Annotated in this window: 54 protein-coding genes (2 of these 54 running past the window's edge); 27 read left to right on the forward strand and 27 right to left on the reverse strand. The window is 57.5% G+C overall.

Annotated features, from left to right (window positions below; genetic code table 11):
• Positions 1–3865, reverse strand: the 5' portion of a protein-coding gene (locus CLU84_RS17215) for a glutamate synthase-related protein (RefSeq protein ID WP_099738723.1). Its footprint begins 884 nt before the window's first position; only the first 3865 of its 4749 coding nucleotides appear in the window; it begins with the start codon at positions 3863–3865; its stop codon lies off the left edge, out of view.
• A 178-nt stretch (positions 3866–4043) separates the two neighbouring features.
• Positions 4044–4757: a transposase gene (locus CLU84_RS17220; RefSeq protein WP_099738725.1), complete on the reverse strand. Its 714-nt coding sequence runs from the start codon at positions 4755–4757 to the stop codon at positions 4044–4046.
• Between the two features lie 175 nt (positions 4758–4932).
• Between CLU84_RS17220 and pcaF the strand changes: the two genes are divergently transcribed.
• Positions 4933–6141 carry a 3-oxoadipyl-CoA thiolase gene (pcaF, locus tag CLU84_RS17225; RefSeq protein WP_099738726.1) on the forward strand — a complete coding sequence of 403 codons (1209 nt, stop codon included), beginning with the start codon at positions 4933–4935 and terminating at the stop codon, positions 6139–6141.
• Positions 6142–6173: 32 nt separating this feature from the next.
• Here pcaF and CLU84_RS17230 read toward each other — a convergent pair whose 3' ends face one another.
• Entirely contained in the window at positions 6174–7022 is an 849-nt protein-coding gene (locus CLU84_RS17230; RefSeq protein ID WP_099738728.1) for a MurR/RpiR family transcriptional regulator, read from the reverse strand.
• A 249-nt stretch (positions 7023–7271) separates the two neighbouring features.
• Here CLU84_RS17230 and tal point away from each other — a divergent pair, with 249 nt between their 5' ends.
• The gene (tal, locus tag CLU84_RS17235; protein ID WP_099739098.1) at positions 7272–8228 is read left to right on the forward strand and encodes a transaldolase; all 957 of its coding nucleotides are present in this window, start codon (positions 7272–7274) and stop codon (positions 8226–8228) included.
• Between the two features lie 16 nt (positions 8229–8244).
• Entirely contained in the window at positions 8245–9852 is a 1608-nt protein-coding gene (pgi, locus tag CLU84_RS17240; protein WP_099738730.1) for a glucose-6-phosphate isomerase, read from the forward strand.
• Between the two features lie 29 nt (positions 9853–9881).
• Here pgi and CLU84_RS17245 read toward each other — a convergent pair whose 3' ends face one another.
• The 10 genes from CLU84_RS17245 to CLU84_RS17290 all read right to left on the reverse strand — a co-directional run bounded on the left by CLU84_RS17245 (position 9882) and on the right by CLU84_RS17290 (position 19656).
• Positions 9882–10790: an SAM-dependent methyltransferase gene (locus tag CLU84_RS17245; RefSeq protein WP_099738732.1), complete on the reverse strand. Its 909-nt coding sequence runs from the start codon at positions 10788–10790 to the stop codon at positions 9882–9884.
• Positions 10790–11407, reverse strand: coding sequence for a DUF1415 domain-containing protein (locus CLU84_RS17250; protein WP_099738733.1), 618 nt, complete (start codon positions 11405–11407; stop codon positions 10790–10792). Before CLU84_RS17250 ends, CLU84_RS17245 begins: the two co-directional genes overlap by 1 nt.
• Before the next feature lie 167 nt (positions 11408–11574).
• On the reverse strand, positions 11575–12753 hold the full coding sequence (locus tag CLU84_RS17255) for a deoxyguanosinetriphosphate triphosphohydrolase (protein ID WP_099738735.1): 1179 nt from the start codon (positions 12751–12753) through the stop codon (positions 11575–11577).
• A gap of 102 nt (positions 12754–12855) precedes the next feature.
• Positions 12856–13947, reverse strand: a complete 1092-nt coding sequence (gene aroB / locus CLU84_RS17260) for a 3-dehydroquinate synthase (RefSeq protein WP_099738737.1) — start codon at positions 13945–13947, stop codon at positions 12856–12858.
• Between the two features lie 38 nt (positions 13948–13985).
• Positions 13986–14522, reverse strand: a complete 537-nt coding sequence (locus tag CLU84_RS17265) for a shikimate kinase (protein ID WP_099738739.1) — start codon at positions 14520–14522, stop codon at positions 13986–13988.
• 128 nt (positions 14523–14650) lie between these two features.
• A complete protein-coding gene (gene pilQ, locus CLU84_RS17270) occupies positions 14651–16750 on the reverse strand; it encodes a type IV pilus secretin PilQ (RefSeq protein ID WP_099738740.1) in 2100 nt (699 codons plus the stop codon).
• Positions 16747–17298 (reverse strand): pilus assembly protein PilP, encoded by a 552-nt coding sequence (locus CLU84_RS17275; protein WP_099738742.1) that lies wholly within the window; start codon positions 17296–17298, stop codon positions 16747–16749. Before CLU84_RS17275 ends, pilQ begins: the two co-directional genes overlap by 4 nt.
• Entirely contained in the window at positions 17295–17969 is a 675-nt protein-coding gene (locus tag CLU84_RS17280; protein ID WP_099738744.1) for a type 4a pilus biogenesis protein PilO, read from the reverse strand. The genes CLU84_RS17275 and CLU84_RS17280 overlap by 4 nt, the downstream gene beginning before the upstream one ends.
• Entirely contained in the window at positions 17969–18580 is a 612-nt protein-coding gene (locus CLU84_RS17285; protein ID WP_099738746.1) for a PilN domain-containing protein, read from the reverse strand. Before CLU84_RS17285 ends, CLU84_RS17280 begins: the two co-directional genes overlap by 1 nt.
• Positions 18577–19656, reverse strand: a complete 1080-nt coding sequence (locus CLU84_RS17290; protein ID WP_099738747.1) for a pilus assembly protein PilM — start codon at positions 19654–19656, stop codon at positions 18577–18579. The genes CLU84_RS17285 and CLU84_RS17290 overlap by 4 nt, the downstream gene beginning before the upstream one ends.
• Before the next feature lie 352 nt (positions 19657–20008).
• On the opposite strand from CLU84_RS17290, the gene CLU84_RS17295 reads away from it, so the two are divergent.
• Positions 20009–22345: a penicillin-binding protein 1A gene (locus CLU84_RS17295; protein ID WP_099738749.1), complete on the forward strand. Its 2337-nt coding sequence runs from the start codon at positions 20009–20011 to the stop codon at positions 22343–22345.
• Positions 22346–22410: 65 nt separating this feature from the next.
• Here the strand turns inward: CLU84_RS17295 and cyaY are convergent, their stop codons facing one another.
• Positions 22411–22752: an iron donor protein CyaY gene (gene cyaY / locus CLU84_RS17300; protein ID WP_099738751.1), complete on the reverse strand. Its 342-nt coding sequence runs from the start codon at positions 22750–22752 to the stop codon at positions 22411–22413.
• 12 nt (positions 22753–22764) lie between these two features.
• Here cyaY and CLU84_RS17305 point away from each other — a divergent pair, with 12 nt between their 5' ends.
• Together CLU84_RS17305 and CLU84_RS17310 are read left to right on the forward strand one after the other, a co-directional pair.
• Positions 22765–23019: a lipoprotein gene (locus CLU84_RS17305; protein WP_099738753.1), complete on the forward strand. Its 255-nt coding sequence runs from the start codon at positions 22765–22767 to the stop codon at positions 23017–23019.
• A 73-nt stretch (positions 23020–23092) separates the two neighbouring features.
• Positions 23093–23920 (forward strand): MBL fold metallo-hydrolase, encoded by an 828-nt coding sequence (locus tag CLU84_RS17310; RefSeq protein WP_099738755.1) that lies wholly within the window; start codon positions 23093–23095, stop codon positions 23918–23920.
• Here CLU84_RS17310 and CLU84_RS17315 read toward each other — a convergent pair whose 3' ends face one another.
• The 5 genes from CLU84_RS17315 to CLU84_RS17335 all read right to left on the reverse strand — a co-directional run bounded on the left by CLU84_RS17315 (position 23921) and on the right by CLU84_RS17335 (position 29976).
• Complete coding sequence (locus CLU84_RS17315) at positions 23921–24517, reverse strand: sulfite oxidase heme-binding subunit YedZ (RefSeq protein WP_099738756.1); 597 nt, start codon at positions 24515–24517, stop codon at positions 23921–23923.
• Entirely contained in the window at positions 24517–25512 is a 996-nt protein-coding gene (gene msrP / locus CLU84_RS17320; RefSeq protein ID WP_099738757.1) for a protein-methionine-sulfoxide reductase catalytic subunit MsrP, read from the reverse strand. Before msrP ends, CLU84_RS17315 begins: the two co-directional genes overlap by 1 nt.
• 194 nt (positions 25513–25706) lie before the next feature.
• Entirely contained in the window at positions 25707–27041 is a 1335-nt protein-coding gene (ccsB, locus tag CLU84_RS17325; protein WP_099738759.1) for a c-type cytochrome biogenesis protein CcsB, read from the reverse strand.
• Entirely contained in the window at positions 27038–29221 is a 2184-nt protein-coding gene (locus CLU84_RS17330; RefSeq protein WP_099738761.1) for a cytochrome c biogenesis protein ResB, read from the reverse strand. The genes ccsB and CLU84_RS17330 overlap by 4 nt, the downstream gene beginning before the upstream one ends.
• A gap of 131 nt (positions 29222–29352) precedes the next feature.
• Positions 29353–29976, reverse strand: a complete 624-nt coding sequence (locus CLU84_RS17335; protein ID WP_099738763.1) for a cytochrome c — start codon at positions 29974–29976, stop codon at positions 29353–29355.
• Between the two features lie 77 nt (positions 29977–30053).
• Here CLU84_RS17335 and yihA point away from each other — a divergent pair, with 77 nt between their 5' ends.
• Positions 30054–30794: a ribosome biogenesis GTP-binding protein YihA/YsxC gene (gene yihA / locus CLU84_RS17340; RefSeq protein WP_233210254.1), complete on the forward strand. Its 741-nt coding sequence runs from the start codon at positions 30054–30056 to the stop codon at positions 30792–30794.
• A 44-nt stretch (positions 30795–30838) separates the two neighbouring features.
• Positions 30839–31753 (forward strand): alpha/beta fold hydrolase, encoded by a 915-nt coding sequence (locus tag CLU84_RS17345; protein ID WP_099738765.1) that lies wholly within the window; start codon positions 30839–30841, stop codon positions 31751–31753.
• A 51-nt stretch (positions 31754–31804) separates the two neighbouring features.
• On the opposite strand, the gene CLU84_RS17350 is transcribed toward CLU84_RS17345, so the two are convergent.
• Both CLU84_RS17350 and CLU84_RS17355 read right to left on the reverse strand, forming a co-directional pair.
• On the reverse strand, positions 31805–32686 hold the full coding sequence (locus CLU84_RS17350) for a lysophospholipid acyltransferase family protein (protein ID WP_099738766.1): 882 nt from the start codon (positions 32684–32686) through the stop codon (positions 31805–31807).
• Positions 32683–33555, reverse strand: coding sequence for a lysophospholipid acyltransferase family protein (locus tag CLU84_RS17355; protein ID WP_099738768.1), 873 nt, complete (start codon positions 33553–33555; stop codon positions 32683–32685). Before CLU84_RS17355 ends, CLU84_RS17350 begins: the two co-directional genes overlap by 4 nt.
• Before the next feature lie 126 nt (positions 33556–33681).
• On the opposite strand from CLU84_RS17355, the gene metK reads away from it, so the two are divergent.
• On the forward strand, positions 33682–34869 hold the full coding sequence (metK, locus tag CLU84_RS17360; protein ID WP_099738770.1) for a methionine adenosyltransferase: 1188 nt from the start codon (positions 33682–33684) through the stop codon (positions 34867–34869).
• 244 nt (positions 34870–35113) lie between these two features.
• Entirely contained in the window at positions 35114–35287 is a 174-nt protein-coding gene (locus CLU84_RS17365) for a DUF1328 domain-containing protein (protein WP_099738772.1), read from the forward strand.
• Positions 35288–35349: 62 nt separating this feature from the next.
• On the opposite strand, the gene CLU84_RS17370 is transcribed toward CLU84_RS17365, so the two are convergent.
• Positions 35350–36030: an NUDIX domain-containing protein gene (locus CLU84_RS17370; RefSeq protein ID WP_099738774.1), complete on the reverse strand. Its 681-nt coding sequence runs from the start codon at positions 36028–36030 to the stop codon at positions 35350–35352.
• 123 nt (positions 36031–36153) lie between these two features.
• Here CLU84_RS17370 and CLU84_RS17375 point away from each other — a divergent pair, with 123 nt between their 5' ends.
• The 6 genes from CLU84_RS17375 (at position 36154) to CLU84_RS17400 (ending at position 42365) form a co-directional block, all read left to right on the forward strand.
• Positions 36154–37002: a cysteine hydrolase gene (locus tag CLU84_RS17375; protein WP_099739102.1), complete on the forward strand. Its 849-nt coding sequence runs from the start codon at positions 36154–36156 to the stop codon at positions 37000–37002.
• A 66-nt stretch (positions 37003–37068) separates the two neighbouring features.
• Positions 37069–38283, forward strand: coding sequence for a nicotinate phosphoribosyltransferase (gene pncB / locus CLU84_RS17380; protein ID WP_099738775.1), 1215 nt, complete (start codon positions 37069–37071; stop codon positions 38281–38283).
• Between the two features lie 16 nt (positions 38284–38299).
• The gene (locus CLU84_RS17385) at positions 38300–40003 is read left to right on the forward strand and encodes an NAD+ synthase (RefSeq protein WP_099738777.1); all 1704 of its coding nucleotides are present in this window, start codon (positions 38300–38302) and stop codon (positions 40001–40003) included.
• 107 nt (positions 40004–40110) lie between these two features.
• Positions 40111–41274 (forward strand): bifunctional nicotinamide-nucleotide adenylyltransferase/Nudix hydroxylase, encoded by a 1164-nt coding sequence (locus CLU84_RS17390; protein ID WP_099739104.1) that lies wholly within the window; start codon positions 40111–40113, stop codon positions 41272–41274.
• A gap of 70 nt (positions 41275–41344) precedes the next feature.
• A complete protein-coding gene (locus CLU84_RS17395; RefSeq protein ID WP_099738779.1) occupies positions 41345–41842 on the forward strand; it encodes a GNAT family N-acetyltransferase in 498 nt (165 codons plus the stop codon).
• Positions 41843–42026: 184 nt separating this feature from the next.
• Complete coding sequence (locus CLU84_RS17400; protein ID WP_099738781.1) at positions 42027–42365, forward strand: H-NS family nucleoid-associated regulatory protein; 339 nt, start codon at positions 42027–42029, stop codon at positions 42363–42365.
• On the opposite strand, the gene CLU84_RS17405 is transcribed toward CLU84_RS17400, so the two are convergent.
• Positions 42359–45022: a chemotaxis protein CheW gene (locus CLU84_RS17405; RefSeq protein ID WP_099738783.1), complete on the reverse strand. Its 2664-nt coding sequence runs from the start codon at positions 45020–45022 to the stop codon at positions 42359–42361. The two genes, CLU84_RS17400 and CLU84_RS17405, sit on opposite strands and share 7 nt — an antisense overlap.
• A gap of 246 nt (positions 45023–45268) precedes the next feature.
• Between CLU84_RS17405 and groES the strand changes: the two genes are divergently transcribed.
• Together groES and groL are read left to right on the forward strand one after the other, a co-directional pair.
• The gene (groES, locus tag CLU84_RS17410) at positions 45269–45559 is read left to right on the forward strand and encodes a co-chaperone GroES (protein WP_099738785.1); all 291 of its coding nucleotides are present in this window, start codon (positions 45269–45271) and stop codon (positions 45557–45559) included.
• 91 nt (positions 45560–45650) lie between these two features.
• A complete protein-coding gene (gene groL, locus CLU84_RS17415; protein WP_099738787.1) occupies positions 45651–47300 on the forward strand; it encodes a chaperonin GroEL in 1650 nt (549 codons plus the stop codon).
• A 158-nt stretch (positions 47301–47458) separates the two neighbouring features.
• Here groL and CLU84_RS17420 read toward each other — a convergent pair whose 3' ends face one another.
• Both CLU84_RS17420 and CLU84_RS17425 read right to left on the reverse strand, forming a co-directional pair.
• On the reverse strand, positions 47459–48628 hold the full coding sequence (locus CLU84_RS17420; protein WP_099738789.1) for a porin: 1170 nt from the start codon (positions 48626–48628) through the stop codon (positions 47459–47461).
• 224 nt (positions 48629–48852) lie between these two features.
• Positions 48853–49908, reverse strand: coding sequence for a porin (locus CLU84_RS17425; RefSeq protein WP_099738791.1), 1056 nt, complete (start codon positions 49906–49908; stop codon positions 48853–48855).
• 326 nt (positions 49909–50234) lie between these two features.
• Here CLU84_RS17425 and coq7 point away from each other — a divergent pair, with 326 nt between their 5' ends.
• On the forward strand, positions 50235–50852 hold the full coding sequence (gene coq7 / locus CLU84_RS17430; protein WP_099738793.1) for a 2-polyprenyl-3-methyl-6-methoxy-1,4-benzoquinone monooxygenase: 618 nt from the start codon (positions 50235–50237) through the stop codon (positions 50850–50852).
• A gap of 75 nt (positions 50853–50927) precedes the next feature.
• Here the strand turns inward: coq7 and CLU84_RS17435 are convergent, their stop codons facing one another.
• Positions 50928–51380, reverse strand: a complete 453-nt coding sequence (locus CLU84_RS17435; RefSeq protein ID WP_099738795.1) for an OsmC family protein — start codon at positions 51378–51380, stop codon at positions 50928–50930.
• 383 nt (positions 51381–51763) lie between these two features.
• Here CLU84_RS17435 and ilvA point away from each other — a divergent pair, with 383 nt between their 5' ends.
• From ilvA to CLU84_RS17450, 3 genes are read left to right on the forward strand one after another with little or no spacing between them, the layout of a single operon-like run.
• Entirely contained in the window at positions 51764–53317 is a 1554-nt protein-coding gene (gene ilvA / locus CLU84_RS17440; RefSeq protein ID WP_099738797.1) for a threonine ammonia-lyase, biosynthetic, read from the forward strand.
• A gap of 55 nt (positions 53318–53372) precedes the next feature.
• Entirely contained in the window at positions 53373–54203 is an 831-nt protein-coding gene (locus CLU84_RS17445) for an adenosylcobinamide-GDP ribazoletransferase (RefSeq protein WP_099738798.1), read from the forward strand.
• Positions 54200–54763: a histidine phosphatase family protein gene (locus CLU84_RS17450; protein WP_099738800.1), complete on the forward strand. Its 564-nt coding sequence runs from the start codon at positions 54200–54202 to the stop codon at positions 54761–54763. Before CLU84_RS17445 ends, CLU84_RS17450 begins: the two co-directional genes overlap by 4 nt.
• Here the strand turns inward: CLU84_RS17450 and CLU84_RS17455 are convergent.
• Complete coding sequence (locus CLU84_RS17455) at positions 54756–55223, reverse strand: general secretion pathway protein C (protein ID WP_099738802.1); 468 nt, start codon at positions 55221–55223, stop codon at positions 54756–54758. The genes CLU84_RS17450 and CLU84_RS17455 overlap by 8 nt on opposite strands.
• A gap of 46 nt (positions 55224–55269) precedes the next feature.
• Here CLU84_RS17455 and gspG point away from each other — a divergent pair, with 46 nt between their 5' ends.
• From gspG to gspK, 5 genes are all read left to right on the forward strand, one after another.
• Positions 55270–55722: a type II secretion system major pseudopilin GspG gene (gene gspG / locus CLU84_RS17460; RefSeq protein ID WP_099738804.1), complete on the forward strand. Its 453-nt coding sequence runs from the start codon at positions 55270–55272 to the stop codon at positions 55720–55722.
• Between the two features lie 166 nt (positions 55723–55888).
• On the forward strand, positions 55889–56329 hold the full coding sequence (locus CLU84_RS17465; RefSeq protein ID WP_099739106.1) for a prepilin-type N-terminal cleavage/methylation domain-containing protein: 441 nt from the start codon (positions 55889–55891) through the stop codon (positions 56327–56329).
• On the forward strand, positions 56326–56679 hold the full coding sequence (gene gspI, locus CLU84_RS17470) for a type II secretion system minor pseudopilin GspI (protein WP_099738806.1): 354 nt from the start codon (positions 56326–56328) through the stop codon (positions 56677–56679). Before CLU84_RS17465 ends, gspI begins: the two co-directional genes overlap by 4 nt.
• A gap of 3 nt (positions 56680–56682) precedes the next feature.
• Complete coding sequence (locus CLU84_RS17475) at positions 56683–57363, forward strand: prepilin-type N-terminal cleavage/methylation domain-containing protein (protein ID WP_099738807.1); 681 nt, start codon at positions 56683–56685, stop codon at positions 57361–57363.
• A 137-nt stretch (positions 57364–57500) separates the two neighbouring features.
• A protein-coding gene (gspK, locus tag CLU84_RS17480; protein ID WP_369826881.1) for a type II secretion system minor pseudopilin GspK crosses the window boundary here: on the forward strand, positions 57501–57671 show its 5' portion. The gene runs 756 nt beyond the window's last position; only the first 171 of its 927 coding nucleotides appear in the window; the start codon lies at positions 57501–57503; its stop codon lies off the right edge, out of view.

Genomic DNA, 57671 nt, shown 5'->3' on the forward strand with positions numbered 1-57671 from the left:
TGCAGCGCTCGATGAGCTTGACGTCCAGCGCCTTGTCCAGCAGGTGGTCTTGCGACTCCACATGGTAGCGAGCCACATCGGCAGGCACTTCGGGCTGGTAGAACAGGCGGCTGAAGTCCAGACCCTGAGCCTTCCAGTGTGCGATGCCCTTGCGGGTGTCGAGCAGGTCGGAGCGGCCGATCAGGTCGTCAAACTTGGCGATACCCAGCTGAGCCATGATCTGGCGCACTTCTTCAGCGATGAAGAAGAAGTAGTTCACCACATGCTCAGGCTTGCCGGTGAACTTGGCGCGCAGCACGGGGTCTTGTGTCGCCACCCCCACGGGGCAGGTGTTGAGGTGGCACTTGCGCATCATGATGCAGCCCTCGACCACCAGCGGCGCGGTGGCAAAGCCGAATTCATCCGCACCCAGCAGAGCGCCAATGATCACGTCGCGGCCAGTCTTCATCTGGCCATCGGCCTGCACGCGCACACGGCCACGCAGGCGGTTCAGCACCAGTGTTTGCTGGGTTTCAGCCAGACCGATTTCCCAGGGGCCGCCCGCATGCTTGATGGAGGACCAGGGAGAAGCACCAGTGCCACCGTCATGGCCGGCGATCACCAGGTGATCGCTCTTGCACTTGGTCACGCCAGCCGCAATCGTGCCCACACCGACTTCAGACACCAGCTTGGTGCTGATGCTGGCGTGCGGCGCCACGTTCTTCAGATCGTGAATCAGCTGTGCCAAGTCTTCGATCGAGTAGATGTCGTGGTGCGGAGGAGGCGAAATCAGGCCGACACCGGGCACGGAGTGACGCAGCGCGCCGATGTATTCGGACACCTTGCCGCCGGGCAGCTGACCGCCCTCACCAGGCTTGGCACCTTGCGCCATCTTGATCTGGATCTGATCGGAAGAAGCCAGGTATTCCGCTGTCACGCCAAAACGACCCGAAGCCACTTGCTTGATCTTGGAGCGCAGGCTATCGCCAGCTTGCAGCTCGATGTCTGACTCGACCTTGTCAGCTCCGATGATGGAGCCCAGCGTCTCGCCCTTGTTGATGGGGATGCCCTTCAACTCGTTGCGATAGCGCTTGGGATCTTCGCCGCCTTCGCCGGTGTTGCTCTTGCCGCCAATGCGGTTCATGGCCACGGCCAGCGTAGCGTGGGCTTCGGTGGAGATAGAGCCCAGGGACATGGCACCGGTGGCAAAGCGCTTGACGATTTCTTTGACCGACTCGACCTGATCTACAGGAATAGCCTTGGCGGGATCAAACTTGAACTCAAACAGGCCGCGCAGCGTCATGTGGCGCTTACTCTGATCGTTGATCAGCTGGGCGTATTCCTTGTAGGTGTTGAAGTTGTTGGAACGAGTGGAGTGCTGCAGCTTGGCAATCACGTCCGGTGTCCACATATGTTCTTCACCACGGGCACGCCAAGCGTATTCGCCACCGGCGTCCAGCATGGATTCCAGCACAGGGTCGTCGCTGAAAGCGGCTACATGGTTGCGAATGGTTTCTTCGGCGATCTCAAAGACTCCAATACCTTCCACACGGCTGGCCGTGCCAGTGAAGTACTTGTCCACGGTTTCAGTGTTCAGGCCCACGGCCTCAAACAGCTGGGCACCGCAGTACGACATATAGGTAGACACGCCCATCTTGGACATGATCTTGGACAGGCCCTTGCCAATGGCTTTCACGTAGTGATAGATAGCCTTGTCAGCCGTGATAGGTGCAGCTTCGCGACTGAAGATGTCGACCAGCGTTTCCAGTGCCAGATAGGGGTGCACGGCTTCTGCGCCGTAACCAGCCAGCACGGCAAAGTGATGCACTTCACGGGCGGTACCTGTTTCCACCACCAGACCGGCGGTGGTGCGCAGACCTTCCTTCACCAGATGCTGGTGAATGGCGGACAGCGCCAGCAACGCAGGGATGGCCACTTGCGTAGCGCTCATACCGCGGTCGCTGATGATCAGGATGTTGGCTCCGCCCTTGATCTCGTCAACCGCGTGAGCGCACAGCGAAGCCAGCTTGGCTTCCACGCCTTCCTGACCCCAGCTCAGGGGGTAAGTGATGTCGATGGTCGAGCTCTTGAACTTGCCGTTGGTGTGCTTTTCAATATCGCGCAGACGGGCCATGCCTTCGAAGTCGAGGACAGGCTGCTGCAGCTCCAAGCGCATGGGTGGGTTGACCTGGTTGATGTCCAGCAGGTTGGGCTTGGGGCCCACGAACGACACCAGCGACATCACGATCGCTTCGCGGATCGGGTCGATGGGCGGGTTCGTCACCTGCGCGAACATCTGGCGGAAGTAGTTATACAGCGGCTTGTTCTTGTCGGACAGCACGGCCAGCGGGCTATCGTTACCCATGGAGCCAATGCCTTCTTCGCCCAGCTCCGCCATGGGGGTCAGCAGGAACTTGATGTCTTCCTGTGTGAAGCCAAAGGCTTGCTGGCGGTCCAGCAGCGACAGGTCAGTCTTGGCCACGGGGGCTTTGAAGTCCGCAGGGATTTCCACCTCGTCGAGCTTGATGCGCAGGTTTTCAATCCATTGCTTGTAGGGCTTGGTGTTGACGACGTTGGCTTTGAGCTCATCGTCTTCAATCATGCGGCCTTGTTCCAAGTCGATCAGCAGCATCTTGCCGGGCTGCAGACGCCACTTGCGCACGATCTTGCTGTCAGGCACGGGCAGTACGCCAGCTTCAGACGCCAGAATCACCAGATCGTCGTCGGTCACCACATAGCGCGAAGGACGCAGGCCGTTGCGGTCCAGCGTGGCACCAATCTGGCGGCCATCGGTGAACACAATGGAAGCCGGGCCATCCCAGGGTTCCATCATCGCTGCGTGGTATTCATAGAACGCGCGGCGGCGCACATCCATGGCTTCGTGCTGCTCCCATGGCTCGGGAATCATCATCATCACGGCCTGGCTGATGGGGTAGCCAGCCATGGTCAGCAGTTCCAGGCAGTTGTCGAAAGTGGCAGTGTCAGATTGGCCAGCAAAGCTGATGGGATACAGCTTTTGCAGGTCTTCACCCAGCACGGGGGAAGCCATCACGCCTTCGCGCGCCAGCATCCAGTTGTAGTTGCCGCGCACGGTGTTGATTTCACCGTTGTGCGCCACATAGCGGTAAGGGTGAGCCAGAGGCCACTCAGGGAAGGTGTTGGTGGAAAAACGCTGGTGCACCAGACCGATGGCGGAGACGCAACGCTCATCCGACAGATCCTTGTAGTACACACCAACCTGATCGGCCAGCAGCAGGCCTTTGTAAACCACGGTACGGCTGCTCATGCTGGGAACGTAGTATTCCTTGCTGTGCTTAAGGCCCAAGTTCTGGATAGCGGCAGATGCAGTCTTGCGAATCACATACAGCTTGCGCTCAAGCGCATCCTGCACAATTACGTCGGTGCCACGACCGATGAAGACTTGGCGCAGGATAGGTTCCTTTTCCTGCACGGTGGGCGACATGGGCATATCGCGGTTGACCGGCACATCGCGCCAGCCCAGCAGAACCTGGCCTTCGGCCTTGATAGCACGCTCCATTTCTTGCTGGCAGGCCAGACGCGATGCGTGCTCCTTGGGCAGGAAGATCATGCCCACGCCGTATTCACCAGCCGGGGGCAATGTCATACCCTGCTTGGCCATCTCTTCGCGATAGAGCTGGTCAGGAATCTGAATCAGGATACCTGCGCCATCACCCATCAAGGGATCGGCACCGACGGCACCACGGTGATCGATATTTTCCAGAATCTTGAGCGCGCCCAACACGATGTCATGACGCTTCTGGCCCTTGATATGTGCCACAAAACCCAGACCACAAGCGTCATGCTCGTTGGACTTGGAATACAGACCGTGGTCTTGGAGATGCTTGATCTCGGCAGCCGTCGTCATGGGGGAATCCTCTTATATCAATCGCGGGGAATGCAAGATTACGACAGGGCATAGAGTTATGCAATAAATTTTAATTAGGGTCAGACACTAATTAATTTCAGACTATTTTTATTTGGATTTAATTGGGGACATATATAAATTAAACCCGATCATCCAATAAAAACAAAGAGATAGAAATTTAGCTTTGACTCTCGCGCACCAAAGCTGTGCGTGCAGGCGGCCTGCCGGCCTTCTGTCGCATGACCCGGCGCTCGGTTTTTTGTTGCAAATTTTCAATAAATTCAGGCTCACCCAGGGCCCATCCACGCAGGGCAGCGTGGCTGATCTGCTCCTGGGTGTCTCGATCAAGCCCGGCTTCCACCGCTTTGACATAAGCAGCATCGCGCGCAAACGGAGTGTTACCCAGCACCCAAAAAAGCGCGTGCGGGCTGATGAGTCCATCGTGCTGAATGCCCGCGTTATGCGCATAGCTGGACCAGGGCCAGTCCAATGCCCGGTGCACCAGCCCCGCACGCACGGGGTTTAAATCTATGGACACCATCGTGGGCAGTAGCCATTGCTCAGCCTGCAGCAAGGTGCCACGGTAGCGCCCTTCCCACAAGGTGCCGGTGCGCCCATGGCGGTTATTGAAGTAGCGCACATAGCTACGCCCCAGCGCCTGCATGAACTGGGGAACGCCCTGCTCTGTCTTGGGCGTCAGCAGCAGGTGAAAGTGATTGGGCATGAGCACATAAGCATGCACATCGACATCAAAACGCCGCGCCATCTCGCGCATCAGGTCCAGCATGGTAAGGCGGTCCTGCGCATCCACAAAAATCTCGCCGCTGTTATTGCCGCGCTGAATGATGTGGTGCGGCATGTTTGCCAGCGTTAGACGGGGAAGACGGGCCATGATGATGAGCTGTAGTACCCAGCAATTATCTGGCGCAGCGCGGCAATGCGCACGCGGCGATCGCCACAAGCCAAGAAATCATCACTGTCACAGAGGTGGCGCCAAAGCCACCATCACGTGCCTAGACTGATGCGGACAAACTACGCCAGTCAAATCTGAGTAATGGAGACATGGAATGAGCCAGCCACACGCTTTTATCTGCGACGCCATTCGCACCCCCATCGGCCGCTACGGCGGCGCACTGTCATCCATACGCACGGATGACTTGGCCGCAATTCCCATCAAGGCATTGATGGAGCGCAATCCGGGTGTGGACTGGAAGGCCGTGACCGACGTGATCTATGGCTGCGCCAACCAGGCCGGCGAAGACAACCGCAATGTGGCCCATATGGCATCTCTGCTGGCGGGCCTGCCCGTGGATGTACCCGGTGCCACGATCAATCGACTCTGTGGATCGGGGCTAGACGCCGTAGGTACGGCGGCACGCGCTATCAAATCAGGAGAAGCAAGACTAATGATTGCAGGCGGTGTGGAAAGCATGAGCCGCGCGCCATTCGTCATGCCCAAGGCTGATTCCGCCTTCAGCCGCAATAACGCGATTTATGACACCACCATTGGCTGGCGCTTCATCAACAAACAAATGAAAGCCCTGCATGGAGTGGACTCCATGCCAGATACGGCTGAAAACGTCGCTGACGATTTCAAGATTGAACGCGAGGCGCAAGATCGCATGGCCCACGCCAGCCAGCAAAAAGCGGCAGCAGCCATTGCTGCAGGCTATCTGGCGCAAGAAATCGTGCCTGTGCACATCCCCCAGAAGAAGGGTGACGCCATTGTCGTAAGTCAGGACGAGCATCCTCGTACAACAACGCTTGAAGCGCTGAGCAAACTCAAAGGCGTGGTTCGTCCCGATGGATCGGTCACCGCAGGCAATGCTTCAGGCGTCAACGATGGCAGTTGCGCCCTGCTGCTCGCCAATGAAGAGGCCGCCTTGCAATATGGACTGACGCCCAAGGCCCGCATAGTGGGCATGGCTGCTTCCGGCATCGCGCCGCGCATCATGGGCATGGGCCCCGCCCCTGCCACGCGTAAGGTGCTGGAAATGACTGGCCTGACGCTGGAGCAGATGGACATCATCGAGCTCAACGAAGCGTTTGCAGCCCAAGGGTTGGCGGTGCTACGCGATCTGGGGCTTAAGGATGACGATTGCCGCATCAATCAGTGGGGTGGTGCGATTGCGCTGGGTCATCCTCTGGGTGCATCAGGTGCAAGACTGGTCACCACCGCCACCAATCAGCTGCACACGCTGGGCGGCCGCTATGCGCTATGCACCATGTGCATAGGCGTTGGTCAGGGCATCGCGCTGATTATCGAGAAGGTATAGCGGAGGGGATAGCGCTCTTAATTGAAGAGCTATTACCCTGTGTAGCGCTTGGCTCTGAGGTTGTTTTTCATCTGTTCCAGCGCTGGCTGCAGCGCTGGACCAATGCGCAAGGCTACGCAGGTGGCCAGCACGTCAATGATGAGCAAGTGCAGCAGGCGCGACACCATGGGGCTGTAGCGGTCATAGCCCTCGGGGTGGTCTGCCGCCAGATGGATCTGACAGGCCGATGCCAGCGGGGAGCCACTGGCGGTAATGGCAATCGTGGTAGCGCCGTTTTTACGCGCAATATCAGCGGCATCCATCAAATCGCGCGTACGGCCAGAGTTGGAAATAATCACCACGCAATCACCCGGCCCCAGCAAGGTGGCACTCATCACTTGCATATGGCCGTCGCTGGTGGCAAGGCTGGTGACACCCAGGCGAAAAAACTTGTGCTGAGCATCCAGCGCCACAATGCCTGAATTACCCGCGCCATAAAACTCAATGCGTTTACCGGTCTGCCAGGTCGCAGCAATGGCCTGCGCAGCCTGCTCTATGGCCGCAGTGCTGGCTGCATTGCGATATTGCAAAAAGGCTGCGACGGCGTTGTCCACCACTTTGACCATGACGTCGCTGGTTTTATCGTCACTATCCACACTGCGGTGAATAAACGGCACACCTTCGCTGACACTGCCTGCCAGCTTGAGTTTGAAATCTGCCAGTCCGTCATATCCCATGCTGCGGCAAAAACGCACCACCGTGGGCTTGCTGACATGGGAGCGCAAAGCCAGCTCACGCACCGGCAGATGCGCAAATGCCCTGGGATCAGCCAATACCAAGCGTGCAACACGCTGCTCTGCAGGCGCCAGAGACGGAAGGGAGGCGGTAATGCGATCAAGCATATTGGCAGCAGATAAGGCAAAAACCGTTAGTAAACACCAGAACGATAAAGCATAAGACCGAAGCGACTCACCACCCAGCAAATGGCTGCGAAACTTGGCTATTTCCGCAAATAAATGCAGAAAGTCATTCTTGTTTCTACAGGGTTTGCCTTGGGTCTGCGAATCTCATATGAGCGACCCACATTATTCTCCACACAGGTTTCACGCTCTACACTTGTTAATTCGTTTACAAAACATCAAAGGATGGTCATGAATCAGTTGGAGGCGCTCAAGCAGTTCACAGCCGTGGTCGCAGACACCGGTGATTTTCATCAGCTGGCACAGTTTCAGCCGCGTGATGCGACCACTAATCCATCCTTGATTCTCAAAGCCGTTCAAAAGCCCGAATACGCGCCACTGATGCGCGCTACGGTTGCGCAATTCAAGGACAGAACGCTGGATGAGATCATGGATCGCATCCTGGTCCGCTTCGGCTGCGAGATTCTGAACACCATTCCCGGCCGCGTCTCCACAGAAGTCGATGCCCGCCTGTCCTTTGATACTGTTGCCACCGTCACCCGAGCCGAGCGGCTCATTGAGCTTTATCAGGCCGCCGGCATTCATACCAGTCGCGTGCTCATCAAAATTGCCGCCACCTGGGAAGGCATTGAAGCCGCACGTATTCTGGAGCAGCGCGGCATTCACACCAATCTGACGCTGCTGTTTTCCTTCTGCCAGGCGATTGCCTGCGGCCAGGCAAAGGTCCAGCTGATTTCACCGTTCGTCGGCCGCATCTACGACTGGTACAAAAAACAGGCTGGTGCCCAATGGGATGAAGCAGCAATGGCAGGCGCCAACGACCCCGGCGTCAGCTCAGTGCGCCAGATCTACGACTACTACAAACACTTCGACATTGCGACCGAAGTCATGGGTGCAAGCTTTCGTAACACCGGGCAAATTCTGGCTTTGGCCGGATGCGACCTGCTTACCATTGCACCTGAACTACTGGCGCAACTGTCAGCGCAAGACGGCTCCACCTTGACTCGCGCCATGGATGCCAACTCGGCCAAGACTCAAAATCTGCAACGATTGCTGCTGGACGAGCCCTCTTTCCGCTTCGCTCTGAATGAAGATGCGATGGCTACCGAGAAACTGGCCGAAGGCATTCGCGCCTTTACCGCTGACACTCTGAAGCTGGAAGCATTGATGCAGCAAGCCGCTGCATGATTTACTGGGATTTCTTTTGACACCTCTCTGTCACGAATTGCCTGCCTGGCAGGTTTTGCAAACGCATTACGAGTCACAAATCCAACCACTGGATCTGTGCCAGGCATTTGCACAGGACCCACAGCGTCTTGCATCGCTGAGCTTGCAGGCACCCCATGTATTCGCAGATCTATCCAAAAACCTGCTCAATACAGACACACAAGCTCTGCTGCTGCAATTGGCGAAAGAAAGCCGGCTTGTGGCCAAGCGCGATGCCATGCTGGCAGGCGATGCTATCAACTCGACCGAACAGCGCAGCGTCATGCACTGGCTGCTGCGAACACCTGCTAACCGGGGCGAAATCGCGAATGCGCCAACGGTTCAAGCTTGGCCCGCTGAAATGCATGCCGCTTTGAATGAAGTGCATGACAGTCTGGATCAAATGCTCGCCCTGGCCGATCAGGTCAGAGACGATAAGCAAATCACCGACATCGTCAATATCGGTATCGGCGGCTCTCACCTGGGCCCTGAGGTCGTGGTCAATGCGCTAGAGGACTGGATAGACACGGGTAAAAACTTCCACTTTGTCTCCAACGTCGATGGTCATGAGTTAGGGCATGTGCTGCGCCGGGTCAAACCGGAAAGTACGCTGTTTCTCATCGCCTCTAAATCATTCACGACCGCCGAGACTATGCTCAATGCACGCTCGGCCCGTCAGTGGTTTCTGGAACACGGCGGCCGCGTCGATCCGCAAGCACCCTGCTCGATTAACAAGCACTTTTTCGCACTGACCACCAACCAGCAAGCTGCCGCAGAATTCGGCATTCAGCGCACTCTAGGGTTCTGGGACTGGGTAGGTGGCCGTTTCTCACTATGGTCAGCCATTGGTCTACCTATTGCCATTGCCATTGGTTCAACGCAGTTTCGCGCCATGCTTGGCGGTGCACATGCGATGGACGCTCACTTTTTTAAAGCGCCATTAGAGAGCAATCTTCCAGTCCGCCTGGGTCTTCTGGATGTCTGGTACCGCGATTTTTGCCAATTCTCCAGCCGCTGTATCGCCCCTTACAGCCATGGCTTGCGCCGCTTGACCGCATATCTTCAGCAACTGGAGATGGAAAGTAATGGCAAGAGCGTGACCAAGGATGGCACGCCACTTTCAACACCTACCGCCCCAGTGATATGGGGTGAGCCCGGCACCAATGGCCAGCACGCATTCTTTCAAATGCTGCACCAAGGGCAGGATGTGATTCCCGTCGAATTCATTGCCCTTCGCGATGGAGGCAAGTATCTCGGCGAACACCATCAAAGTCTGGTGATCAATGCCATCGCACAAGCTCAGGCATTGATGGTTGGGCGTGCAGGAGATGGATTGGAAAAGGATTGCCCTGGTAATCGCCCCAGCAGCTTTTTGCTACTGGAGAGGTTAGATCCAGGCTCGCTAGGCGCACTGATCGCCCTGTATGAGCACCGGATTTTTGTCTCCGGTGCTATCTGGAATATCAACAGCTTCGACCAATGGGGTGTGGAACTTGGCAAGCAGCTTGCCAAACAACTTCAGACCCGCCAAAGCAGCAATGACTGGAATGGTGTCGATTCCTCAACACAAGCGTTGATGACACGTTTGATGCAGAACTCTCAATAAAACCACAGGCTGACAGCTGCCTGCGGCTTTTACGCGACCACTGCTTCCTGCGGCAAATGGGGGTAGCGCACCCCCTCCAAGCTGGCCAAGCCAAACTCGGCCAGCAACTGGCGCAGGCGCTGGGCAGAGTTACGCTTTTTCTGCCCTGTGTAACGCGCCACGATCAGCTCGTTTTTCATGCTGTGCTCCCAACCCACCAGCTCCGTCACGGTCACCTGATAGCCACAGGCTTCGAGATACAGACAGCGCAGCACATTGGTGATCTGGCTCCCCATCTCGCGCGTGTGAATGGGGTGACGCCATAGCTCTGCCAGCGGAGTGCGTGAAAGACTCATGACCTTGGTCTGGCGCAGGCAGGCGGCTACTTCGGCTTGACAGCAGGGCACCAGCACCATGGCCTTGGCCTTTTTCTCCAACCCAAAGGCAATGGCGTCATCGGTGGCCGTATCACAGGCATGCAAAGCCGTGACCACATCAAACTGCGAGGGCATAAAATCCACATGCGTGGATTCAGCCACCGACATATTGAGAAACTCCATGCGGTCAAAAGCCAGATCGGCAGCCAGCTTCTGCGAAGCTTCAACCAGCGGCGCACGCGTCTCAATGCCGTAAATCTTGCCTTGACCCAAGGCCTTGAAATACAGGTCGTAGAGAATAAAGCCCAGATAGGACTTGCCTGCACCATGGTCAGCCAGCGTCACCGCATGGCCATCCTTGGACAACTCATTCAGCAACGGCTCGATGAACTGATAAAGGTGATAGACCTGCTTGAGCTTGCGACGCGAATCCTGATTGAGCTTTCCCTCGCGGGTCAGAATATGCAGCGCTTTAAGCAGATCAATACTCTGACCGGGCTTGAGCCCTAATTGGGTGGCAATATCTTGAACGCCAGCACCCGCAGGCTTCTGAGTCGCCTGCTTTTTATCCGTTTTTGCCATTACTTCTCTGCCTTTGCTGAGCCATGGCCTGTGACTGGGCAACGCGCACCCACATCCAGATCCAGCCAGCCTTCAATACCAATTTTCTCCAGCGTTTCCATATTGCGCTCGTAAATCGATTCCGCCTCGGGAAACACTTCTACGGCTTTGTCGATGCTGTCTTCGCGCAGCAGGTGCAGGATGGGATAAGGCCCACGATTGGTGCAGTTGGTAACGTCATCCACATCTGTTCCCTCAAACTGAAACTGAGGGTGAAAAGAGGCCACCTGGAGAATGCCACCCAGATCCAGCTCCTCGACCATGGCATCCGCCACCTCGAGGAAATCGTTGAAATCCAGAAAATCCTGCAGCGCATGGGGCAGGATCAGCAATGTGGTGTCGCGCTTTTCTGCGTTGGCTTCAGCCAGCGCTTCCAGCTCGCGGTGCAAGTCTTCGGCGACCGATTCGGCATCCATCGCCTCGCTGACCACGTAATGAATCTGTCCCTTGACATGGACACCCTTGGCAAAGGGACAGAGATTGAGGCCAATCACAGCCTTCTCCAGCCAGCGCACAGTGTCTTCAATGACGAGATCCGGCGGAAAGCCCTGCTCGGCGATGGTTGAAGTTTCGGTCATGACAAGGCCCTCCAAAATGCAAACGGGGGCAATCGCCCCCAAAGATTGCGCACTGGGCGGGAAAAATTCCGGCTCTAGATACACAGAGTCATATTTTAGCGAGCCATCTTTAACGCTGCATGACAGGCCCAGCAAACCCGGTAACCTTCAAGCTCCTGCGGCTTTTATCAAGGTACACCCAACAAGCTCAGTCCCGTAATCTGCTCATGTTCACGTGCCGCATAGCGATCTGTCATGCCCGCAATAAAGTCCGCAACCACGCGCGCTCGATCATTCAGGGAGCTAGCCGCCCGCACCCGCTGCACAAAACGTGGCTTCATGCGCTCTGGCTCAACCAGATAGGCTGCAAATAACTCGCGCACGACTTGCTGTGCACCATCCATGGTCTGGATGACCTGTGGATGGCGGTAGAGCTGCTTGAACAGGAATTGCTTAAGTCTCTGAGACTCAGCCTTCATTTCATCGCTAAATGCGATTAGCACCTGTCCATGCAAACGTACATCCTGCACTGAACTCACTTTTGCTGACTGCAACTGCGCACGCGAGCTGTTGATGACGTCATAGACCTGCTCACTTAGCATGCGGCGAATACTTTCGTACAGGAGCTTGCGCTGGGCATCCGGCACAAGCAATTGAGGCCAGTCCGCCAAAGTCGTCTCGTAATAACGGGCAAACAAAGGCACGGAATCACGCAGCTGAGCCATGGTGATCAATCCCGATCGAACGCCATCATCCACATCGTGGGCGTTATAGGCAATGGCATCAGCCAGATTGCACAACTGCGCCTCCAGCGAAGGCTGAGTACCGTCAATAAATCGCTGTGCCACGCCGCCGGGCTCACGTGCGTTCAATAGCTCGGCGTTGCTGCGCGAGCAGTGCTTGAGAATGCCCTCCCGCGTTTCAAAAGTCAGATTGAGGCCGTCAAAGGCGGGGTATCGCTCCTCCAGTCTGTCCACCACACGCAGGCTTTGCAAGTTGTGCTCAAAACCTCCATGGGGCCTCATGCATTCATTGAGCGCATCCTGGCCCGCATGGCCAAACGGCGTGTGGCCCAGGTCATGTGCCAAACAGATCGCCTCGACCAGATCTTCATCGAGTTGCAGCGCACGGGCAATGGAGCGACCCAGCTGAGCGACCTCCAGCGAATGCGTGAGCCGCGTACGAAACAGATCACCCTCATGATTTACAAAGACCTGTGTCTTGTAGACCAGCCGCCTGAAGGCCGAGGAGTGAACAATACGATCCCGATCGCGCTGAAAGTCGCTGCGCGTGGGCGCAACCGGCTCAGCAAAACGACGTCCCTTGCTGTGCAAGGGATTACAGGCGTAAGAAGCCAGAGTGTTCATGCAAGCTGCCTCAACAACGGAATGAAGTCACTCTAGCAGCTCATTTCCTGCCTAGAACAGCACCAGATGCGTCCTTGGTGCAGGCACCTGATCTTCTGCGCTTCAGGCGCAGCAGCAATCAATGACTTCACGCACCAGAGCATCGGGCGCAGAGCGCATCACCGCCTGACCCGCTCTATCAATCAGCACAAAGCGAATTTCACCCGCTTCCGACTTTTTGTCGACGCGCATCAGCTCCAAGTATCGACCCGCATTGTCCTTCGCATCAATGATCGCGCCGCGCACGGGCAAACCTGCACGCTCAATCAAAGTGCGCAGACGCAAGACAAAGTGCTCATCGACCATGCCCAGACGCCTGGAAAGCTCTGCCGCCATCACCATGCCTGCGGCAACGCCTTCGCCGTGCAGCCAGTTGCCATAGCCCATGCCCGCCTCAATCGCATGACCAAAGGTATGACCAAAATTGAGGATGGCCCGCAGTCCAGCCTCTTTTTCATCCTGCCCAACAACCCAGGCCTTGATTTCCACGCTGCGTTTGACGGCATGCGCCAACAGCGCGCGGTCACGGCGCAGCAAGCCATCGATGTTTTGCTCAAGCCAGTCAAAGAACTGCATGTCAGCAATCGGGCCGTACTTGATGATTTCGCCCAGCCCTGCACTCAGCTCGCGCTGCGGCAAGGTATCCAGCGTCGCCAGATCGCAGACCACCAACTGAGGCTGGTAGAACGCACCAATCATGTTCTTGCCCAAGGGGTGGTTGATGGCGGTCTTGCCGCCCACAGAGGAATCCACCTGCGAGAGCAATGTGGTCGGCACCTGCACAAAAGGCACGCCGCGCATATAGCTGGCGGCGGCAAAACCGGTCATATCGCCGACTACCCCACCGCCCAAGGCAAACAGCACAGTCTTGCGATCACAGCCATTGGAGAGCAAGCCGTCAAAAATCAAATTCAGTGTCTGCCAGTCCTTGTGGGCCTCACCATCGGGCAGAACCACTTCATGTACCTGCGCATATTGCTGGCTCAAGATTTGCTTCAAGCGGGCAAGGTAGAGCGGTGCCACTACATCATTAGTCACGATGAGGGCAGCAGCAGACTTGGGCAACGACGCCCAAGTCTGGCGTAAGTCCATGACATTTTGAGAAATCACAATGGGGTAGCTGCGCTCGCCCAAGTCAATTTGCACCGTTTCCACAATATCCCTTTGAAATCATTACTTAAAAGCTCAGCTGGTCAGCTGGATGCACCCAGTTCCAGCTGCATCGCAACCCGCTGCGCAACCTGGGTAGCCGATAGACCCGTCCCCACCACAACAAACTCAGCAACTTCCCTGTACAAGGGATCGCGCACGCCGTGCAAATCCAGCAGTCGCTGTAAAGGGTTATCCACTTGCAGTAAAGGCCGCTGCGTATCTTTTTGAAGCCTGCGCGCTATCTCATGCGGCGATGCACTTAAATACACCACCCGTGAATGAGCCGCTAACTGCGCACGATTTTCGGATTTAAGCACTGCACCGCCACCGGTTGCGATGATCATTTTGATGGGCTTTGCCAGCAACTGTTCCATGACATCTTGCTCCACCGCACGGAAGCGCGCTTCACCTTCTTTGGCAAAGAATTCGCGAATGCTGCAGTGAATCTGCTCTTCAATCGCGGCATCCACATCCACAAAAGGCACGGACCAACGTCGAGCCAGATAACGACCAATGGTGGACTTTCCACTTCCAGGCAGTCCTACCAGGGCGATATGGGCATCCATCACAAAATTCATTGCAGCATCAAGCCTGCGGCCTGTATCGAACATCAATGCGAGAGATTGTCGCAGCCTTGTGAGACCGCAAGAAAAAAGGACTGCATCATTCAGGATGCAGTCCTTTTCAAATCACATAGAAAACTCTCTTATTTGCCGGAGTTTCGAACCTGACTGAGCATTTTTGGCGTGATGAACACCAGCATTTCACGCTTGCTAGAAGCCTTTGTGTTGTTGCGGAAAAGATGACCCAACACCGGCAAATCGCCAAACAAAGGCACCTTATTGACCTGATTGGTCTCTTCCATCTCAAAAATACCACCAATCACCACCGTTCCGCCGTTCTCCACCAGCACCTGCGTCTTGATGTGTTTGGTATCGATGGCAACCCCCTGTGTCGTCGTCTCTCCGCGGCTATCCTTGTTCACATCCAAATCGAGAATGATGTCGCCTTCGGGCGTGATCTGAGGTGTTACTTCCAACTTCAGGACAGCCTTCTTGAACGAAATGGTGGTCGCTCCATTAGGCGCCGTGACTGAATATGGATATTCCGTACCTTGCTCGATCAATGCCTTGTTCTGATCGGCCGTCACCAGACGTGGGTTTGAAATGATCTTACCGTCGCCTTCAGCCTCCAAAGCAGATAGCTCCAAGGACAGGAAACGGCTCATTGAGCTATTGAAGACAGAGAAAGCCAGCTGCCCCACCGTGTTAATACCCGAAATGCTTGCAGGCAGATTTACAAAATTTCCGCTAGGGAACTTTGTGTTCGCACCATCAGGTAAAAACTGAGATGAAGTCATTGATGCGTTGCTGCCAACAGCCCCTCCACCAAACTTAACCCCAAGCGAGCGTCCAAAGGTATCTCTAGCCTCCACAATCCGGGCTTCAATCATGACCTGGCGCACCGGCACATCCAAGGTCGCCAGCAGGTTTTTCATCTCCTCAAGCTTGGTTGGAGTGTCCGTCACAAACAGCTGATTGGTACGTGGCTCTGAAATAGCAGAACCACGAGAGGACAGAAAGCGTGTGCTATTGCCAGCCCCACCTGCTCCACCCGACGAAGTAGTAATCTGCTGAAGAATATCTGCCGCCTTGGCATAGTTCAGCTGAAAGCCCTGTGTCCGCAATGGCTCAAGCTTCTGGATTTCCATGGCTGCTTCATAGTCACGCTTGGTACGCGCATCAATCTCATCCTTGGGCGCGATCCAGAGCACAGAGCCCGACTTTCGCATACCAAGACCCTTGGCATCCATGATGATCTGCAGCGCCTGATCCCACGGAACATCTTTCAAGCGCAGCGTCAAAGCGCCAGTCACCGTATCCGAAGTCACGATATTGAAGTTGGTGAAATCTGCAATGACCTGCAACAGCGAGCGCACTTCAATATTCTGGAAATTCAGCGACAGCTTTTCACCGCTATACCCGGGGCCTTGCGTCAGCTTGCTGGTATCGACCTTTTTCTGGCGCACCTCGACCACAAACTGATTGTCACTCTGGTATGCGCTGTGCTCCCAGTCACCCACAGGCTCAATGCGCATGCGCACATGATCACCCTGCTGGCTGGTAGAGATGGTTTGTACCGGGGTACCAAAGTCAGCCACATCCAGTTTTTTGCGCAAGTTTTCCGGCAATGCAGTGCGCAGGAAATCAACGGTCAAGCCCTTACCTTCCTGGCGCAAGTCCACTCCTACCTGGCTATTGCCTAGACTCACGACAATCCGCCCCGAGCCATCGCTGCCGCGGCGGAAATCCACGCCTCGGATGGGCACCATATCAGACGATGTTGACTTGCTCTCAAAAACTGGCGTCACAGCTGGCACCGAGCCTGCCGCAGATGCGGCCGCACCAGCAGGGTCAAGCAAAATCAGCAACGACTTGCCTTGGCGTTGCAAGCGATACGTTGTGGCCGCCTTGAGATTCAGTACCAGACGTGAACGACCAGAGGCCTCCACGAGGTTGGCAGAGCGCAAATTGCCCTGATTAAATTCAAGGAGTGATTTTCCGGAACCATTCGTCACCCCCGGAAAATCAAGTGCAATTCGTGCAGGGGTCTGCACCACAAACCCGGTCGGATCTGCGGCCAATGGCTCAGACAGTTCGACTCGAATGACCTCGGAACCAGACTGTAACGCTCCAGTCACAGACTCAATACGAGCCTGTGCCCAAGCCGCGGAAGAAAGCAAAAGACTGCCCAGTGTCAGTCCCCAACGGGCCTTCGCCAAAGTCCTGCGATTACTACCCATCATTTGCTAACCTCCTGCAACTCTAAAGTGCTTGTTCTCTCAATCCAGTCACCACCACCATCCTGAACAATTTCGCGCAACTGGATGGAGTTCTCAGTGATCTTGGTAATTTTTCCGTAGTTTTGCCCCAGGTAGTTGCCAACGCGCACCTGATAGAGCAACGCACCCACCTTGATCAAGGCCGTCGGCACACTCTTTTTATCTAAGCTGCCCACCATGCTCATGGCATCCAGCGGCTCAGCTTCCAAAGGCTCCTTGCGTCGATTCAATTCAGGTGTCAGCAAAGCGGTGCTGATATTGGACTGCGCTGACTCCTTGCGCAGCACCTGAATCAGTTTGAGCGGATTGAATGGATCCATCCCCTCTGCCCCCGTGTACATCTGAGGCTTAAAGGGCTTGGGCTCCTCTAGGGGCTTCACATTTGGCTTGGCATTGGCACGCTCTTGAGCCATCCACTCTCGCAATTGATCTTCTTCAGATGAAGTGCAGCCCATTAATAAGGCAGTACCCATCAAAGCCAGCCAGAGAGGGTTCAACCGTAGCTTGCTCATTTCTTCCCCTTAGCCGCATCACGCTGTGCCTTCACCTCGTCCGCATCCAGATAGCGGAAAGTACGCGCTGTGGCATCCATAGTCAGCACCTCACCATCCTTGCCTGCAGGCGCAATAGACAAGTTATTCAAGGTCACGATGCGAGAAAGAAAAGCGACATCTGAAGCGAAGGATCCAATGTCGTGATAACTGCCAGTCACCTTCAGAGTAATGGGTAGCTCGGCGTAGTACTCCTTGGCCACCATGGCTCCGGGACGGAACACCTCAAACTGAAGACTTCGACCCAAGCCAGCCTGATTGATATCCGAGAGTAAGGCTGCCATTTCTGCCTTACTGGGCAATTGTTTTTCCAGCTGCGTCACATACTGCTGCACCTGCTCACGCTGCTTCTTCAAGCCTTCAAGACTCACGGCCTTGAGCATCTTCTTGGTATAGTCATCGCGCAAAGTCACCTCGGTTGCGCGCTCGGTTTCCAGCTCTGCTTCGTAGTCCTTGAGCATGACAAACCACAGAACTGCAGCAACGGCGATGGCAACAACGGCATATAGCAATGCCTTGGGCAACGCTGGCCAGACGGATGGATCATTGGGATCCAGGTTACGAAACTGCCGCTGAATTCTTTCTTGCAGCGCAGCGAAATCAATATCTGAAGACTTCTTCTTTTTTGCCATTACTGCGCCTTCACAGAAGAAGTGGCAGCGGTCAGACTCTTCTCTGCATCGCTGGCTCTTGTCAGATTGAAGCGCAATGTGAATGCAGCTGCGCGGCGCTTGTCCTTGGCAGTCACATCGACGGTCTTGGCCACAATCTCCATTAACTCCGGCTTGGAGAACCACGCCGTGCCTTCGGTAAGATTGCGCAGCATCTCGGAAATGCGCTCATTCGACTGCGCAGTTCCCTGCATAGTCACCAGCAAACCGTCTTGCTTGATGCTGCTGAGGTAGACGCCATCTGGCAATTGCTTCACCAGCTCATTGAGCATGTGCACCGGTAAGTTGCGATCAGACTGCAAGTCTTCCACAGCCTTCTGACGGGCACGCAACGCAGCAATTTCAGCCTCCAGGCCGTCAATTTCCTTGATCTGGGTTTCCAGAACCTTGATCTCGGAGCGCAGCAGATTGTTCTTGTTCTGCTGGCCTTCAATCATGATCTGGAAATACCAGTAAATCAGGCCTGCAATCAGCAGACCTGCAATCGCAGCCATCACCATATTGACCTGAAATGCCTCTTTTCGACGTTTCTTGGCGGCTTCGCGGTGCGGCAAAAGGTTAATCAATATCACTCTTGAAACCTCCGCATGGCCAGACCGCAAGAGGTTAAATAAGACGGTGCCTCACGCGCCATCTTCTTCAGGCGCACAGCACTGCCAATTTCCATGCCATCAAATGGGTTGGCAAGACTGCAAGCACATCCGGTCTGCTGACTGACGGCCTCTGCCAAGCCAGGCAAGGACGCAGAGCCCCCTGCCAGCAAGACATGGTCAACACGGTTGTACGGCGTGCTGGTAAAGAAAAACTGCAGCGCGCGAGCCACCTCCTGCGTCAGGCTCTGCACAAAAGGTTTGAGCACGCCTGTTGCGTAATCGTCAGGCAGTTCACCACTACGTTTTTTTGCCTCGGCCTCTTCCGGTGAAAAGCCGTACTGCCGCGCAATCAGCTGCGTCAGCTGCGCGCCACCAAAGGCCTGATCACGCTCATACAGCACTTCGTCGTTGCGCAGCACCTGCATACTGGTGGTCATAGCGCCCACCTCAAACAGCGCAACCACGGCATCCTGCCCGGCGTTGCTCAGTCTTGAGACCAGGCGTGTCGCAGCCATTCGAGCCGCATAGGGCTCAATATCCACCACAACGGGCTTCAAGCCAGCGGCTTCTGCCAAGCCCTGACGGTCTTGAACTTTTTCCTTGCGCGAGGCGGCAATCAGCACATCCACGTCACCCGAAGATACCGACGATGGGCCGATGACACAAAAGTCCAGACTCACCTCATCAAGTGAAAACGGAATGTACTGATTGGCCTCAGATTCGACCTGCACTTCCATTTCCAACTCAGACAAGCCGGCGGGCAAAGTGATTTTCTTGGTAATCACTGCGGCAGCAGGCAGAGCCATTGCCACCTGCTTTGTGCGTGTGCCGCTTTTTTTAACCAGACGACGAACAGCCTCTGCGACTTCGTCAAATTTTTCAATGTTGCCGTCGGTAATCCAGCCTTTTTCAAGAGGCTCGATCGCACAACGCTCAAGTTGCCACTCACCTGACTTGCTTTTGGTCAGTTCAACCAACTTCACGCTGGAGGAGCTGACATCAATGCCAAGCAATGGTGCAGGCTGACGGCTGAATAAAGAACTCAGAGCAATCAACGTGCCCCCCTAGATTGTAAGAATGGAAACAAAAGCCAGCAATACATGGGAATCCTAGCAGCAAGCTATAGCAACACACGCTTTGCTGTAGCCATTTCCCAGGCATTTCGTGGTCAAAAAAAGACAACCTTGTGTAACATCAAACAGGCATACAGCAGCATCCACTCATGCAACAGTGCTTACCCTGTGCTTTAGGATTCAGCCAACGTGTGACATCCACATCGTCACAAAGATGCTTTTCTGGAGGGGATTTCTATAATGCCCCACCCCTTGCTCATACTGCGAAATGCCGCCATCAGAACATTCTGCTCATCAGGCTCCAGCGCCTGGCTCCAAAGCTCCTAAAAAACGCATGCACTGGTTGCTACGCTCCATCTTCTGGCTCATGGGCCTTGCAGTTGCGGGCGCGCTGGCAGTGTTGCTGGCTGTCGCTGTAGCGCTGGCCATGGCCTACCCTAACCTTCCTGACGTCTCCGAGTTGGCGGATTACCGTCCCAAGCTGCCGCTGCGGGTGTACTCCAGCGAAGGTGCTCTGCTAGGCGAATTTGGTGAAGAGCGCCGCACACTGACGCCGATTCAAGAAATTCCCAAGGTCATGACCAATGCGGTGCTGGCCATTGAAGACACGCGCTTCTTTGAGCATGGTGGCGTGGACTACAAGGGCATGCTGCGCGCCGCACTCGCCAATCTGGGCAAGGTCAAAAGCCAAGGCGCATCCACCATCACCATGCAGGTGGCGCGCAATGTGTACCTGACCTCCGAGAAGACATACACCCGCAAGATCTACGAAATTCTGCTGACCTTCAAGTTAGAGCACCTGCTCACCAAGGAGCAGATTCTTGAGATCTACATGAACCAGATCTTTCTGGGCAATCGTGCCTATGGCTTTGCTGCGGCCAGCGAAGCGTATTTCGGCCACCCCCTGAAAGACATCACCGTTGCTGAAGCCGCCATGCTGGCGGGTCTCCCCAAAGCCCCGTCTGCTTACAACCCGATCAGCAACCCCAAGCGCGCCCGCATTCGCCAGCTCTACATCATTGAGCGCATGGAAGAAAACGGATTCATCACCGCCGAGCAAGCCAAGCAGGCCAAAGAAGAGCCACTCAAGCTGCGAACCGCCTCCAATTCCACCCGCGTTCATGCTGAATACGTGGCGGAAATGGCGCGCCAACTGATCTTTGCCCAATACGGCAACGATGCGTACACGCGCGGTCTGAACGTTTACACCACCCTTAATGCAGGTGAGCAAGAAGCCGCGTACAAAGCTCTGCGCGAAGGCATCATGAACTACGAGCGCCGCCAGAAGTACCGCGGCCCTGAAAAATTCATCACCCTGCCCAGCAATCCGCAGGAGCTGGAAGAAGCGATTGACGATGTGCTGGCCAATCACCCCGACAACGGCGATGTGATTGCCGCCGTGGTGCTCGAAGCCTCACCTCGCAAGATCATGGCTGCACGCGCTGACGGCACACACTTTGACATTACCGGCGACAACCTGAAACCAGCCGAGTCCGGACTTAGCCCCAAGGCACCTCCGAACATCAAGATCCGTCCTGGTGCGGTGATCCGTGCTGTCAAAAATGCCAAGGGTGCATGGGAAATCACCCAGTTGCCTGAAGTGGAAGGCGCATTTGTCGCTGTGTCCACCCAATCCGGCGCAATCCGTGCCTTGGTGGGTGGCTTTGACTTTGAAAAGAACAAGTTCAACCACGTGACTCAGGCTTGGCGCCAGCCCGGATCCAGCTTCAAGCCCTTTATCTACTCGGCAGCGCTGGAGCATGGCTTCTCGCCCGCAACCATGATCAATGACGCGCCGATCTTCTTTAGCGCAGCAACCACCGGCGGCCAGCCTTGGGAGCCCAAGAACTACGACGGCACCTATGCAGGCCCCATGACCATGCGCACGGGCTTGAACAAGTCCAAGAACATGATTTCCATTCGCCTGCTGCAGGCAATTGGCCCCAAGACCGGCCAGGAATGGGCTACACGCTTTGGCTTTGAAGCCTCCAAGCAGCCCGCTTACCTGACCATGGCTTTGGGTGCAGGCTCCGTCACGCCGCTGCAAATGGCAGGTGCCTACTCGGTCTTCGCCAATGGCGGCCACCGCCTCAATCCCTGGCTGATTGCTCGCGTCACAGACCACAAGGGCCGAATCCTGTCCGAGTTCACTCCCCCACCCCTCAGTGACCTGCCCCAGGCCATTCCTGAGCGCAATGCCTTCATCACTGGCACCTTGCTTAACGATGTGGCGCGTGTGGGTACCGCCGCCAAGGCTCAGGCCACGCTCAAGCGCCCCGATCTGTACGGCAAGACCGGTACGACGAATGATTCTGTGGATGCCTGGTTTGCCGGTTATCAGCCCAGCATCTCGGCCGTCTCATGGATTGGTTACGACACGCCCCGTAATCTGGGCTCCCGTGAAACCGGTGGCGGCCTGAGCCTGCCTATCTGGATTAGCTTCATGCAGCACGCACTCAAGGGTGTCCCTGTGGCTGAGGTACAAGTACCTCCTGGTGTGGTCAATATGGGCGGCGACTGGTACTACGAAGAAAATGCCCGCAGTGGCGGCATCTCCAGCCTGGGCATGGAAGCGTCTGTGCCTTCCAATGGCGATAACGCAGGACCCGGCGCAACACCTGCACCCGCTTCTGAAGAACGCAGCCGAATCTTGGATCTGTTCAGGAATTAAGCCCGCAAAAACAAAAGCCTGCCTCTCATCGAGGCAGGCTTTTTTCATTCAGCACCTAAGATTTATTAGCCCAGCGCTTTGAATTCCAGCGACATAGCCGACTGCTCGCTTGCATATTGCGTCAGGTTGGCAAAGAACTCGCCTGCGCCCTTGGTGTCCATCCAGGCATTTTTCTCTTCGTCAAAGCGATAGTGAAAGCCGCCCGCCTTGGCCGCCAGCCAGATTTCGTGCAAGGGCTTTTGCTGGTTGATCACAATCTGGCTACGGTTCTCAAAAACCAGTGTCACCAGGCCACCCACGCGCTGTGCATCAAGGTCAGCATCGGTTTCGTCGTTGATGCGGTCACAGCATTGCTCCACAGCCATCAGTAGTTGATCAGCGCGGTCCAGATATTCAAGGTCAGTCATTACAATTTGCCCATGTTGAAAGCCACCCAAATTTTAGTCAGGAGCATTGCCCTTGCAGCTTGTGCGGCGTCCATCGCTTCACTTTCCGCCTGTGGACAAAAAGGCCCGCTCTTTTTACCGACCGATCCAGCCGCTCAAGGCCGAGCCACCTTGCCGGAAGCACTGGGCATTTCGTCTCCTAAAACGCCCGGCACAGCAGCGCCTGTGGTGAAGCCTTCATCGCCAGCAGATACAGAGAACTCCGCCGAGACAGATGCCAAGCCCTGAGGCTTGATAAACATCAACACTCTGTTCAGGGTTCAACTCTAGAGTGAGGCATCTTGTCCTTTGACAACCTGCCATGCCCATAGAGCTTTACCGCGACAAAACCCATGCCTGCCTGATGTTCACCGACCTCATCGAGGAAGACGGTCAGGCCATTCAGGCCAATCAGTTCCTGATCGTGGACAACAGCACAGGAGCCATCATCGACCCCGGTGGTAATCTGGCCTTTAACGAGTTGTTCATGGGCATGTCCCGCCACTTTCCACCGCAAAAGCTCGCCTATGTGGTCGCGTCGCATGCGGACCCGGACATCATCGCCTCGCTTGATCGCTGGATGACCAGCACCCGTGCCCAGCTCGTCATCTCGCGGATCTGGGAGCGTTTTGCGCCGCACTTCACCAAAGTGGGCAAGACGGAAAACCGCGTGATCGGCGTGCCAGATGCCGGTGGCCGTTTGCCGCTGGGCAATAGCGAGCTGGTACTGCTGCCTGCACACTTTTTGCATGCAGAAGGCAACTTCCACTTCTACGACCCCATCAGCAAGATTCTGTTTACGGGCGATCTGGGGGTGTCTTTGACTACTGGCGCTGAGGCACAAAAACCTGTGACCGACCTGGTGCCCCATATTGCGCGTATGGAAGGCTTTCACCGCCGCTACATGGTCTCCAACAAGATTTTGCGGTTGTGGGTTCAGATGGCACGCCAGCTGCCCATCGAAATGATCGTGCCCCAGCACGGCGCGCCCATCATGGGCAAGCAGGCGATTGGCGATCTGTTCAACTGGCTTGAAGGCTTGCAGTGCGGTATTGACTTGTTCGATCAACGCGCCTACCAGCTGCCCAGCGCAGAGATTGACCCCGTGTCGCGCCAGGTGCGCCCACCGCTGCGTGCCGTGGCAGGCTGATCATTTTTTGATAGCACGCACCGCACGCCAGGCAAGCAAAGTACTGAGAATGGCTGCATAAACAGCCACCTCGGCAAAGTTGTTCTTGCCAGCGCGCATCCAGAAGAAATGCAGCAGTGCCAGCGGCACCGTGGCGTAGACCGCACGGTGCAGCCACTGCCAGCGCTTACCGCCCAGCGCCTTGAGCATGAACTTGGGCGAGGTTGCGGCCAGCACCAGCAGCACCAGCCAGGTGGTGAAGCCCACCAAAATAAACGGGCGTTTGGGAATATCGGCCACGATATCGCCCCAATCCAGCCCCATGTCAAACCATGCGTAGCAAAGCAGGTGCAGGCAGGCGTAGAAGAACACGTACAGACCCAGCATGCGCCGATAACGCACCAGCAGATTCCAGCCTGTGAGCTGACGCAGCGGCGTCACCGCCAGCACGATGCAGAGAAAACGCAAAGTCCAGTCACCAGTCTGGCGCAGCAAAGCCTCCGCAGGGTTGGCCCCCAGCCCATCGGTAAATGCCGCATAGAAAAGCCATGCGAAGGGCAGCAGGCACAGCGTAAAGACCAGCGGCTTGGCCCAGGGCTTGAGCAACCAAGCCTGCATCAGTAGAACTTCTTCAAGTCCATGCCTGCGTACAGCTGCGCGACCTGATCGCCGTAGCCGTTGAACATCAGCGTTTTGCGCTTTTTGGCGAACAAGCCGCCTTCGCCAATACGGCGCTCGGTGGCCTGGCTCCAGCGGGGGTGATCCACCTCGGGGTTCACGTTGGAGTAAAAGCCATACTCATTGCGCGCGGCCTTGTTCCAGGCGGTGCCGGGCTCTTTGTCCGTCAGGCGAATCGCCACCAGTGACTTGGCGCTTTTAAAGCCGTATTTCCAAGGCACAACCAGCCGCACCGGCGCGCCGTTCTGGTTGGGCAGTACCTCGCCATACATGCCAAAGGCCAGCAGCGTCAACGGATGCATGGCTTCATCCAGTCTCAACCCTTCGGTATAGGGCCAGTCCAGCACACCACTTCTAAGGCCTGGCATCTGCGCCTTGTCGGCCAGGGTGACAAATTCCACATACTTGGCGCTGGAAAGTGGCTGCACCTTTTTGAGCAATTCAGACAGCGAGTAGCCCACCCACGGGATGACCATGGACCAGCCCTCTACGCAGCGCAGACGATAAATGCGCTCTTCCTGCGCGCTTAGCTTGAGCAGGCTGTCGATATCCAGCGTCTGCGGCTTTTGCACCAGACCTTCGATACGTACCGTCCACGGCCGGGTCTTCAGCGTGCTGGCATTGCGGGCCGGTTCGCCTTTATCCAGTCCGAACTCGTAGTAGTTGTTGTAGCTCGTGGCGTCTTTGTAGGCCGTGGCGGCTTCCACCGTCATTGCACCTGAGACTTTGCTGGGCTGGCCTTTCAGAGCGGGAAGGTGAGCGCGCTCAGCCTCCGCTGCCAATGCATCGCGCCCGGCCCAACTGGCAAGTGCAGCGCCTGCGGCCCCCGTGGCCAATGTCTGCATAAAGGCTCGTCGCTGCAGATATTGCGTCTGCGAGGTGATTTCGCTGTTCAGCGAATGGACAAAGCCTTGGTTGTTATTGCGTATCAGCATGTTGTGCTCCAGGTACTCACAACAGAGTACCAATGACTTCAGAGCAGCGCCAGTCAGCAAAGTTCCACGCCTGCAGTTCTATAAAAAAGGAGCTTCTCACGCCTGTTATCTATAGGCTTCAATACCAAAAGATATTGAAACCCATAAGATTCAAGCGCAAGAAGCTCCTTTTTTGGGAGTGCTTGGTTTAAGACTTACAGCTCGCCGTAGCTATGCAGACCGGACAGGAACATGTTCACACCCAGGAAAGCGAAGGTAGTGACAGCCAGACCGGCCAGCGCCCACCAGGAAGAGACTGTGCCGCGCAGGCCCTTCATCAGGCGCATGTGCAACCAGGCGGCGTAGTTGAGCCAGACAATCAGCGCCCAGGTTTCCTTGGGGTCCCAGCTCCAGTAGCCACCCCATGCTTCAGCTGCCCACAGGGCGCCCAGCACCGTGGCAATGGTGAAGAAGGCAAAGCCAACCGCAATGGCCTTGTACATCACGTCGTCCAGAATTTCGAACGAAGGCAGACGCGCGGCAATGCGCTTGCGGGCCAGCAAGATACCAGCCACGATCAGCGCGGAGATACCGAAGTACACCATCCAGTAGCTGCCGCCGTTTTCGGTCGCACCCTTGCGAAAGACGATGGGCTCGAAACACAGCACCACGCCCAGCAGCCACAGCGGGGCCAGCTTGTACCACTTGGTCTCTGTCGCCTGCTGCTTGATGAGGTAGGCAAACGCCACCATGGCCGACAGCGCAAACGTGCCGTAACCAATGAAGTTGGCAGGCACGTGCAGCTTCATCCACCAGCTTTTGAGGGCAGGCACCAGAGGCTGAATCTCATGTGCCTGACGCACCAGCGTGTACCAGAGCAAGAAACCGACGGCAGCGCTGACGACCAGCATTACAAAGCCGCCCAGAGCGCGGGTATCGTAATGATGCTCGTAGTACAGGTAGAACAGCGCCGTCATCCAGCAGAACATCACGAACACTTCGTAGAGGTTGCTGACGGGGATGTGACCAATGTCCACACCCAGCAGATAGCTCTCGTACCAGCGCACCATGGTGCCGACCAGCGCAAGAACCACCGCCAGCCATGCCAGGCGTGAACCCAGCAGCGACATGACGGATTGCTCGCTCTTGGCAAACACGCCCACCCAGTAAAAGATGGTGCTGATAAAGAACACCATGCTCATCCACAGAATGGCGGACTGGCTGGAAAGGAAGTATTTCAGGCCAAAGACCGTTTCAGATCGCGCCAGCTCGCCGCCTTCGGCCCCTTGATACAGGCCAACTGCCATGAGCGAGAAGCCCGCCACGGTCAGCATCAGCACGGCCAGCGGTCGCCAGAACCAGCCCAGCCAGATCATGGCGGGTATGGCGGCAAGCAAGATGCCTTTCTCATACACATCCATATAGGCGGCATAACGCTGCAGCGCATAGCCCAGCCCCACGACCACCACGACCGCAAACAACCAGTCAAACCAGTTGCGGCGGGCGAGGTAGCCTTCGTTCAGTGTCAGTGTCGTGGTTGCGGTGTTCATACAGAACCTCCGGGAGTCTTCTTTTGTACGGGTGTGGCCCCGATCAACTTATCGGCCAGCATGGTGAATTCGCGGTCGCCATCCATGGTCTTGCGATTGGTGGACAAGGCCATATTGGCACGACTTGCGCCATTCGATGGGGTCAGCCAGATCCAGATACGGCGGTCACGCACATACAGCATGGCAAATACGCCAATGATCAGGAACAGGCAGCCCAGGTAAACAATATTCTTGCCAGGGGCACGTGCCACCTGGAATACGCTGGCCTGCACCTGCGTGAAGTCCTTCATCATGAAGATCACGGGCGCAGGGTAGAACTGGGCATCGCTGAGCGAGAAGACAGACTGGGTCATGAAGGCCTGCGTCTTCTCATCATTCTCAAAGGGCTTGTGCCCGGCCTGCTGACGCACCTGCTGGGCCAGCTCGAAAAGCACGCCATTCAGAATGCGCACCAGCACCTCGCCGGCGCGCTCGCGCTCAGCTTCGGGGACATTGCTGTCCATGAAGTTGGAAATGGCTTGCAGGCCACCCAGAGGCTTGCCCTCGGGGCCCTTGATCTTGCTGTCCTGTCCGGCAAACAGCTCCAGCGCCTTGAGAGCGGACTGGGTCAGCGGCTCGGCCAGTTCAGGTCGGGACACATCCACGGCCTTTTGCACATAGGCGCGTGCGGCCTTTTCAGCCAGCACCTTGTTCTGCATGGCCTGACGCAGGTTCAGGAAGGTGTCCATCGTGCCTTCGGGGTCAGCAGGCACACGCAGATAGCGCAGCTCTTCTGCGGGGTTTTCGCGCACGCCCAGCAGGAAGACGGGCTGACCTTCGCCCGTATCCACCGGCAGCATGTAGTTCTGGAACTCACGCGCCTGACCCGAGGCATCGCGCAGCTTGTAGCCCACGCTGGGGCCAATATTGCGCAAGTCTTTCTTATCCGTAGTCTTATGGGCAGCGCCCAGACGGTCATCAATGGCCTGCTTCAGGTCAACCTTGCGCACATCAGTGCCCGCCGCTCCGCCCTTGTTCTGCCCGCCAAAATTTTCGACGTTGATGGTGCGCAGCGCTGTGTATTCCAGCGTGACCTTGTCTTGCGAGCCATCGGCCAGCTTGCGCACGAATTCGGTGGAATTGCCGATAACGCCTTCCACATCAAAGGGCTGCGAAATGCCGTCCATAGGCACGGCATGCAGCTTGACGGTGGAGCCACCGTCATCAAAGCTGCTTTGGTAGATCTCAATGCCTTTGTAGCTGGCCGGATGATTCACCTCGATACGCTTTTCCAGCTTTTCGCCGGTTTCGCGGTCATGAATCACGACTTCGCTGGCAAACAGCTTGGGCATGCCAGTGGAGTAGTACTCCACGATGAATTTCTTGAGCTCTACAGAAAATGGCAGCTCTTGCAGCAAGATGCCGTCTGATTGATTCAAGATAGCAGTACCCGACTGCGTTCCTTCAGACACCATGAGGTTGCCGCGGAACGTCGGGTTCTTGAGGGAGAGGCGGTGCTCAGGCGCCACATCCGAAATCATGCCGCCGCCGGTATATGGCGTCTTGCCACCCAGCAGCATCTGGGCGCGCACCACCAAGTCACCGTCGAACAGACCGCCAATACAGATCAGCACGATGGCGGAGTGGGCAGCGATATAACCCAGCTTGTTGGCAGAACCCGCTTTGGCAGCCAGCATCCAGCCTGTGCCGGGGCCTGCTGCCGTATCGCGCTGCTGCATCTTGACCTTCCAGCCACCCTTTACCAGTTGCTGGCCAATGCGCTTGGCCGCTTCTTCGGTGCTGCCGGGCACATCAGCCTCGGCACGGTGACCAAAAGCCTTCAGGCTTTGCTCGCGAATGTTTTCCTTGTAATTGCGGATATCAGCCAAATACTTGGGAGCATGGCGACTCACGCACAGCGAGGTGCTGATCACCAGAAACGCCAGAATCAGCAAGAACCACCAGGCGCTGTAAACCGCATTGAGCTTGAGCGCCAGAAACAATTGCGCCCAGAAGGGGCCAAACTGGTTGACATAGTTGACCAATGGCTCGTGTTGCTTGAGCACCGTACCAATGACCGATGCAATGCAGATCACCGTCAGCAGTGAAATCGCAAAACGCATGGAGCCCAGCAACTCCGTGGCCGCGCGCACGGCCGGTGAGCGGGAGGAGTCACGATCGGAAAGTGGAAGGTCTGACATGAACGAGTTGAAGTATCCGGACGCAAAAAGGCGGGGCCACCTGCTGAATTAGCCGGTGGACCCGCCTGACTTGGGGGATGAAAAATGCCTGAAAGTTCCCGGAGTCACCCCAGAATCTGGTGAAAGGATTTTTAACGCAAGCCAGCTATATAGTCTGCCACGGCCTTGATTTCGCGATCATTAAGCTTTGCAGCAACCTGAACCATGGGAATGCTATTGGTGCGCTGGCCTTCGCGAAAAGCAATCAGTGTTTTAACGGTGTAATCAGCATGCTGACCTGACAAACGCGGGTACTGGGCCGGAATGCCTGCACCGTTGGGACTGTGGCAGCCAGCGCAGGCCGCAACCTGGCGCTCCTGAATACCACCACGGTAAATGCGCTCACCCAGGGCAATCGAATCCTTGTCCTTGGAGAACCCATTCTTGGGGGCCTGTGTGTGCAGCCAGGCGGAGATATTCTTCATATCACCATCGCTCAGCGACGCGGCAAAGCCCTTCATTACCGGATCATTGCGCTTGCCGTCTTTAAACTCGCGCAGCTGTTTGACCAGATACTCTGGGTGTTGCCCTGCCAGCTTAGGCTGCAGGGGAATGGTTGAATTGCCATCAGCAGCATGGCAGGAGGCGCAAACCGCCCCATAACTGGCTTGCCCTTTGGCAGCATCTGCTTTAACAGGTGTTTCTCCCGCAGAAAATGCAGGAAAGGCAGGTGCTGCGAAAATAACAGCAGTCAGCAAAGAGGCAAGCAACTTCATATCGAGGGGCTGGGTCTATTGTTGAGAGTGCGAATCCTCGAAATTCTACAATGGGCCTCCCTGAAATAGTTACCGTCATGACCCATGCTTCCCCGGATACCACAGCCGGAAATACACATTCTTTGATCGACAGCAAGCTTGCGATGGGCTGGATGCACACTGCGCGCTTCTTTACCACCGCAGCCCAGCTCAACCAGCTGCCTCCGATCAATGTGCCCGAGATCGCCTTTGTGGGCCGATCCAACGCCGGCAAGTCCACCGCCATCAACACGCTGACTCAGCAAAAGCAACTGGCCTTTGCCTCCAAGAAGCCCGGCCGCACCCAGCACATCAACCTGTTTTCCCTCGGTAAACAAGGTGTGACTGACGCGATACTGGCTGACTTGCCCGGCTACGGCTACGCCGCTGTGTCCCGCGAAGACAAGCAGCGCTGGCAGCGCGTGATGCTCAATTACTTGATGGAGCGCGAAAGCCTCACGGCCGTGGTGCTGCTGTGCGATCCACGCCTGGGCCTGACTGAGCTGGATGAAGCCCTGCTCGAAGCCATCCGGTCCCGCGTCGAAGCCGGCCTGAAGTTCCTGATCGTGCTGACCAAGGCCGACAAGCTGACCCGCGCCGAGCAGGCCAAGATTCTCTCCATCACCAAGCTCAATGCAGGCGGCGGTGAGGTGCGTTTGTTCTCTGCCCTCAAAAAGCAGGGTGTGGACGACGTGGCCCAGTTGCTGTGGCACTGGTGCCACCCCGAGGGATTGCCCCAGGCAGCTCCCGTCGCCGAAGCGACGCCTGCAAACAACGCCCCTGCGCAAAATCAGCCCTAGGCGCTTATTTGGCAAGCGCCAGAAGCTACAAACAGGAGAGCTTCATGGTTACGACTTGCATGCACCCACTGGCGACAGGCATCACGCTTGAATGCCGCACCAGCGGCCAGCCCGGCCAGCCTCTTCTGCTGTTTCTGCACGGCTTTCCCGAAGGGGCTTTTATCTGGGATGAGCTGCTGGAGCACTTTGGTGCCAGCTACCGCTGCGTAGCGCCTAACCTGCGCGGCTATGGCCGCTCCAGCCAGCCCAGCGCCATCAGCGACTACCGCGCCAAGCATCTGGTTGATGACCTGGCCGCCTTGATCGCGCTGGAAAGTAACGAGAACCGCGCCGCCTGCGTGATTGCACATGACTGGGGCGGAGCCCTAGCCTGGGGCCTGGCCAACCGCTACCCCAAGCAGCTGCAGCGACTGTTAATTCTTAACTCCCCACATCCCGGTAGCTTTTTACGCGAACTGCAGACAAATCCTGCGCAGCAAACAGCCAGCCAGTACATGCACTTTCTGCGCAGACCAGATGCGCCCACTTTACTGGCTGAAAACCGCTGGCAGCGCATGCTGGGCTTTTTTCAGAACCCCGATGGCAGCCAGCCCGTCTGGCTGACCCCCGAGCTAAAGCAGCAATACCGAGAGCATTGGGACTTGGGCGTGCATGGTGCCTGCATGTTTTACGCAGCCAGCCCGTTGGTGCCGCCCCAGCCCAACAGCAGCGCCGAGGACTTACAGGACATTCGCGGCCTGAGCCTGCCCGATGAAATGCTGCATATCCCCGTGCCGGTGCGCATTCTGTGGGGCGATAGCGATATCGCCCTGCAACCAGCCTTGCTCAATGGGCTGGAACAATGGGTGCCGCAGTTGACGGTGGAGCATTTAAAAGGCTGCAGCCACTGGGTAACGCATGAGCAACCCGAAGCCGTAAGGCGCGCACTGACGGAATTCTTAAAGCAAAACAGCTCCTGAAACAGAAGCTCCTTGCGCATATTCATCAATGGCTAGAGGCCATTTTGAGCATTATTCTTTGGTGTACAGCGATGCCTCGCCATCCGGGCGCGTCTTGAAACGTTTGTGCACCCAGTAGTACTGCGGAACCATGGTCATGATGGCTGCCTCCAGCTCACGGTTCATGCGGGCCGTATCGGCTACATGGTCGTCGGTAGGGAAGTTTTCCCAGGCGGGGGTCAGCTCAGCCACATAGCCTTCAGGCGTCATGCGGTTGTACAGCGCCACTACCTTGGCCTTGCCCAGCCGTGCAAAGCGCGAAAGCGAGGGAATCGTGGCCGTGTTCTCCACTGCAAAGAACGGCACAAAGACCGAGTCGTTCTTGCCATAGTCCATATCGGGCAACAGATACAGAAGCCCACCCTTGCGCACGCAGGAGATGATAGGTTTGACGCCATCGGCGCGGTTGAGCATCTTCACATTACCGAAGCGCTGGCGACCGGCCATGAACCAGGCGTCCAGGTCCGGGTCGGGATTGGTTGCAAAAATGGAGGTGAACTCGCGCTCGGTATTGAGCGGCAATGCCAGCCCGCCGGCATCCATGCTGTAGAAATGCGGTGCAAAGACGATGGTGGGAGCATCGCCTTCTAGCTCATGCGTAGCGCCCACCAGCTTTACGCGGCTGCGCACCAGCTCTTCTGATCCAAACCAAAGCCAGCTTCTGTCGAGAAACGTCTGGCAAAAGACTTCAAAGGACTCTTTCGCCCATGCTTTGCGCTGTGCCTCAGGAACATCGGGGAAGCACAGCTCCAAATTCCGCAGCGCAATACGGCGGCGCTGGCCTGCCACCAAAAACAGCACGCGGCCAATGAATTTGCCCAAACCGCGCAACATGGGCAGCGGCAGCTTGGCCAGCACATGCATGAAGCCAATGGCGATCTTGCTGGCGCTCATGCGTTTTCTCCAGACTTCACAACAGCTGCAGCTTCGCTGCGCTCCACACGCGGCTGCTTGTAGCGGCCGTAGCCCCACAAATACTGCTCAGGGCACTGGCGAATGGTTTTTTCCATGGCCAGATTGATTTGGAGCACGCAAGCATCTAGCGTGGTGGCATCCGTCATAGGCCACTCTTCAAAATACAGGGTGTAGCCCCGGCCCCAGCTCAACCGTTCGCAACGGGCAAGCACCACGGCCGCGCCGGTTTGCAGCACCAGCCTGGCCGCCAGCGTCATCGTGTAAGCATCTCGGCCAAAAAATGGTGCCCATGTGCCTTGTCCATCCGGCGGTACCTGGTCGGGCAGCAAGCCCACAGCCTCACCCTTGCGCAAGGCCTTGATCATTTGCCGCACACCAGACAGCGTGGTGGGCACGGCTTGCACACCCGGGCGATTGCGCGCGGTTTCCAAGATTTCAGCCAGCCAGCTCTGGCGCGCAGGGCGATAGAGCACGGTAATGTCGCCATACTGGGCCGACCAGCGCTGCGCTGCAGCCTGTACCGACATCTCGAAGCAGCCCAGATGGGGGGTCAAAAAAACGAGGCCCTTGCCTTGTGCATAGGCCTTTTCGACACATTCCCCGTTGACGATGTTGCAAGGCGGCAACTCCTTCCCCAGCCAGATGCGCGGCATCTCAAACACCATGCGCCCGGCATGGCCGACCGCAGAGCGCACCTGCCCAAAGCGGTAGCCCGCCTGCGCCGCATTGGTCGAAAAACGGCGTCTGTAGGTCGGCGAAAGAAGCAAAATCAACCAGCCCATGGCTGCACCTAGCATGTGCAATAGCCACAAAGGCAGCGCTGCAAAGAGTCGAAACAGGGAAGGCATTAGAATAGTAGGGTCGCTGAGTTAAAGAGCAACTTGCAGGGCGACGTTAAAACAAAACTGCTAAAGCGTTCGCCAGACTTCAAAGCTCAGGCAACGCAATTGCCCAAGCTACAAGGAGTTATATCAATGGCGAACAGCGATTTTCTGTTTACCTCGGAATCGGTTTCTGAAGGTCACCCCGACAAGGTCGCGGACCAGATCTCTGATGCGATTCTGGACGCTATTTTCACCCAAGACCCGCACAGCCGCGTGGCAGCCGAGACACTGACCAACACCGGTCTGGTGGTATTGGCAGGTGAAATCACCACTGGCGCGAATGTGGACTACATCCAGGTCGCACGCGACACCATCAAGCGCATCGGCTATGACAATACCGAATACGGTATTGACTACAAGGGATGCTCGGTTCTCGTCGCTTACGACAAGCAAAGCCAAGACATCGCCCAAGGCGTGGACAAGGCCAGCGATGACGAGCTGAACACCGGCGCTGGTGATCAGGGCCTGATGTTTGGCTACGCCTGCGACGAAACGCCCGAGCTGATGCCCGCGCCCATCTATTACGCACACCGTCTGATGGAACGCCAGGCCCAGCTGCGCAAGGATGGCCGTCTGCCCTTCCTGCGCCCTGACGCCAAGAGCCAGGTGACCCTGCGCTATGTGGATGGCAAGCCCCACAGCATCGATACCGTGGTGCTGTCCACCCAGCACAGCCCCGACCAGTCGGAAACATCGACCAAGATGAAGGCCTCGTTCACCGAAGCCATCATTGAAGAGATCATCAAGCCCGTGCTGCCATCTGAATGGCTGCTGGACACCAAGTACCTGATCAACCCCACCGGCCGTTTCGTCGTGGGCGGCCCTCAGGGCGATTGCGGCCTGACCGGTCGCAAGATCATTGTGGATACCTACGGCGGTGCTTGCCCCCACGGCGGCGGCGCATTCTCCGGTAAGGACCCAACCAAGGTAGACCGCTCGGCTGCTTACGCAGCGCGCTATGTGGCCAAGAACGTGGTCGCCGCCGGTCTGGCGCGCCAATGCCAGGTTCAAGTGGCCTACGCCATTGGTGTGGCTCGCCCCATGAACATCACCGTGTACACCGAAGGCACAGGCGTGATTCCCGATGCGGAAATCGCCAAGCTGGTGGCTGCTCACTTTGACCTGCGCCCCAAGGGCATCATCCAGATGCTGGACCTGCTGCGCCCCATCTACAGCAAGACTGCGGCTTACGGCCACTTCGGCCGCGAAGAGCCCGAGTTCACCTGGGAACGTACAGACAAAGCTTCTGAACTGCGCGCAGCCGCCGGTCTGAAGTAAACCACTGATGAGGGGCCCCGCGAAAGCGGGAGCATCGCTGCGAGGACCAAGTTCCATCGCGCTGATGCGAACGCGGACCATAAGGCGTAGAAGCCTTCCAACCGTCATTCCAAGTCACCGAAAGAGATTTCGGTGACTTTTTTATTGTCAGATTCGACCTACGGGAATTTTCCCCAAATGAACACTAAAGGCTTGCGCTCACGCACTTAGGCTTGAACCATCGCTTCATACAAAGGAGTCTTCGATGCTCAAGTGGGCCATTATTTTTGCCGTCATCTCCCTGGTGGCCGGTGTTTTCGGCTTTACCGGCGTAGCCGCAGGTGCCGCCGGCATTGCCAAGGTTTTGTTCTTTATCTTTATTGCGATTGCCGTGATCTTTGTGGTGCTGGCCCTGCTGGGCATAGGCGCAGTGAGCTAGACCGGCTGATAGATTCCTTCCAAATAAAAATGCCTGCTCAGCAGGCATTTTTTACGTTCACTTCATAAGCCACGGGGGCTCAGCGCCAGCTCCTGCCGGAAGACCGGCTTGACCCGGTAGAGCTGAGCCGGCCTGTGCGCCCCCCCCTGCAAGGCACCCGGCACAGCCTCCAGCCAATCCATCTCATCCATCTTGCGCCTGAAACTGACCTTGTTCAAAGGCTCACCCAGGACGTTTTCATAGACCAGTTGCAGCTGCGGCAGCGTGAACGTCTCGCCACACAAGTGCACGGGCAGCGAGGAATAAAGGCTTTTGCTGCGCACCCGCGCCAGCGCCGCATCCAGAATGGTGCGATGGTCAAAGGGCAACTGCGGCAGGGCCGACACGGGTACCACACACAAATCATCTCGCTGCGGCGGCAGGCTCTGCGTGGGCAGCAAGGCGCAATACGCTACGGCCACCGACCAGCCACGCGGGTCACGCGCCGGGCCGCTGAAAGTGGCGAGTTGCTCCAGATACGCGCCTTCAATACCCACCTTGGTCTGGAGCACCCGGGCCGCGCTGGCCTTGGTGTCAGCATCTTCTGCGGTGTGGATAAAGCCGCCGGGCAAGGCCCACACGCCCGCAAATGGCGCAGCGGCGCGGCGCAGCAGCACGGCATGCAACTGCTGCTCGGCCAGCGTGAGCAGCACCACATCGACGCTGACCTGCACGGCTTCTCTGCGTTCAGTGGTTTGATTCATTTTTTTACCAACTCCATTTTCTTCGGCATGATTATTTCACAATCATCCAAAATTACTTAGTTGCAATTATATTTTAAGTAATTTAGACTGCAGGCATTGCACATCGCTCAGAAGGTGAAGACCATGCGCTACACAGAGACCCAGTTACTCATCATCGACCCGCAAAATGACTTCTGCGACCTGCCTGAGAACTGGCAGCCTCGCTCGCCGGTGACTGAGCAAGTGATAGCACCCAGCCTGCCCGTGGCTGGTGCTCATGCGGATATGCAGCGTCTCGCCAGCTGGATTGCAGCCCAAGGCGAAACGCTGGGCCAGATCACCCTCACCCTCGATTCGCACCAGAGCTACGACATTGCCCACCCCGCCTTCTGGCAACAGCGGGACGGCAGTGCTGTCACGCCCTTCACCCAGATTACGGCCGCGCAGATGCGGGCTGGCGACTTTGCCCCGCGCAATGCAGCAGAGCAGTCGCGCACGCTGCAATACCTGGATCAACTAGAGGCACAAGGCAGCTACACGCTGATGGTCTGGCCGCTGCACTGCGAGATTGGCAGTTGGGGCCATGGCGTGCATGCCAGCGTGCTGACGGCTTGCCGCCGGTGGCAAGACCTGCAGCACCGCGCCGTGCGCCATGTATTCAAAGGCATGAACCCGTGGACCGAGCACTACAGTGCCATCCGCGCCGAGGTCCCCGATACGCAAGACCCAGAAACCGGCCTGAACACTGCCCTACTGGCTCAGCTTCGCGCCAGTTCCCAATTGGTGATCGCCGGTGAGGCCAGCAGCCACTGCGTGCGCGCCACAACGGAGCACATTGTGGACAACTGGGGCAGCGACGATTTCTCGCGCATCGTGCTGCTGACAGACTGCATGAGCCCAGTGGGCGGCTTCGAGGCGGCGCACACCGCCTTCCTGCAGCACATGCATGCAATCGGTGTACGCTGCGAAACCAGCGCCAGCTTTAACTTATGAGACAAACAGGCCTCTAGCGCATACAAGACAAGCGCTAGCAGCTCACATTTTTGAAAAGAAAGCGGTATGAGCCCGATCATCACCAATCTGCTGGACACCGACCTCTACAAATTCACCATGTGGCAAGCCATGCTGCACCGCCACCCTCAGACCGAAGCCGTGTACGAATTTGTCTGCCGCACGCCCACCGCCTTTCCGCTGGCCAGCTTGCTGCCTGAGGTGGAGCGTGAGCTGGACGCGCTGTGCAGCCTACGCTTTGGCAAAGACGATCTGGACTATCTGGACAGCCTGCGCTTTATCAAGAGCGACTTCATCGACTTTTTGCGCATCTTCCAGTTCCAGCGCGCCTTCATCAAGGCATGGGCTGAGGGCGACACGCTGCACATCGAGGCGCGCGGCCCGCAAGTCCACGTCATGGGCTTCGAGATTTACGTACTGGCCATCGTCAACGAGCTGTACTTTCGCCGCTTTGATGCCGAAGCCGCCATCGTTGAAGGCCGCCAGCGCCTGAGCCAGAAGCTAGAGCGGCTCAAGCATTTGGCCGTGGAGGCCAAGCTGCGCAACCCCTTTGAACTGTTTGACTTCGGCGTGCGCCGCCGCTATTCCGGCCTCTGGCAGCGCGAGGTGGTGCAGGCCTTTGCCGACGAGACTTCGCAGTGGTTCAAAGGCACATCCAACGTACTGCTGGCGCGTGACCTGAACCTTGTGCCCATCGGCACCATGGCCCATGAATATCTGCAGACCTATCAGGCATTGGGCGTGCGGCTGCGTGACTTTCAGGTGGCAGCACTGGAAGACTGGGTTCAAGAGTACCGGGGCGATCTGGGTATCGCCCTGACCGACACCGTGGGCATGGACGCGTTTCTGGCCGACTTCGACATGTACTTTGCCAAGCTGTTCGATGGCCTGCGCCACGACTCTGGAGACCCGTTTGAGTGGGGTGAAAAAGCCATTGCCCACTATGAAAAGCTGCGCATTCCACCGCAAAGCAAGCGCCTTGTCTTCTCGGACGGTCTGGATCTGGACACCGCACTGGCCCTGTACCACCGCTTTGCCGATCGTATTCAGTGCGGCTTCGGCGTCGGCACCCGCCTGACCAACGATATGGGACTGACCACCATCAATATCGTGATGAAGCTGACCCATGCCAACGGCCAGCCCGTTGCCAAAATATCAGACTCGCCCGGCAAGACGCTGTGCAACGACGAAACCTATCTGGCCTATCTGCGCCAGGTTTTCAGCATTGCGGAACCCGCGGCCAAAAGGCCTGAAACCGTCTGACCAACAGGAGAGAGCCATGTTGAAAGTCACCCTCGCCCAGCTCAACTACATGGTGGGCGACATTCAGGGCAATATCCGCCGCATGAGCGAAGCCGCTGCCAGGGCAAGCGCCGACAAAGCGGATCTGGTGGTGTTTTCCGAGCTGTCGCTGTCTGGCTACTACCCCGGCGACATGCTCGATGAGCCCAGCTTTTTGCAGCGGCTTGACGCTGGCCTGCAAGACCTGCTGTCTGCCACACGCCAGTTCCCCGATCTTCACTGGGTGGTGGGCGCGCCCACCCGCCACAACGGCCCCGGCAAACCGCTGCACAACAGCCTGCTGGTGCTCAAAGACGGGCAGATTCGCCTGCAGTACGACAAGCAGCTGCTGCCCACCTACAACATCTTTGACGAGCGCCGCCACTTCGAGCCCGGCGCAGACACGGCCAAGGTGCTACGCGTGGGTAATTGCCAGGTCGGCTTTCTGGTCTGTGAGGACGGCTGGAACGACCAAGGCGCCGACTACGCCACCAACCCCTTTGTGCGCATGGGCGACGCTGCGCCGGACATGGTCATCAGCATCAACGCCAGCCCCAGCCACCTGGGCAAACGCGAGCAGCGCCACGAAGTCTTCACGCAGGCAGCGGCGCGCCACAAGCTTTCCATCCTCTATGTGAACCAGATCGGCGGCCAGGACCAGATCGTGTTTGACGGCGCATCGTTTGCCGTCGAACCCGAAGCCGGTGTGGTGTTTGAAGCCAAGCGCTTCGAAGAAGACATCTACACGCTGGAGCTGGGTGACAACGGGCATTTTCAGAGCGCCACCGGCCAAAATCTCAGCCCAGTGCCCGCGCAAGGCCTGTCCACCATGGAGTTCTACCGCCAGCAAATCGTGCTGGGCTTGCGCGACTATGCGCGCCGCTGCGGCTTCAAGCAGGTGGTGGTGGGTAGCTCCGGCGGCATTGATTCGGCGCTGACACTGGCTCTGGCCGTTGATGCGCTGGGGGCGGACAACGTGGTTGGCATCACCATGCCGTCCAGCTATTCGTCAGCCGGTTCGGTGGATGACTCGGTGGATCTGTGTCGCAATCTGGGCATCAAGCTGTACGAGCACCCGATTAAAGAACTGGTCACCACCTACGCGCGCCAGTTCGAGGCCAGCTTTGGCGAAGCTCTTCAAGGTTTGGCACTGGAGAACCTGCAGGCCCGCACTCGCGGCACCACGCTGATGGAATTCAGCAACGCCTTTGGCCACCTGCTGCTGACCACAGGCAACAAGTCCGAAGTCTCGGTGGGCTACTGCACGCTATATGGCGACACCAATGGCGGGCTGGGCTTGCTGGGCGATCTGTACAAGACCGAGGTCTTCGAGCTGTCGCGCCACATCAACACCCACGCGGGCCGTGAGCTGATTCCGCAAATTATCATCGACAAGCCGCCATCGGCCGAGCTGGCCCCAGGCCAGAAGGACGAGGACAGCCTGCCGCCCTATGCCGTGCTGGATGAAATCCTTAAATGGCATATTGAGGGCCAGCACCTGTCCAGCAAAGAGTACGCCCATGCCGCCGCGTTTGTGGAAAAGCTGCGCACCCAGAGCGGCGGGCCCGAGATCATTGCCCGTGTGCAAAAGCTGGTGTTCCGCAGCGAGTACAAGCGCAGACAGGCCCCGCCCATGCTGAGAGTGCGCCCTCGCGCCTTTGGCACCGGCCGGCAAATGCCAATTGCGGCACACTATGAGTAAGCCTTAATCAAAAAGTGAGCAGCTTGCGCTTGATGAACATGCGCAAGCGCCTCTTTGAGCCAATATGCCCAACTTCGGGCGCTGATTTCTGTACGGGTTTTGCTTTCATGCCTCAAGCCAGTTCCCACACCGCCAGCAAACGTGTCATCTCTGCTGCGCCAGAGACTCTGCCTATCTCGATGCCCCTGCATACCGCCGTGCTGATTGGCCGCTTTCAGCCACTGCACAACGGGCATATGGCACTGCTGCACGCAGCGCTAGAGCGCGCCCGCCAAGTGGTGGTGGTGCTGGGCAGTGCCTGGCAGGCCCCAAACCCCAAAAACCCGTTTAGCTGGCAGGAGCGCGCGCAGATGCTGCGAGACGCGCTATCCAAAGAGGATACAGAGCGCATTAAGTGCGTGCCCGTGCGTGACTATTACAACGAGCCGCTGTGGGTCAATGCCGTGCGTGACGCCGTGCAAGCCCATGTTCCCGAAGGCGCCAGCGTGGCGCTGGTGGGCCACTTCAAAGACTCCAGCAGCAGCTATCTGGCGCGCTTTCCGGGCTGGGAGCTGATCAGCCTGCCCCGTCTGGGCCAGTTTGATGCCACGCCGCTGCGTGACATCTTCCTGGGCGAAGGCAGCGCATCGCCTGAAGCCATGGATGCCGCACTGGGCAAGCTCTCCAGCCAGATGCCCGAAAGCACGCTGGCCTTTTTGCGTCACTGGGCCCACACGCCTTTGTATGTGCGCCTGCAAAAAGAGTGGCACATGCTGCAAGCCTATAAAGAGGCTTGGGCCAAGGCCCCTTACGCCCCTCTGTTTGTGACGGTGGATGCCTTGCTGCGCTGCCACGCCAAGGGCCAGGGCCATGTGCTGCTGATTCAACGCGGCCATGCGCCTGGTGTAGGCCTGTGGGCCTTGCCCGGCGGCTTTCTGGAGCAGCGCGACAGCCTGTGGCAATCCTGCGTACGTGAGTTGCGCGAAGAAACCTGCTCCTCCATCAGCGAGGCCGATCTGCTGGCCGCCGTACAAGCCGTGCAGGTGTTTGACCACCCGGACCGCAGCCTGCGCGGCCGCACCATCACCCATGTCCACTACCTGGATCTTGGCATGCAGCCCGCCCTACCGCCCGTTCAAGGCGCAGACGATGCCGCGCTGGCACGCTGGGTGCCGATTGCCGATCTGGCGCAAATGGAAGGGGACTTTTTTGAAGACCACTTCCAGATCCTGTGCCAGTTCCTGCCCATCACGCTGATCCACGGCGAGCAGCCTGCCAGACAGGTCGCTTAAGGCGCAAAATTCATAGCTGCTAGCGCTTATTCAATAAGCGCTGCAACCCTTTTTTTTCTAAAAAATAATCATGAGCACGTTGAACATCCGCCCTGCCACAGAGCAAGACATCGACCTCATCCTGCACTTTGTGCGTGAGCTGGCGATCTACGAAAAAGCCGAAGACGAAGCCAAGGCCACGCCCGAGCATGTGCTCCGCACGCTGTTTTGCGAGCACCCGGCCGTTTTTGGCCTGATTTGCGAGGTCGATGGCAAGGCCGTGGGCTTTGCGGTGTACTTCTTCAACTACTCCACCTGGCAAGGCCAGCATGGCCTGTATCTGGAAGACCTCTACATCACCCCCGATGCACGCGGCCACGGCGCGGGCAAGGCCCTGCTGCAGCGACTGGCCCAGATCGCCATCGACAAGAACTGCGGCCGCTTTGAATGGAGCTGCCTTGACTGGAATACACCGTCCCTGAAGTTCTACGACAGCCTGGGTGCCCTGCCGCAAACCGAGTGGATTCGCTACCGCATGACAGGTGACGCCCTGCAAGCACTGGCCAGCGGCCAGAAAACCGTCAGCTAATCCGTATCAAAAGCATTCAGAGTGATGCGCGCTACCCAGCAAACTAGCGTGCACTCCCTTATCAGATGACGAGTACGCAACTTCAACACTATGTGGAGCAACAGCTTGCGTCAAAATGGGTGGTTTTGCATAAAAATAACAAGGCGGCTATCAGGCTGGCCTTCACACTCATTGGAATCCCTTGATGCCTAGCTACAAAGAACTTATTGCTCGCAAAGACGAACTGGACAAGCGCATTGAAGAAATGCGCCACACCGAGGCCAAAGAAGCACTGGCCACCATCAAGCAATTGATCGACACTTTCGGCTTTACCTCGCAGCAAGTTTTCCCCTGGAAGCCTGAAGAGAAGAAAAAGGTCGAAGCCAAGTACTACGACCCCGAAAGCGGTGCCAGCTGGACAGGCCGCGGCAAGCCACCAAAGTGGATTGAGGGCAAGGATCGCAGCCAGTACGAGATCAAGACCACCCCGGTGATCGACTACAGCGCCCCCCTCGACGAAAAAAACCCCTTCCCGGTTCAGTAAGTCGCAGCGCCCATTGCCACTTGGACTGGTGCAGGCGCTTTGAGCATTTGCACCAGCGTCGCCACATTCAAGCACTGAATCAGCAAATCGCCGCCATTGGCCTGGATCAAGCGGTCCACCAGCGCATCCGCCGAATGGGCCAGCGCAGGCGCAGCGCGCAGCTGCCGCGCATCCAGTCTGGCAACCCCCTCCAGATCGCTGATCAGCAAACCCAGCTTCAGCCCCTGATGCGCCAGCACAATCACCTGACTTTGCTGGCTTCTGATCAGCGGCTTTCCGTAGAGCAAAGCCCCCAGATCAAACACCCAGACATAGCCCGCCACAGCACCTTGACTGCGTCGCGCCAATGTGCCCACGCAGTGGGGCAGGCGCCCGGCTGAGATGGGAGCAATTTCGGCGGCACTTTGCGCCTCCAGCACGCAGGCTGCATCCAGAGCCAGCACGCTTTGCCCCACAAAGAACGTCGCCATCTCCATGCTTGCCGCAGCTGTGGATGTGGCCGACGGCAGGCTCTGCACATGGATATTGCGACGCCAGACCGCGGCTTGCGCATCCCCCTGTACCGGCCCGAAGGTCTGTACGGACAGGGCCAAAACATCCTCCTCATAGCCATCGCTGCGCTTGAACTCGCGGTAGCCGCTGCCTGCCGTCACCGCCACCACGCAGTACTGGCCTTGGTACGCCATGGCCCGCGAAAGGCTCTGGCCTGCAGGCAAAGCCAGCATGTCTGACGGTAAATCCAGCACCATGCCAGGCAGCATTTGCGCCGAGGATGAAGACATGACAACACCTGCGCGATTGAGATACGCGGCCTGCCTGCTGCCAGCACCCTCCACTCTATGCTCTATCTGCGAGCCCAGCACGCCTTGCAGCATGGCCTGAAACTCGCGTTGCGCATGGAAGACCAGACCAATCCCACCCAGTACCTCGCCATTGGGAGAACGAATGGCAGCGTGATAAACATAAGTCGGCCCCGCCCCCTCATGCAGCGCAGAAGGGCGCCATGCAGAGACGTGATAAGCCTGAGTGCCTTTCAAGCCCAGCACTTTGAGCAGGCTCTCCTGATCGACAAAGCGACCTGTCAACACCTCCTCGGCCTCGCCTTGCAGGCTCGTCGCCACAATCTTGCCGCTGACGTCGTACACCATGATTTGCTGGTACACGGTGTAAAGCGCATGAATGGCGGTGAGCAACTCACACACCTCAGCGCTCGCACTTTCAGCTGCATTGCCTTCTTTCAGCGCTTGCAGCAAAGCTGGCAATTGCAGTGTCAACGCCCACCAGCGGCAGTCGTTGGCGCGTTCGTAGAGATTGCGGTCCAGCAAATCCACCAGCAAACGCGTGAGCAAGCTGTTATCGTCCAGCGCCGTCGTCAGCACCGTGCTGTAGAGCGAGCGAATGGACTGGGTAAACACCTCGTTGGTGCGCGCGCCCGTCTCACCAATCTGCTCCAGAACGGCCTGCAATCTTGTGTTGTCCGCCTGCTTGCCTGCCGTCATGACTTGCCCGTTCCAGACCACACGCCTGATGGTGTCTGCCGCACTGCGAATAGCGTGCAAAGGTGGACAAAAGCGATGCGCATGACTCAGCAAGCCCTGCGCCACCACCGCATCCACCGCTTGCAGGTCGCTATGCCCATGTGTGCCAAACGCCAGCTCAAGCGGCACCATGATTTGCGCACGCCAACCTTGGGGACCCATGTAACCCTGGTAGCCAGCAGAGAGTGCCGATTGCACCAAATAAGTGCGACCACTATGAATCCAGAGCAGGTTTGCACCATTTTTGCGAGACCTCACCAGCACGCCCACTCCAATCCAGTGCATATCGCTGCTGGCCAGCACCCGGTCTTGCGCATCCAGCAGCAGGGCTATGCTGGTTTCGGGCTCATGAGCCGCGTCTGAACGTCGCCCATTCCAGAGGCCCTGCATCTCTCCCTCAAAATCAAAACACAGGCACAGCACGCCCACAGGCTTTTGCGTGACGGGACTCAGCATACGGTGGGCATAAATCAGCCCAAGAGACTGATCTGGCAGCAAGTCTGTGGCACCAAATGCCTGCACAAAGCTTTGGCTTTGCAGTGCCTGCTCAATCAGCAGGTCCCGGCATGGCTCACTTTGCACCGCCCCGTCTTCCTGCGTGCTTGCCCGCACATAGCCTTCGCAATCGAGTAGCAGCACCTGCTGGTAAACCGTGTATTTGCTGCGATAGGCACACAGACGCTCAGTAATCTGCGCTTTATCGTCATCCGTCTGCGTATCCAGATCCGCCATAAAGCGGCAAAGCAACACATCGGTGGCCAGAAAGCCCACATCGGCCGTTCGCTCATAAAGATTGCGCACCAGCGTATCCATCAGATGCTGAGCCTGGCTGTGCAAACCACGCCCCACACCCTCGACCGCCTGCGCCACCATGGACTGCACCAAATCCTGCTCCAGCTGTTCAAAACCCGCCCGCGTCGCAGCCATCATGGGCAGCAGGGCCTGCGCCTCCTGCGGGCAATTCATCTTGGCTGATGACTCGATGAGCCGCCACATCAGGCTCAGCTCCTGCAGCGAACTCTCACATCGCGCCACCTGACGCATGTGGGGAATGAAGGCGTCTGTCTGCAGCAGGTCTTGCGCTTGCTGCACCGGGGCGGTGAGTTGTTTCTGAGGCATGCACTGGTGGAGCAAAACTCAGGCCTATTTGTAAAAACACGTTACATCTAGAGCAGGACAAACCCTGAACCCTGAACTATTTGCCCTCTCAGCCCCCAAGGCTGGGTCTTGAAACCTCGGGAAATTGCCTTATTATTAGCACTCGAGGGGGTTGAGTGCTAACAACTTGACCCTACATATTCCGAATGTCGGCCATGAAGGCTGGCAAGTCTTGTTTCAACTTTGTTGATGTATTTAGGAGTTGGTATGAACCTGCGTCCCCTGCACGATCGCGTGATCGTCAAGCGCCTCGAAAACGAAACCAAGACGGCTTCGGGCATTTATATCCCCGACAACGCCGCAGAGAAGCCTGATCAAGGCGAAGTGCTGGCAGTGGGTCCCGGCAAGCGCAACGACAAGGGCGAACAAATCGCTCTGAACGTGAAGGTCGGCGACCGCGTTCTGTTCGGCAAGTACTCTGGCCAGACCGTCAAGGTTGATGGCGACGAGCTGCTGGTGATGAAGGAAGACGACCTGTTCGCAGTCGTCGAGAAGTAATCCTTCCCACATTACTCACATATTCATAGCTTCTAGCGCTTGATAGACAAATGCTAGAAGCCTATTTGATACAGATTTGTAGGAGCCAAAAATGGCAGCAAAAGACGTAGTTTTCGGTGGTGAAGCCCGCGCACGCATGGTTGAAGGCGTGAACATCCTGGCTAACGCAGTCAAGGTCACTCTGGGCCCTAAGGGTCGCAACGTGGTGCTGGAGCGCTCGTTCGGCGCTCCTACCGTGACCAAGGACGGTGTGTCCGTGGCCAAGGAAATCGAACTGAAAGACAAGCTGCAGAACATGGGCGCTCAGCTCGTGAAGGAAGTGGCCTCCAAGACCAACGACATCGCTGGTGACGGTACGACTACCGCTACCGTGCTGGCTCAAGCCATCGTCCGCGAAGGCTCCAAGTACGTTGCTGCTGGCCTGAACCCCATGGACCTGAAGCGCGGTATCGACAAGGCTGTCGCCGCTCTGGTGGAAGAGCTGAAGAAGCAATCCAAGGCCACCACCACCTCCAAGGAAATCGCTCAAGTTGGCTCCATCTCCGCCAACTCCGACGAATCCATCGGCAAGATCATCGCTGACGCGATGGACAAGGTCGGCAAGGAAGGCGTGATCACCGTTGAAGAAGGCAAGTCCCTGGACAACGAACTCGACGTCGTTGAAGGCATGCAGTTCGACCGCGGTTACCTGTCGCCCTACTTCATCAACAACCCCGAAAAGCAAGCCGCTGTTCTGGACAACCCCTTCGTGCTGCTGTTCGACAAGAAGATCAGCAACATCCGCGACTTGCTGCCTACCCTGGAACAAGTTGCCAAGGCTGGCCGTCCTCTGCTGATCATTGCTGAAGATGTCGAAGGCGAAGCCCTGGCAACTCTGGTGGTGAACACCATCCGCGGCATCCTGAAGGTTGTGGCTGTGAAGGCTCCTGGCTTCGGCGACCGTCGCAAGGCCATGCTGGAAGACATTGCCATCCTGACCGGCGGCAAGGTCATCGCTGAAGAAGTCGGCCTGGCCCTGGACAAGGTGACTCTGGAAGACCTGGGCCAAGCTCAGCGCGTCGAAATCGGCAAGGAAAACACCACCATCATCGACGGTGCTGGCCAAGCTGCCGAGATCGAAGCCCGCGTGAAGCAAATCCGCGCTCAGATCGAAGAAGCCACTTCCGACTACGACCGTGAAAAGCTGCAAGAACGCGTGGCCAAGCTGGCCGGCGGTGTTGCCGTGATCAAGGTTGGCGCTGCCACCGAAGTCGAAATGAAGGAAAAGAAGGCCCGCGTTGAAGACGCCCTCCACGCTACCCGCGCTGCTGTGGAAGAAGGCATCGTGGCCGGCGGCGGCGTGGCTCTGCTGCGTGCCAAGCAAGCTGTGGGCGCACTGTCCACCGGCAATGCCGAGCAAGACGCTGGCATCAAGCTGGTTCTGAAGGCTGTGGAAGCTCCTCTGCGCGAAATCGTGGCCAACGCCGGTGGCGAGCCATCGGTGGTGGTGGACTCTGTCCTGAAGGGCCAAGGCAACTTCGGTTTCAACGCTGCCAACGACACCTACGGCGACATGCTGGAAATGGGTATCCTGGACCCCACCAAGGTGACACGTACTGCTCTGCAGAATGCTGCTTCCGTGGCTTCCCTGCTGCTGACCACTGAGTGCATGATCGCTGAAGCCCCCAAGGCTGAAGGCGCTGGCGCTCCTGACATGGGCGGTATGGGTGGCATGGGCGGCATGGGTGGCATGGGCATGTAATTGCCAAGCTGTCGACTGGGTGGCTATCGCCACCCAGCGCCGCAAACAAAAAAGGCCGCATCCAGCGGCCTTTTTTGCACCCTTCTGGTTTGTGCAAGCACTTCCAGAACTAAAAAGCCAGCCCAATCGATAGGCCGGCTTTTTAGTGAATGACTTGCTTAGAAGCGATGGCGCAGACCGATGGTGATACCGGTGCGCTTTGTTGCGCCATTGGCATCCAGCATTACACCCGCACCGCCCTTGGTCTTGGTGTGGTCCACCGCGAAATAGGCATCGGTACGCTTGGAGAATGCATAGTCTGCAACAGCGACCATAAAGTCGGCCTTGCCATTGAAAGTACCCGTTGCCGAGCCCGATTGTTTGGCATGGTAGTAATGCAGACCTGCATTCAACTGTGGCGTAACCTGATAACCAAAACCGACCTTGAACATCTCACGCTTGTTGGCAAAATTGCCAGGAGCATTACCTGCAATAAAACCGCCATTGGAAGAGCCTGTCCAGTAAGCATTCAGCAAACCGGCGTCAAAAATCGCACCGGCACCCGCCGCCCCCAGACTGTCCTTGACCTTATTCTGGCCATAGCCTGCCATCAGATACCAAGGGCCGGTTCGGTATGAACCACCCAAGGTCCAGGCGTCTACCTTTGTGCCCGCAGGCAACGTTGAACTCTGATATGCCGCACCGGCCGAAATTCCATTGGCGGAGTAGCGAAGATACCCACCCGCCGTTTTCAATGCCAGACCTCCTGGCGTCATATCAATAGCATTGCCTTTCTTGGCGAAGGTATTTCCTTCATCAAAGGAATACTGCAGTCCGGCGCGTACGGGGCCAAACTCCGCCACGTACTTCAGCATATTATTGGCACGTGCACCCAGCGACATACCAATCTCGGGTTTGTATGCATCCATATAGGGAGAATATGGAAACGAGGCATATGTTGAAGTCACCAAGTCGAACAGCACATTGTATTGGCGACCCATGGTCAGCTGACCAAAGCTATTGCTGCGCAGACCTACCCATGATTGAGCAAAATAAGGTTGCGCGGTACTGGGAGTACCGGAGTCCGTCCAGAACCGATTTTCCAGATTGGCAATCGCAGATAGACCCCCACCCAAATCCTCCTTGATATTGATACCCCAGCGGCTCTCGGACATACCGCCACCAATCATTTTTGTCAGCCCACTTTTATTAGCTCCTTCATTATTGGTGTGACGAATTGCAGCATCCACAATGCCATACAGCTGTACGCTGCTTTGTGCGTATGCCAAGGTTCCCAGAGTACCCAGCACCGCCAAAGCCAATGTTTTTTTCACAAATGAAGATTTCATTGTGTTGCCTCTCTCTTAATTCACAAACAGTTGGTGGAAATTCATTCTAAAAATGCTTTCCTCAACCGCGTGAGCATTGGCACAAGCACAACACAGGCGTTTCCCTCTCCGAATTACCCTCTCAGTAATCACCCTTTAAGGTTTACCCCAAAAAGCAAAAAGGCCTGTCGTAAGACAGGCCTTTTTTAACTTTTAAACAGTTACTGGCTTACACCAGCAATTGATTAGAAAGCGTGGCGGATACCAACTTGCACGCCAGTCTGGTTCTTGCCCAGAGCCGACAGAGAACCGTCGTTCACACCCTTGGCTTGCAGGCCCAGGTTGGAGTTCTTGTTGTTCTTCATGTAAGCAACAGTGCCGTACAGAGCGGTACGCTTGGACAGGTTGTGCACATAACCCAGAGACAGCTGTTGAGCCTTGGTGTTGTTGCCCTTTTGGTCGTAGTAAGCGTACTGAGCCTTCACTTCGCCAACGCCACCCACAGGAGCGGACACGCCCAGTGCGTAGTTGTTGAACTTGTCGCTGGAACCAGCGTTGGGCTTGTACTTGATCTGTTGAGCCAGACCGATCACCTTGGCCACGCCAAAGTTGTAGGAAGCGCCGATGGACATTTCGTCACGGTCGCCTACGTTGCCGTAGCTCAGAGTGCCGTAAGCAGCAGTCACGCTCAGAGGACCGTTGTCGTAACCAACGTTACCACCGACGTAACGGCCACCGTTGCCACCCAGGGTAGCTTGGTTAGCCTTCTCGTCGAAAGCGTAGCTGATGTTGGCAGTGAAGCCGCTGAAGTTGGGCGAGGAGTACGACAGCATGTTGTCCTTACGGATCGTGTTGCCGTCGGCCAGGCCTGTACCAGCCCAGTCCTTGTAACCCATGAACTGGCCAATACCAGTAGCGCCGAACAGGTCATACTTCAGACCAGCACGGAAAGTGGGAGTTGTTTCGCGACCCAGGCGAACTTCACCGAAGTTGCCAGACAGACGCACTGTGGATTCGCGCTTGAAATCAAAGCCCTTGGCGTTACCAGTGTCGCCGAAGATTTCGCCTTCCAGCCAGAAGCCAGCCTTCAGACCACCACCCAGGTCTTCGGTACCACGCAGGCCCAGACGGCTGGTAGCGTTACCGCTGGTGCCGACGCCGTACTTGCTGGAATCGTTGCCAGTAGCGTTGTTCACGTAAGACACGCCAGTGTCAACGATACCGAACAGGGTCACGGAAGATTGAGCCATTGCGGCGCCGGAAGCGGCCAGCACTGCCAGGGCAATCAGGGATTTTTTCATTACGAGTTACTCCAAGGTTTAGAAGGGCGCCGGTTCTATGTAAGAGAGACTTGAGCCTCGAGCTCCACCGGTTTCCCGCGCCAACCTCCTGGTGGGGAAGTTGGGTCTATTGCACCAGACCACCGCACCCAGCGCAAAGGAATTCCCCAAAAAAGGCTCGATTCGGCGCGTTTTCGTTGCAGCACCGCAACAAACCTCTAGGACACACTCTTGGGTACACCCTTAAGGGTTGCCGCTTGGTATTGCCCCAGCACAAATGGCGGATGAGGCACTCTGGTGTACCTTATGCACATTGGCGCCCTCAGGTGCCGCACTGAGTTTTTTCCATGGATCAATTTCTGACCGCTGCCGATGCAGCTCTTCGCACTTTGTTCGCCGATCCGATCGCCGCCGAGCGCTCGCCTGCCACCGGTATTGCCGAAGCCAATTTGAGCGATGAGCAGCGCAAGCTGTCTGCCGCCTTGATGCGAGTCAATCATGTGGGCGAGGTCTGCGCACAGGCACTCTATAGCGCTCAGGCCATGGTGACCAAGGATGCGCAACTGCGCGAGCACCTGCTGCACGCCGCGCGCGAGGAGATGGACCACCTGGCCTGGACCCGTGAGCGCTTGCATGCACTGGGCGATCGCCCTTCGCTGCTGAACCCGCTCTGGTTTGCTGGCGCGTTTGCCATTGGAACGATTGCTGCCAAGGTCAGCGATGCCACAAGCCTGGGCTTTGTGGTCGAGACGGAAAACCAGGTATCTGCGCATCTAGAAAGCCATCTGGGCCGCCTGCCCGAGGAAGATGAAGCCTCTCGCGCGGTTGTTGCGCGCATGAAAGACGATGAAGAGCGCCACGCCGCAGCAGCGATTGAGGAAGGCGCGATTCAATTGCCGCCCGTGGTGCAAGGCCTGATGCGCGTTGCAGCCAAGGTTATGACGACGACGGCACACCGCATATAAAACAGCTTCCTCCAAGAAAAACGGGCCGCTGAGGCCCGTTTTTTGTTTTGCACGTTGTTTTGTGCGAAGCGCCTATCAGGATTCAACGATCTCAAAACCCGTCGTAATCTCAGCCGTATGGCCCAGCATGATGGTGGCCGAGCAATATTTGTCATGACTCATGGCAATCGCACGCTCCACCGCGCCGGTAGGCAGGTTCTTGCCGCTGACGGTGAACTGCATGTGAATCTTGGTGAAGACCTTGGGGTCAGTCTCTGCACGCTCGGATGTCAACTGCACGCTGCAACCCTTCACATCGTGGCGGCCACGCTTGAGGATAAGCACCACGTCATAAGCAGTGCAACCACCGGCGCCTGCCAACAGCATTTCCATGGGGCGAGGCGCCTGATTGCGGCCGCCATTGCCAGGATTTTTTTCATCCGGCGCGCCATCCATGTTGACGATATGACCGCTACCGGTCTCCGCCACAAAGCCCATGCCCGAGCGCATACCGGTAGTTGCGCCTGTCCAACTTACTGTGCATTCCATTGCTGCATCCTCTTGAAACTGTTGCAATTCTGCATCAAATCCAGAAAAACCCGAATCTTTTTTGCACGATAAAAACACATCCCCTACAATACAAGCAAGCGTTACCTGCTAGGTCAAACCCGCAGGCAGACTGCAGATTACTGGAAAGTCCTGATCTGTATCGCACCGTTTGTCTCCTCCACCTCCTCTAATGGTGGATTCAGCCCCTAGCTTCTTAGCTAGGGGCTTTTTTTCGTCCCGGCTCAGCGCAAGTTCGCAGCCCAACAGGGCGCACCTCTCGAGTGAGTACTGCAACGCAGCAAGCAAGCGCCTATCATGATCGGCTTCCCTGCACCCGGCTGACTGATTGCTCTGGCCCTGGTGCACTGCTTCTGAATTGCACCATGACTCAAGCCCTCACCCCTGCCGATTATCTGACTCGCATCCTCAATGCACGCGTCTACGACGTGGCCGTGGAGTCGGACCTGGATATTGCCAAGAACCTCAGCCGCCGCCTGCACAACAAGGTATTGCTAAAGCGCGAAGACCAGCAGCCCGTGTTCAGCTTCAAGCTGCGCGGTGCCTACAACAAGATGGCGAACCTGACGGCCGAGCAGCTGCAAAAAGGCGTGATCTGCGCCAGCGCTGGCAACCACGCACAGGGTACGGCACTGAGCGCCAAGAAGCTGGGCTGCCGCGCCGTCATCGTGATGCCGACCACCACGCCACAGGTCAAAGTGGACGCCGTGGCCGCGCTGGGCGGCGAAGTAGTGCTGATGGGCGACAGCTATTCCGACGCCTACAAGCACTCCATCAAGCTGCAAAAGGCCGAGGGCCTGACCTTTGTCCACCCCTTTGACGACCCCGATGTAATTGCCGGTCAGGGCACCATCGCCATGGAAATGCTGCGCCAGCTGCAAAAGCTGGGCAGCCAGCGCCTGGACGCCATTTTTGTGCCGATTGGCGGCGGCGGCCTGATTGCCGGCATTGCCAACTACATCAAGGCCGTGCGCCCCGATGTGAAGGTGATTGGCGTGCACACCAAAGACTCCAACGCCATGATGCAGTCCGTGCAGGCGGGCGAGCGCGTGGAGCTGGCCGATGTGGGTCTGTTCGCCGACGGCACTGCCGTGAAGCTGGTGGGCGAGGAGACCTTCCGCGTCACCCAAGGCCTGGTGGATGACTATGTGACGGTGGACACCGACGCCGTCTGCGCAGCCATCAAGGACATCTTTACCGACACCCGCTCCATCGTCGAGCCCTCGGGCGCTCTGGGCGTGGCTGCTATCAAGCAGTACGTCGCCAAGAACAAGACCAAGGGCGAGACCTACGCCGCCATCCTGAGCGGCGCAAACATGAACTTCGACCGCCTGCGCTTTGTGGCCGAGCGTGCCGAAGTGGGCGAGGAGCGCGAAGCCCTGTTCGCCGTCACCATTCCCGAAGAGCGTGGCAGCTTCAAGCATTTCTGCGAAGTGGTGGGCAAGCTGCCCGGCGGCCCGCGCAATGTGACCGAGTTCAACTACCGCATCAGCCACGAGGACAAGGCCCATGTGTTTGTAGGCCTGACCACGCCGACCAGGGGCGAGAGCGAGAAGATCTGCAAAAACTTCCAGAAAAATGGCTTTGACGCCATCGACCTGACCTTTGACGAAATGGCCAAGGAACATCTGCGCCACATGGTGGGCGGCCATTCGCCCCTGGCGCAGGAAGAGCGCCTGCTGCGCTTTGTATTTCCCGAACGCCCCGGTGCGCTGTTCAAGTTCCTGAGCCTGATGGCGCCCACCTGGAACATCTCGCTGTTTCACTACCGCAACCAGGGCGCGGACTACGGTCGCATTCTGGTCGGCATGCAGGTACCACCCAAGGACAGCAAGAAGTTCGACGCCTTCCTCAAGAACCTGGGCTACCCGTGGGTGGAAGAAACCAACAATCCGGCCTATCAACTTTTCTTGAAGTAAAAAAGTCCTCTAGCGCTTTATCCACAAGCGCTAGAAGCTCACTTTTTTGATATTCATGCAAGCCCTGCGTCACTATCTGCTGGCCATACAGTTCTTCAGCCGCATCCCCGTCACCGGACGGCTGGCGGCCTGGGTGGGCTGGAGCGCTGAGATGCAGCGTGCCAGCGCCGCGCATCTGCCGGGCGTGGGCTGGCTGGTGGGTCTGTGGGCGGCTGCGCTAGTGACTCTGGTGCTGTGGTTGCTGCCTGGCTCACCTTGGACACCGCTGCTGGCCGCACTCATCAGCACGGCAGGCACGCTGTGGCTGACGGGCGGGTTTCACGAAGATGGACTGGCCGATGTGGCCGATGGACTGGGTGGCTTTGTGCCCGCTGAGCGCGCGCTCGAGATCATGAAAGACTCGCGCCTTGGCTCGTATGGCGTGATGGCGCTGTTGATGGCACTGCTGACCAAGGTGGTACTGCTGGCGGCCGTGCTGGACAAAATGACACCTTACTGGGGGCTAGTGCCTGAGGTCATTCTGGTCGTAGCCATGCATGTGCTCTCTCGTTTTGCGCCCCTGGTGCTGATGCACAACTTGGCCCATGTCGGCTTGGCTGCCAGCAGCAAAACGCTGAACGTTGCGGGCCAACAATTGGGCTGGCGCGGCCTCATCACCGGCGCGCTATGGACTCTGCCGATGGTGGCGCTGCTGTGGTGGTTCGGCTCCGGCTGGCTGCTTCTCAAGATCGCCATCGCCTGCAGCGTGACGACCTGGCTGCTGCAGCGCTGGCTGCGCAAACGTCTGGGCGGCATGACGGGCGATTGTTTGGGTGCCTGCCAGCAGCTCAACGAACTGGCGGTGCTGCTGGCGGTCGCCTTTCATGTACTGAGGCCTGTGCTGTGAAAGCACTCTGGCTGGTGCGCCATGCTCGCCCGCTGATTGACACAGACCGCTGCTATGGCAGTCTGGATATTGCGGCCGATGCACAGGCCACCCGGCAAGCCGCACAGGCGCTTCACAAGGCCTTGCTGCCGCTGCGGGGTGATTTGCAGCTCTGGCACTCGCCACTACAAAGATGTGAGCAACTAGCGATTGATTTGAAAGCGCTACAGCCTGATTTCACTGCAACACCCGACACACGTCTGCTGGAGATGAACTTCGGCCACTGGGAAGGTCAGCGCTGGGATGCCATTGGCGAATCCGCCATCAGCGCCTGGGCCGAGAACCTGGCACGGCATGCGCCCGGCGATGGAGAGTCTCTGGCGCAGATGCTGCAGCGTGTATCACAAGCCTTGGACGATGCCCGCCGCAACCCAAGCGCTCATGTCGTCTGGATTTGCCATGCCGGCGTCGCGCGCTGCGTGCAATGGCTGGTGCAGCATGGCCAGCAGCTGCCGCAAAGCCATGAGTGGACGTTGCCCGCCCCCGCCTATGGGCAGTGGGTGCAGATCCCGCTCAGTTGAATGCCGCGATGGGCGGCTTGGGCAGCTGCAACACGGTACTGGCCGGGCCGTTGACCGGGCCAAGGCGGGCTTCACGCGCAGCCAGGGATTGCAGAATCAAGCCTTCGTCTACCGCCTCACCCACACGCACGGCCTTGCTGCCTTTGCCTTCAACGGCAATCACCGCTGCGCCGCCGCCAGACTCATTGCCCGCCAGCACACCCAGCAACGAATAACGGCTGGCCACCGGCGCGGCCGCCACAGCAGGCAAAGCAACGGCTCCCAAAGCCTTGGCGATTGCCTGGGCATTGGCCTGAACCGGCTGTGCTGGAGAAATCACAGGCAACTGCTCACTGGCACTGCCGGTGAATCGCAGCACCCAGAAAACCACCACCGCAGCGGCGGCAGCCCACAGCAGCAAGGTCGTGAGTTTGACGGGCATGGAAATGCCCTGAGCAAGTTTGAAAGATTGCGTTCGCATTCGACGATTATGATGGGTCAGTATTGCGTTTCTAGTACAGAGCTACATGACATCTCATCGCCACCGTTCGCTGTCTGCTATCCGCCACGCTGCATCGCGCGGTTTCACCCTGATTGAGCTGATGGTGGTACTGGTCATCATCGGTGTGCTGGCTGCACTCATCGTGCCCAATGTGCTGGACCGCGCCGACGATGCGCGCGTGACTGCCGCCAAGACCGATATTGCCAATATCAATCAGGCACTCAAACTCTACCGCCTCGATAACCAGCGCTATCCCACGGCCGAACAAGGCCTGAAGGCACTGGTGGCCAAGCCCACCTCTGGCCCCGCGCCACAGAACTGGAAGCCTTATCTGGAAAAGCTGCCCAACGACCCCTGGGGCAATGCTTATCAGTACCTGAACCCCGGCGTGAAGGGCCCCATCGACATCATGTCTTTTGGCGGTGATGGCAAGGCTGGGGGCGAGGGCAAGGATGCGGATATTGGCAGTTGGCAATGACGTCTACCCCCACGCTCCCTCACTTTGTGTGGTCGCTGCCCCCCGAGGGGGTCCTGACCGGCTTTGGCCGGTTTTCGTCTTGGGGCGGCCCGGCGACGAAAACTCACACCAGCCCATCGTCTGAAACCGTCCTGCCACTAGCGCACAGCTAGTGACCTCTCTGCCCATGGCGCGCATCAAATCTGCGGGATTCACGCTGCTTGAACTATTGGTCGTGATTTCCATCATGGCGCTGGCGACAGCAGGCGTGAGCCTGGCCATTCGCGACAGCGGCGAGCAGCAACTGGAACGCGAAGCCCAGCGACTGGCCACGCTGCTGGAATCTGCCCGCGCACAAGCCCGTACCAATGGTGCACTGGTCGTGTGGCGACCTATGCCTCAGGGCTTTCGCTTTGAGGGTCTGCCTGCCAATGTACAAATGCCCACGCAGTGGCTCAAGACTGCGGTGCAGATTCAGCCCAGCACGCCCGTCGTGCTGGGGCCAGAGCCATTGATTCCCCGCCAGAGCATTACCCTGTCGCTGCCTGGCAGCAACTCCGCGCCATTGCAACTGAGCACAGACGGCCTGCGCCCCTTCAGCATTCAGAACGTGCAGGTGGCGCAATGAAGCAGCGCGGCTTTACGCTGATTGAAGTGCTGGTCGCCGTCGGCATCGTCGGCGTCACCTTGCTGGCTGGCCTGCAGGCCAGCAGCGCGCTCACGCGCAATGCCCAGCGCCAGTCCGATGTGATCCTCGCTCAGCTCTGTGCACAAAATGAGCTGGTGCGGCTGCGCCTTTTCAACCAGATGCCTGCGGTGGGCGACACCTCCACCAACTGCCCGCAGGCCGGTCGGCAGATGCAGGTGCAAGTCAGCGTGCGACCCACACCCAACCCCAGCTTCAGACGTGTGGATGCCCAGGTTTTCTCTGAATCCTCCGCCATCTTGCGTGTCTCCACCATTGTTGGTCGCTACTGAATCATGAGCAGCATGCGCACCAAGAATCTGGGCTTTACTCTGATTGAGCTATTAGTCGCGCTGGCGGCCATGGCGCTGCTGTCCATCATGAGCTGGCGCGGCATTGATGGCATGCTGCGTACGCAGGAAGTGACGCGCGAGCAAGGCGATCAGCACGCCATCATGCAGACCGTGCTGGCCCAGTGGAATGCCGACCTCAACGCCCTCATGCCGCTGCAAGGCCGCCAGGCGCTGGACTGGGATGGGCAGGTGCTGCGCCTGACCCGCAAGACCAGCGCTGCCAACGACAACGGTGCACTGGTCGTGGCCTGGAGCCGCCGCAATGTGGACGGACTGCAGCAATGGGTACGCTGGCAGTCGCTGCCCGCACGCACCGCCAGTGAATGGAATGACGCATGGAGCCAGGCCGCCCAATGGGGCCGCAACCCATCGAGCGATCAGATGCGCCGCGAAACCGTGCTGCTGCCGCTGGATCTGTGGCGCGTGTACTACTACCGCAGCAATGCGTGGACCAACCCGCTCTCCAGCGACCAGAGCAGCGCCAGCAATGCCAACGGTGCCGCCGCCATGCCCACGGTGCCCGATGGGATTCGCATCGAACTCACCTTGCCCGCTGGCAGAGCGCTGAATGGCGTGATGACGGTGGATTGGGTCAACCCGCTTCGCTCTAACTCACGATCATGACCCCCTGTGTCGCTTCGCTCCTTCCCCCAAGGGGGACGACGCCTTCGCCGCAAGGCGGGTCTCGCTCGGCGTCTCTGGCCCCGGCGACTTCCCACGCACAGCGCTCGTCTCAGCATGGCGCGGCTCTGCTGGCAGCCATGCTGACGGTGGTGCTGGTCGCCACGCTGGCCTCTGCCGCACTATGGCAGCAGTGGCGTGATGTGGAGATTGAAACGGCAGAGCGCAACCGCGTGCAGGCCAACTGGCTGCTGCTGGGCGCACAGGACTGGTCGCGTGTGGTACTGCAGGAAGATTCTCGCGCCAACCGC

The organism is Comamonas sp. 26 (assembly GCF_002754475.1).
Taxonomy (GTDB): Bacteria; Pseudomonadota; Gammaproteobacteria; order Burkholderiales; family Burkholderiaceae_C; genus Comamonas.

Bases quoted from the DNA above. Each gene is read 5' to 3' on its own strand.
- CLU84_RS17220 (WP_099738725.1), bottom strand. From the start codon at position 4,757: ATGGCCCGTCTTCCCCGTCTAACGCTGGCAAACATGCCGCACCACATC.
- pcaF (WP_099738726.1), top strand. From the start codon at position 4,933: ATGAGCCAGCCACACGCTTTTATCTGCGACGCCATTCGCACCCCCATC.
- CLU84_RS17230 (WP_099738728.1), bottom strand. From the start codon at position 7,022: ATGCTTGATCGCATTACCGCCTCCCTTCCGTCTCTGGCGCCTGCAGAG.
- tal (WP_099739098.1), top strand. From the start codon at position 7,272: ATGAATCAGTTGGAGGCGCTCAAGCAGTTCACAGCCGTGGTCGCAGAC.
- CLU84_RS17245 (WP_099738732.1), bottom strand. From the start codon at position 10,790: ATGGCAAAAACGGATAAAAAGCAGGCGACTCAGAAGCCTGCGGGTGCT.
- CLU84_RS17250 (WP_099738733.1), bottom strand. From the start codon at position 11,407: ATGACCGAAACTTCAACCATCGCCGAGCAGGGCTTTCCGCCGGATCTC.
- CLU84_RS17255 (WP_099738735.1), bottom strand. From the start codon at position 12,753: ATGAACACTCTGGCTTCTTACGCCTGTAATCCCTTGCACAGCAAGGGA.
- CLU84_RS17265 (WP_099738739.1), bottom strand. From the start codon at position 14,522: ATGAATTTTGTGATGGATGCCCATATCGCCCTGGTAGGACTGCCTGGA.
- pilQ (WP_099738740.1), bottom strand. From the start codon at position 16,750: ATGATGGGTAGTAATCGCAGGACTTTGGCGAAGGCCCGTTGGGGACTG.
- CLU84_RS17275 (WP_099738742.1), bottom strand. From the start codon at position 17,298: ATGAGCAAGCTACGGTTGAACCCTCTCTGGCTGGCTTTGATGGGTACT.
- CLU84_RS17280 (WP_099738744.1), bottom strand. From the start codon at position 17,969: ATGGCAAAAAAGAAGAAGTCTTCAGATATTGATTTCGCTGCGCTGCAA.
- CLU84_RS17295 (WP_099738749.1), top strand. From the start codon at position 20,009: ATGCACTGGTTGCTACGCTCCATCTTCTGGCTCATGGGCCTTGCAGTT.
- cyaY (WP_099738751.1), bottom strand. From the start codon at position 22,752: ATGACTGACCTTGAATATCTGGACCGCGCTGATCAACTACTGATGGCT.
- CLU84_RS17305 (WP_099738753.1), top strand. From the start codon at position 22,765: ATGTTGAAAGCCACCCAAATTTTAGTCAGGAGCATTGCCCTTGCAGCT.
- CLU84_RS17310 (WP_099738755.1), top strand. From the start codon at position 23,093: ATGCCCATAGAGCTTTACCGCGACAAAACCCATGCCTGCCTGATGTTC.
- CLU84_RS17315 (WP_099738756.1), bottom strand. From the start codon at position 24,517: ATGCAGGCTTGGTTGCTCAAGCCCTGGGCCAAGCCGCTGGTCTTTACG.
- msrP (WP_099738757.1), bottom strand. From the start codon at position 25,512: ATGCTGATACGCAATAACAACCAAGGCTTTGTCCATTCGCTGAACAGC.
- ccsB (WP_099738759.1), bottom strand. From the start codon at position 27,041: ATGAACACCGCAACCACGACACTGACACTGAACGAAGGCTACCTCGCC.
- CLU84_RS17330 (WP_099738761.1), bottom strand. From the start codon at position 29,221: ATGTCAGACCTTCCACTTTCCGATCGTGACTCCTCCCGCTCACCGGCC.
- CLU84_RS17335 (WP_099738763.1), bottom strand. From the start codon at position 29,976: ATGAAGTTGCTTGCCTCTTTGCTGACTGCTGTTATTTTCGCAGCACCT.
- yihA (WP_233210254.1), top strand. From the start codon at position 30,054: ATGACCCATGCTTCCCCGGATACCACAGCCGGAAATACACATTCTTTG.
- CLU84_RS17345 (WP_099738765.1), top strand. From the start codon at position 30,839: ATGGTTACGACTTGCATGCACCCACTGGCGACAGGCATCACGCTTGAA.
- CLU84_RS17350 (WP_099738766.1), bottom strand. From the start codon at position 32,686: ATGAGCGCCAGCAAGATCGCCATTGGCTTCATGCATGTGCTGGCCAAG.
- CLU84_RS17355 (WP_099738768.1), bottom strand. From the start codon at position 33,555: ATGCCTTCCCTGTTTCGACTCTTTGCAGCGCTGCCTTTGTGGCTATTG.
- metK (WP_099738770.1), top strand. From the start codon at position 33,682: ATGGCGAACAGCGATTTTCTGTTTACCTCGGAATCGGTTTCTGAAGGT.
- CLU84_RS17365 (WP_099738772.1), top strand. From the start codon at position 35,114: ATGCTCAAGTGGGCCATTATTTTTGCCGTCATCTCCCTGGTGGCCGGT.
- CLU84_RS17370 (WP_099738774.1), bottom strand. From the start codon at position 36,030: ATGAATCAAACCACTGAACGCAGAGAAGCCGTGCAGGTCAGCGTCGAT.
- CLU84_RS17375 (WP_099739102.1), top strand. From the start codon at position 36,154: ATGCGCTACACAGAGACCCAGTTACTCATCATCGACCCGCAAAATGAC.
- pncB (WP_099738775.1), top strand. From the start codon at position 37,069: ATGAGCCCGATCATCACCAATCTGCTGGACACCGACCTCTACAAATTC.
- CLU84_RS17385 (WP_099738777.1), top strand. From the start codon at position 38,300: ATGTTGAAAGTCACCCTCGCCCAGCTCAACTACATGGTGGGCGACATT.
- CLU84_RS17390 (WP_099739104.1), top strand. From the start codon at position 40,111: ATGCCTCAAGCCAGTTCCCACACCGCCAGCAAACGTGTCATCTCTGCT.
- CLU84_RS17395 (WP_099738779.1), top strand. From the start codon at position 41,345: ATGAGCACGTTGAACATCCGCCCTGCCACAGAGCAAGACATCGACCTC.
- CLU84_RS17400 (WP_099738781.1), top strand. From the start codon at position 42,027: ATGCCTAGCTACAAAGAACTTATTGCTCGCAAAGACGAACTGGACAAG.
- CLU84_RS17405 (WP_099738783.1), bottom strand. From the start codon at position 45,022: ATGCCTCAGAAACAACTCACCGCCCCGGTGCAGCAAGCGCAAGACCTG.
- groES (WP_099738785.1), top strand. From the start codon at position 45,269: ATGAACCTGCGTCCCCTGCACGATCGCGTGATCGTCAAGCGCCTCGAA.
- groL (WP_099738787.1), top strand. From the start codon at position 45,651: ATGGCAGCAAAAGACGTAGTTTTCGGTGGTGAAGCCCGCGCACGCATG.
- CLU84_RS17420 (WP_099738789.1), bottom strand. From the start codon at position 48,628: ATGAAATCTTCATTTGTGAAAAAAACATTGGCTTTGGCGGTGCTGGGT.
- CLU84_RS17425 (WP_099738791.1), bottom strand. From the start codon at position 49,908: ATGAAAAAATCCCTGATTGCCCTGGCAGTGCTGGCCGCTTCCGGCGCC.
- coq7 (WP_099738793.1), top strand. From the start codon at position 50,235: ATGGATCAATTTCTGACCGCTGCCGATGCAGCTCTTCGCACTTTGTTC.
- CLU84_RS17435 (WP_099738795.1), bottom strand. From the start codon at position 51,380: ATGGAATGCACAGTAAGTTGGACAGGCGCAACTACCGGTATGCGCTCG.
- ilvA (WP_099738797.1), top strand. From the start codon at position 51,764: ATGACTCAAGCCCTCACCCCTGCCGATTATCTGACTCGCATCCTCAAT.
- CLU84_RS17445 (WP_099738798.1), top strand. From the start codon at position 53,373: ATGCAAGCCCTGCGTCACTATCTGCTGGCCATACAGTTCTTCAGCCGC.
- CLU84_RS17455 (WP_099738802.1), bottom strand. From the start codon at position 55,223: ATGCGAACGCAATCTTTCAAACTTGCTCAGGGCATTTCCATGCCCGTC.
- gspG (WP_099738804.1), top strand. From the start codon at position 55,270: ATGACATCTCATCGCCACCGTTCGCTGTCTGCTATCCGCCACGCTGCA.
- CLU84_RS17465 (WP_099739106.1), top strand. From the start codon at position 55,889: ATGGCGCGCATCAAATCTGCGGGATTCACGCTGCTTGAACTATTGGTC.
- gspI (WP_099738806.1), top strand. From the start codon at position 56,326: ATGAAGCAGCGCGGCTTTACGCTGATTGAAGTGCTGGTCGCCGTCGGC.
- CLU84_RS17475 (WP_099738807.1), top strand. From the start codon at position 56,683: ATGAGCAGCATGCGCACCAAGAATCTGGGCTTTACTCTGATTGAGCTA.